Origin of the sequence: Bartonella krasnovii (genome assembly GCF_003606345.3) — a bacterium.
In the GTDB taxonomy this organism is placed as follows: Bacteria; Pseudomonadota; Alphaproteobacteria; order Rhizobiales; family Rhizobiaceae; genus Bartonella; species Bartonella krasnovii.
Map to the genome: position 1 here is coordinate 1,381,463 of NZ_CP031844.2, position 46,038 is coordinate 1,427,500.

34 protein-coding genes and 2 pseudogenes (1 of these 36 running past the window's edge) are annotated in these 46,038 nt (G+C 38.8%); 26 read left to right on the forward strand and 10 right to left on the reverse strand.

Features of this window, described 5'->3' with window-relative positions; all coding sequences use genetic code 11:
* Positions 1–33, reverse strand: partial view of a bifunctional riboflavin kinase/FAD synthetase gene (locus tag D1092_RS05965; RefSeq protein ID WP_120122595.1) — the start only. 984 nt of this gene lie to the left of the window's left edge; only the first 33 of its 1,017 coding nucleotides appear in the window; the start codon lies at positions 31–33; the stop codon falls past the left edge of the window.
* Positions 33–878, reverse strand: coding sequence for a TIGR01459 family HAD-type hydrolase (locus tag D1092_RS05970; RefSeq protein ID WP_120122596.1), 846 nt, complete (start codon positions 876–878; stop codon positions 33–35). The genes D1092_RS05965 and D1092_RS05970 overlap by 1 nt, the downstream gene beginning before the upstream one ends.
* Positions 879–2,138: 1,260 nt before the next feature.
* Here D1092_RS05970 and D1092_RS05975 point away from each other — a divergent pair.
* On the forward strand, positions 2,139–2,492 hold the full coding sequence (locus D1092_RS05975) for a helix-turn-helix domain-containing protein (RefSeq protein WP_120122597.1): 354 nt from the start codon (positions 2,139–2,141) through the stop codon (positions 2,490–2,492).
* 652 nt (positions 2,493–3,144) lie between these two features.
* On the opposite strand, the gene D1092_RS05980 is transcribed toward D1092_RS05975, so the two are convergent.
* Positions 3,145–3,870, reverse strand: coding sequence for a hypothetical protein (locus D1092_RS05980; protein WP_120122598.1), 726 nt, complete (start codon positions 3,868–3,870; stop codon positions 3,145–3,147).
* A gap of 392 nt (positions 3,871–4,262) precedes the next feature.
* Here D1092_RS05980 and D1092_RS05985 point away from each other — a divergent pair, with 392 nt between their 5' ends.
* The 23 genes from D1092_RS05985 to D1092_RS06095 all read left to right on the forward strand — a co-directional run bounded on the left by D1092_RS05985 (position 4,263) and on the right by D1092_RS06095 (position 34,645).
* The gene (locus tag D1092_RS05985) at positions 4,263–4,583 is read left to right on the forward strand and encodes a TrbC/VirB2 family protein (RefSeq protein ID WP_120122599.1); all 321 of its coding nucleotides are present in this window, start codon (positions 4,263–4,265) and stop codon (positions 4,581–4,583) included.
* Positions 4,584–4,892 (forward strand): VirB3 family type IV secretion system protein, encoded by a 309-nt coding sequence (locus D1092_RS05990; RefSeq protein WP_120122600.1) that lies wholly within the window; start codon positions 4,584–4,586, stop codon positions 4,890–4,892.
* A 22-nt stretch (positions 4,893–4,914) separates the two neighbouring features.
* Positions 4,915–7,278 carry a VirB4 family type IV secretion/conjugal transfer ATPase gene (locus D1092_RS05995; protein ID WP_120122601.1) on the forward strand — a complete coding sequence of 788 codons (2,364 nt, stop codon included), beginning with the start codon at positions 4,915–4,917 and terminating at the stop codon, positions 7,276–7,278.
* Positions 7,265–7,804: a type IV secretion system protein VirB5 gene (locus D1092_RS06000; RefSeq protein ID WP_120122602.1), complete on the forward strand. Its 540-nt coding sequence runs from the start codon at positions 7,265–7,267 to the stop codon at positions 7,802–7,804. Before D1092_RS05995 ends, D1092_RS06000 begins: the two co-directional genes overlap by 14 nt.
* Positions 7,791–8,789 (forward strand): TrbL/VirB6 family protein, encoded by a 999-nt coding sequence (locus D1092_RS06005; RefSeq protein ID WP_120122603.1) that lies wholly within the window; start codon positions 7,791–7,793, stop codon positions 8,787–8,789. Before D1092_RS06000 ends, D1092_RS06005 begins: the two co-directional genes overlap by 14 nt.
* Before the next feature lie 211 nt (positions 8,790–9,000).
* On the forward strand, positions 9,001–9,315 hold the full coding sequence (locus D1092_RS06010; RefSeq protein ID WP_120122604.1) for a type IV secretion system protein VirB7: 315 nt from the start codon (positions 9,001–9,003) through the stop codon (positions 9,313–9,315).
* A complete protein-coding gene (locus D1092_RS06015; RefSeq protein ID WP_210247573.1) occupies positions 9,269–9,973 on the forward strand; it encodes a VirB8 family type IV secretion system protein in 705 nt (234 codons plus the stop codon). Before D1092_RS06010 ends, D1092_RS06015 begins: the two co-directional genes overlap by 47 nt.
* Positions 9,970–10,836, forward strand: a complete 867-nt coding sequence (gene virB9, locus D1092_RS06020; RefSeq protein WP_120122606.1) for a P-type conjugative transfer protein VirB9 — start codon at positions 9,970–9,972, stop codon at positions 10,834–10,836. The genes D1092_RS06015 and virB9 overlap by 4 nt, the downstream gene beginning before the upstream one ends.
* Positions 10,829–12,007 (forward strand): type IV secretion system protein VirB10, encoded by a 1,179-nt coding sequence (gene virB10 / locus D1092_RS06025; protein WP_120122607.1) that lies wholly within the window; start codon positions 10,829–10,831, stop codon positions 12,005–12,007. Before virB9 ends, virB10 begins: the two co-directional genes overlap by 8 nt.
* Complete coding sequence (gene virB11 / locus D1092_RS06030) at positions 12,004–13,074, forward strand: P-type DNA transfer ATPase VirB11 (protein ID WP_120122608.1); 1,071 nt, start codon at positions 12,004–12,006, stop codon at positions 13,072–13,074. The genes virB10 and virB11 overlap by 4 nt, the downstream gene beginning before the upstream one ends.
* A gap of 115 nt (positions 13,075–13,189) precedes the next feature.
* Entirely contained in the window at positions 13,190–13,363 is a 174-nt protein-coding gene (locus D1092_RS06035; protein ID WP_241439127.1) for an antitoxin VbhA family protein, read from the forward strand.
* A 10-nt stretch (positions 13,364–13,373) separates the two neighbouring features.
* A complete protein-coding gene (locus tag D1092_RS06040; RefSeq protein WP_120122610.1) occupies positions 13,374–15,008 on the forward strand; it encodes a BID domain-containing T4SS effector in 1,635 nt (544 codons plus the stop codon).
* Positions 15,009–15,161: 153 nt separating this feature from the next.
* The gene (gene traG / locus D1092_RS06045) at positions 15,162–17,078 is read left to right on the forward strand and encodes a Ti-type conjugative transfer system protein TraG (RefSeq protein WP_120122611.1); all 1,917 of its coding nucleotides are present in this window, start codon (positions 15,162–15,164) and stop codon (positions 17,076–17,078) included.
* A 1,639-nt stretch (positions 17,079–18,717) separates the two neighbouring features.
* Positions 18,718–20,316 carry a BID domain-containing T4SS effector gene (locus D1092_RS06050; protein WP_120122613.1) on the forward strand — a complete coding sequence of 533 codons (1,599 nt, stop codon included), beginning with the start codon at positions 18,718–18,720 and terminating at the stop codon, positions 20,314–20,316.
* Between the two features lie 326 nt (positions 20,317–20,642).
* Positions 20,643–21,812, forward strand: coding sequence for a BID domain-containing T4SS effector (locus D1092_RS06055; RefSeq protein WP_120122614.1), 1,170 nt, complete (start codon positions 20,643–20,645; stop codon positions 21,810–21,812).
* 356 nt (positions 21,813–22,168) lie between these two features.
* On the forward strand, positions 22,169–23,029 hold the full coding sequence (locus D1092_RS06060; RefSeq protein WP_120122615.1) for a BID domain-containing T4SS effector: 861 nt from the start codon (positions 22,169–22,171) through the stop codon (positions 23,027–23,029).
* A gap of 358 nt (positions 23,030–23,387) precedes the next feature.
* The gene (locus tag D1092_RS06065) at positions 23,388–24,695 is read left to right on the forward strand and encodes a BID domain-containing T4SS effector (protein ID WP_120122616.1); all 1,308 of its coding nucleotides are present in this window, start codon (positions 23,388–23,390) and stop codon (positions 24,693–24,695) included.
* 306 nt (positions 24,696–25,001) lie between these two features.
* Positions 25,002–26,849, forward strand: coding sequence for a BID domain-containing T4SS effector (locus D1092_RS06070; protein ID WP_120122617.1), 1,848 nt, complete (start codon positions 25,002–25,004; stop codon positions 26,847–26,849).
* A 344-nt stretch (positions 26,850–27,193) separates the two neighbouring features.
* Positions 27,194–29,605 carry a BID domain-containing T4SS effector gene (locus tag D1092_RS06075; protein ID WP_120122618.1) on the forward strand — a complete coding sequence of 804 codons (2,412 nt, stop codon included), beginning with the start codon at positions 27,194–27,196 and terminating at the stop codon, positions 29,603–29,605.
* A gap of 1,139 nt (positions 29,606–30,744) precedes the next feature.
* The gene (murJ, locus tag D1092_RS06080; RefSeq protein WP_120122619.1) at positions 30,745–32,316 is read left to right on the forward strand and encodes a murein biosynthesis integral membrane protein MurJ; all 1,572 of its coding nucleotides are present in this window, start codon (positions 30,745–30,747) and stop codon (positions 32,314–32,316) included.
* 61 nt (positions 32,317–32,377) lie between these two features.
* Positions 32,378–33,448, forward strand: a complete 1,071-nt coding sequence (gene trpS / locus D1092_RS06085; RefSeq protein WP_120122620.1) for a tryptophan--tRNA ligase — start codon at positions 32,378–32,380, stop codon at positions 33,446–33,448.
* Between the two features lie 65 nt (positions 33,449–33,513).
* Complete coding sequence (locus D1092_RS06090; protein ID WP_120122621.1) at positions 33,514–34,005, forward strand: universal stress protein; 492 nt, start codon at positions 33,514–33,516, stop codon at positions 34,003–34,005.
* Positions 34,006–34,066: 61 nt separating this feature from the next.
* Positions 34,067–34,645: a NifU family protein gene (locus D1092_RS06095; RefSeq protein ID WP_120122622.1), complete on the forward strand. Its 579-nt coding sequence runs from the start codon at positions 34,067–34,069 to the stop codon at positions 34,643–34,645.
* A 1,149-nt stretch (positions 34,646–35,794) separates the two neighbouring features.
* On the opposite strand, the gene D1092_RS06100 is transcribed toward D1092_RS06095, so the two are convergent.
* From D1092_RS06100 to D1092_RS06110, 3 genes and pseudogenes are all read right to left on the reverse strand, one after another.
* Positions 35,795–36,130 carry a zinc ribbon domain-containing protein YjdM gene (locus D1092_RS06100; RefSeq protein ID WP_148255618.1) on the reverse strand — a complete coding sequence of 112 codons (336 nt, stop codon included), beginning with the start codon at positions 36,128–36,130 and terminating at the stop codon, positions 35,795–35,797.
* Between the two features lie 402 nt (positions 36,131–36,532).
* Positions 36,533–36,714: pseudogene (locus tag D1092_RS10075) on the reverse strand (DNA adenine methylase); the annotation flags it as partial.
* Between the two features lie 78 nt (positions 36,715–36,792).
* Complete coding sequence (locus D1092_RS06110; RefSeq protein ID WP_120122624.1) at positions 36,793–38,421, reverse strand: alpha-D-glucose phosphate-specific phosphoglucomutase; 1,629 nt, start codon at positions 38,419–38,421, stop codon at positions 36,793–36,795.
* 215 nt (positions 38,422–38,636) lie between these two features.
* Here D1092_RS06110 and D1092_RS06115 point away from each other — a divergent pair, with 215 nt between their 5' ends.
* Positions 38,637–39,161, forward strand: coding sequence for a peroxiredoxin (locus D1092_RS06115; protein ID WP_120122625.1), 525 nt, complete (start codon positions 38,637–38,639; stop codon positions 39,159–39,161).
* Between the two features lie 479 nt (positions 39,162–39,640).
* Here D1092_RS06115 and hisS read toward each other — a convergent pair whose 3' ends face one another.
* The 4 genes and pseudogenes from hisS to pyrF all read right to left on the reverse strand — a co-directional run bounded on the left by hisS (position 39,641) and on the right by pyrF (position 43,849).
* Positions 39,641–41,128 carry a histidine--tRNA ligase gene (gene hisS, locus D1092_RS06120; protein ID WP_120122626.1) on the reverse strand — a complete coding sequence of 496 codons (1,488 nt, stop codon included), beginning with the start codon at positions 41,126–41,128 and terminating at the stop codon, positions 39,641–39,643.
* A 987-nt stretch (positions 41,129–42,115) separates the two neighbouring features.
* Positions 42,116–42,477: pseudogene (locus tag D1092_RS06125) on the reverse strand (helix-turn-helix domain-containing protein).
* A gap of 159 nt (positions 42,478–42,636) precedes the next feature.
* On the reverse strand, positions 42,637–42,759 hold the full coding sequence (locus D1092_RS10040) for a hypothetical protein (RefSeq protein WP_277623136.1): 123 nt from the start codon (positions 42,757–42,759) through the stop codon (positions 42,637–42,639).
* A 244-nt stretch (positions 42,760–43,003) separates the two neighbouring features.
* A complete protein-coding gene (pyrF, locus tag D1092_RS06130) occupies positions 43,004–43,849 on the reverse strand; it encodes an orotidine-5'-phosphate decarboxylase (protein WP_120122627.1) in 846 nt (281 codons plus the stop codon).
* 502 nt (positions 43,850–44,351) lie between these two features.
* Here pyrF and D1092_RS06135 point away from each other — a divergent pair.
* Complete coding sequence (locus D1092_RS06135; RefSeq protein WP_148255619.1) at positions 44,352–45,428, forward strand: YrzE family protein; 1,077 nt, start codon at positions 44,352–44,354, stop codon at positions 45,426–45,428.
* Positions 45,429–46,038 lie beyond the last annotated feature (610 nt).

Sequence of the window (46,038 nt, forward strand, 5' to 3'; positions counted from 1 at the left end):
ATGAATTCCCTGAAGACGTAAAAAATTAGCCATTACTGAAGTGCCCACATGATTGCTTGTGGTCTATAACCATGACGTTCTAGAAAAGTATGCAAAGCTTGCTTATCCACCACACCATTTTGCATATAATCATAACAATGAATCCCTCCCATAATATAAAGAGCATCAAGACCAAATTGGGCCGCTCCTTTAATATCCGTCAAAAGACCATCACCAATCGCTAAAACTTGACTTTTTGTTACTGTTCCACGCATTTTTTGAAGTTTTTCAAAGGCACACTCATAAATAGGGGCATGGGGTTTTCCAGCGATGCGGACTTCCCCTCCTAATTGTTGATAAAGACGTGCCAATGCGCCAGCACACCAAAATTCCTTATTTCCATAATGAACAATCACATCAGGATTAGCACAAATAAATGGTAAATTCCGCGCTCTTATGCGACGAAACATCGCCTCATAAGCAGAGGGGTCTTCTTCAAAGTCTTCAAGAAAACCGCTACAAACGACAACAGAAGCCTCCCACTCTTCAACAAATTCACACGTCAATCCTTCAAACAGCACCAAGTCACGTTCTGGACCGATGAAAAAAACTTTACGTGGCGCAGCACAAATGAGATCCTGTGTGACATCCCCTGACGTGATAATGGCATCATAATAGTCACGATGAACATTCATGCTTTGTAATTGAGCCGCAACATCTTCCCGGAGGCGAGGAGAATTGGTCAATAAAATGACCGTTTTTCCCATTTGTCGAATTTTATACAACGCTTTCAACGCTGGTTCAAATGCCTGTATACCATTATGCACAACACCCCACACATCACAAAAAACAGCATCATAACGTTCTATAACAGTCTCAATATGGGTAAGTTCATTCATGGGGGACCTATCTCTCTTTGTCATTGATCAAGCTGTCTTTTACTTCAAAACTACTTAGCGAAAGATAAGACTTCTGTCATCTGCTTTCTCAAACCATATCCCAACTTTGCATCACTTATTAAAGATCATAAGAAATGATAAAATAAATAAGGTATCAAAAGCCTGTGCAAAATTCTAAAGCGCTTTATAGCAAAAGCTTATCATTCCACAATACTCATTTTCTTCATAAAAACTTCAATTCCAACAACAACTGCGTTGATACAGCTTTTTAGCGAAAGCACTCAAGTTCTTAATTTGAAAATAAACAGATAAAAAACGCTTTAAAATTACTTCCTTAAGGATAAAATCCTTAAATTTATAATTATCGTTTATTCTTCAAACCTCATGGGAATCCCAAATATCTTTTCTCATTTCAAAATCTATTTATATTGAATCAATCAAAACACTTCGTTTTCCCATTCATTAAGTAGAAGAAATAATAAAAACACTTAAAGATAAAGAATAAAATCTCTCAAATTCAAATGTAGAAACTATCAAAGTATTTTGAACGAACAAAGAGTATGTGGCATCTATGCCGTCATGCATCTTTTTTTCAGTAAAGATAGAAACATGGCATTTATCCTACATAGAAGCTTTACCTTGATACATTTCACGTAGCATCATTCGTAAAATACGTATGAGAATTGAGAAAAATCTTTTAAAAATAAGCAGGTATAGACAACAACCAAATCTATTTTGTTTTGAGTATGTTTTGCATGAAGAATATCCATTTATGAAGATTTTTTCCTCTCTCATCATGATATCTCAACCACATAAGAAAAACCATTTTGGTTATTGATCAAAGACCTCTTTAGTTCTTCCCTAGGGCGCTTAATCTTAAATCCATGGGGGGGCTCCCTTCATCAAATACAGGGCTGAGAACATAAGTTTTGTAAGTGAATTTTAAAAAAATTTGAAAGGCAAACAGTCTCTTAATTTAAGAAATCTCTTCATTCTAAAAAAACAATTTTTATTGCTAATCTCCTAAAATTACTTTACACATCAAAAGATGTTTTGGTCGCATACGCAACGACCAATAGGGAAAACAAGCCCGAAACCTCGATACATAAATTTATCCCGCTTTGCGGGTATCCCGGAATTCCGGGAGTTTTTGCTATGTCCAGGTGTGTCTTACGCACTAAAAGCAAAAAGCTGATTCGAGGTCAGTGCTTGTTACTCCCGGAATACTTATGCGAGGGCGCTCGCAACCGGAGGGGGCAAATGCAAACTCAGAACCTTAATATTGATCTTTTTGTCGGTAAAAAAATTCGCTTGAAGCGAAAAATATTGGGAATGTCTCAAAAAACCTTAGGAGACGCTTTAGGGGTAAGTTTTCAACAAATTCAAAAGTATGAAAAAGGCTTAAATCGTGTAAGTGCAGGGCGCTTAAAGGAAATTTCCGATATCCTAAATGTTCCGGTTTCCTTTTTTTACACGGATATTATCACAAAAGAAAACACCTCGTACCCTCATGAAGAAGTCGCATCAAACAGAGAAGAATTTTTGCTTTTAAAAAGTTTTAGAATTCTGACATCTGCCAAACAGAAAGCCATTTTAAAATTAATTTCTGATTAGCATTAAAGCGTTTTAAATGATTTTTATCCTGTAATCTGCTTTCTGTTCTAAAAACAAAACGCTTGCAACTTATATCACAGCGCATTTTTTCAAATTCTCTTTGATTGACTTCCTACGATAGGAAACACAATATTTTCTTTTCATAAGCCTTCATACTGCTTCATAAATATTCCTCTGACAATATCTTAAAACACATCATGGCAAGAGCACTAGAGACATCCATGAAAACAATTCATGATACAAGCCTTAAAATGTTGAGCAACATGTCTTTGGGCTGCTCCAAACTTGGAAAGGTTCTATCCTCTCCACCTCCCCTGTTTTAAAAGGACCAGCGACAATCTAATGTCGTCTCTAACAGTTTCACTGAGCTAACTTCAACCTCTCAAAGGACAATATTCCATGTAACGCTACGCGCAAAAATGTCCTAAAAATCTAGTCTCCTACACACCTTTTAAGCACAAAAACGTTTCAATCTAGTTCAGTCTGTAAACAATGCGATAATCCGGCTTTTTAAGTGAACACATTGACTTGCTTTATTTCATATCACCTTCTATATCACCAACCTCAAAGAACAGCATTTCATGAGATTGTCAGATTTGTCCTGATCTCACACATTTTTGTAATAAACATCAAGGAAAATCAATAAAATCAATCAAGGGCTTGCAAACGGGTTATAAGATCCATTATCTCGTCGCCACTTGAAGGGTTCGGTGAAGTCGCTTGACCAAAGACCAATCTTATTGTTACGTGCTTTTTCTTCTGCATGATGATACTGTGTTGGAAGAGGATTTTTACCCTCCTTTGGGAGCACCAACATCCCTTCTGTAAGACCTGCCTCAGCTAAATCAATCCCTTGAACAAAACATTGCGCATAATAAATACCATTGTGCATAAAAGCCCGTTTACAGGATAAATCCTGACCAAGTGTTTTGGTGACAAGCCAAGCCGTTGTAACCGCACCGCAGGGCCATTCTTGATCCTTTAATTTTGCTTTTTGGCGTGGTGCACATGTATCCACACCATAAAGATGAATATCACGGGTTATATGGGAGCGCCAAGATTGTGCAGAAGGCGTTAGTAATTTAAATGTAACCCCACTTGTAACCGATGCCTTACCATGAAAAACAACCATATTATGCACACCATCATTTGATACAATACTCTTCTGTCGATCAAACGATGGTTCATTTTTTTCTAAGGACTGTTGGATAATCGATTGACTTAATTTTTTTTCTTTCTTGTAGAGATCTACAATATCTTGGATATCTTGCGTTTTTAATATTTCAAGAAAGCTAAAATCTATTTTATCTTTATATTGGCTTAATCCCCACACTATGGAAAACATAATGTAAATAATAACAATCCATTTAAATAGCATTTCTTAACACACTCGCTAAAAAATTCATATTTTTCTATCCTTTCACATTATTTATCAGCAATCCCCTTGTTTTTAAAGAAAAAAATATAAATACCTGTGTTGTACGTTAACTACATTTTGTAAATAATAATATTCCTTCTTTTTTGTTTTAATATCGTTTTCTTAATCAGAAGTACAACTTAAAATTGCCATTTTCATATACCACAATCTTAATTTGAAAAGACTTCTGTCTCTTTAAAAAAAGTATCTGAGAGTGAGAAAATCCACAATCAAGACTTTTAAAACAAAAAAACGAGGAGTTTAGACTGTCATAGAATAACAGAATTCTCCAGGGGTTAGAGGCAATGGAATGTCGACAGATGAACAAATATTGTTTGTTAAAGAGAGGTAAAATGACAGATAGTAGATTTCAGAACATCATTTTTATCGTGACCATGCTGCTTTTTACAGCAGTATTTGTATCCGATCCTTCTTTTGCTGCTCCTGCTCCTAATGGTGGGGGGTTTGGAAATCTTGATGGTGTTTTAGGCAACATTGTCGCAGTGATGACGGGTCCAACGGCAAGGCTAATTGCCATTATATGTGTTGCTGGTGTAGGTATTGGTTGGATGTACGGCTTTATTGATTTACGCAAAGCAGCTTACTGTGTTCTCGGTATTGCTCTTGTTTTTGGTGCCCCCTCTCTTGTCGCTAAATTAGCAGGGACGGCATAAATGAACGAAGATACCCTTTTCCTTGCCTGTACACGCCCAGCCATGTTTGTTGGTGTTACAATGGAAGCGATGGCACTCAATGTTATGGCGACATCCATTCTTTTTATTGTGACCAGTGATTTTACCATGTTTGGTCTTGGAGTTGGGATGCACTTTATTTTGCGTGAAGTGACAAAATATGATCACAACCAATTTCGCATATTATTTGTGTGGCTCAATACAAGAGGAAAACAAAAAAATCTCAGCCGATGGGGAGGAGGTTCTACCTCCCCCTTACGCCTTGTCCGCACTTATAAGGAACTAAGCTAAAGGAACAAAACCGGTGAAACATATGTCAATGATGAAACGGGAAACTTTGCCTGAAGAATATATTCCCTATATACGTTACATCAACCAGCATGTCATTGCTTTAAATTCACGTTGTTTAATGGTTGTGATGGCTGTTGAAGGTGTAAATTTTGACACAGCAGATATTGATCAAATCAATTCTTTACATAACCAGTTAAATACTCTTTTGAAAAATATCGCAGATGAACGGGTTGCTTTATATTCTCACATCATTCGCCGTCGTGAAACCATTTATCCAGAAGGTCATTTTCTTTCATCTTTTGCAACAACATTAGATGAAAAATACAAAAAGAAAATGGTTTCGCAAGAGCTGTATCGTAATGATCTATTTATTTCATTGCTTTGGAATCCTGCAGCGGACAAAACACAGCAATTAGCTTCATTTTTTCAGCGCTTGAGCAAAGCAAAAAAAACACAATCTGAACCCGATGAAGAAGCTATTCGTAAACTCGAAGAGTTAAGCCAAGATCTCATGCAAGGTTTAGAGGAATATGGAGTCCGTCTCCTAACAATCTATGAACATGAAGGGCTTTTATTTTCCGAACAAAGTGAATTTCTCCATCAATTGGTGGGAGGAAGACGTGAACGTATTCCTCTGACATTTGGCACCATTGCTTCAACGATCTACTCAGATCGCGTTATTTTTGGAAAAGAAACTATCGAAATTCGTCATGAAAGTAATGAACGCTTTGCCGGCATGTTTGGCTGGAAAGAATACCCTTCTAAAACACGCCCAGGGATGACCGATGGTTTGCTTACGGTTCCGTTTGAATTTATCTTAGCACAATCCTTTGTTTTTAAAAGTAAAGCGGCCGCCAGTGCAATTATGAGCCGCAAGCAAAATCAAATGATTAATGCAGCCGATCGTGCTAGCTCACAAATTGATGCGCTAGATGAAGCCTTGGATGATTTAGAGTCAAACCGTTTTGTTTTGGGCGAACATCATATTTCTTTAGCTGTTTTTGCCGATCACCCCAAAATATTGACTGAGAACTTATCAAAAGCACGCTCCCATTTAACCAATGGAGGTGCGGTTATTGCCAGAGAAGATTTAGGATTGGAAGCTGCATGGTGGGCGCAATTACCTGGAAACTTTAGCTACCGTGCGCGTTCAGGCGCCATTACCAGCAGAAACTTTGCCGCTTTATCGCCCTTCCATTCTTTTCCCGTTGGCAAATTGGACAATAATGTTTGGGGGCCTGCTGTCGCTTTGCTCAAAACACAAGCTGGTTCACCTTACTATTTTAATTTTCATTATGGTGATCTTGGAAACACGTTTGTTTGTGGTCCATCGGGATCTGGTAAAACAGTGATTGTTAATTTTCTTCTTGCACAATTACAAAAACACAATCCAACCATGGTTTTTTTTGACAAAGATCAAGGAGCAGAGATTTTTGTACGCGCTGGGGGAGGAAAATATAAACCTTTAAAAAATGGACAGCCCACCGGTATTTCTCCCTTAAAGGGCATGGAATACAGCGAAAAAAATAAAATCTTTCTTCGCAATTGGATCTTAAAGCTTGTCACAGCTGAAGGGCAAATTGTGACCGAAGAAGAGCGACAAGAAATTGCCAAAGCCATCGATTCTTTAGAAAATTTACCCCCAACACAACGCTCTCTTGGTGCGCTTCAGCTGTTTTTTGACAACACATCAAAAGAAGGGATTGCCATACGACTACAACGCTGGATTAGGGGAAATGATTTAGGATGGGTTTTTGACAATGATCAAGATGATCTCAATTTAAATGCACAATTCATTGGCTATGACATGACCGATTTCTTAGACAACGAAGAAATTCGTCGCCCTTTAATGATGTATCTCTTTCACCGCATTCTTGATCTGATTGATGGACGGCGTATCATTATTGTCGTTGATGAATTCTGGAAAGCTTTAGAAGATGATTCATTCAAAGCTTTTGCGCAAGATCGGCTAAAAACAATCCGTAAACAAAATGGCATGATGCTCTTTGCAACACAAAGCCCCAAAGACGCTTTGAACTCCACAATCGCACACACAATTATTGAGCAATGCCCCACCCAAATATTTTTTCCCAATCAAAAAGCAAATTATAATGATTATGTCGAAGCTTTCAAACTCACTGAACGTGAATTTGAACTGATACAGTCAGAATTAAGCAGAGAATCCCGTCGTTTTCTCGTCAAGCAAGGACAAAGTTCTGTCGTTGCAGAACTTAATTTACGTGGGATGAACGATGAGATCGCCGTTTTAAGCGGCACAACTCAAAATATTGAACTCATGAATGAAATTATAACCGAATATGGAGCAGACCCTAATAAATGGCTGCCCATATTTTATCAAAGGAGAAAAAACAATGAAAAAATATAGCTTAGTAACACTGTTATCTTTTTCTTTTATCCCTCATGCATTATCACAAATCTCCCCGGATGCTGATGAATATTATAAACAAGCACTCGAGAACACACAAAAACTCGATATTGCGAAATCAGAAACCGCTGAGAGTATTTATAAGACTGTAACTGAAAAGACAAAAAAAATCAACGAGATAAGAGATCAACTTGAACAACTTAAAGCACAAATAAATACAGCAACAACCAAAGCTGAAACTGAAAATGAAAATGAAAAGAAATCTAAACTTGAAGAATTGCAGAAACTTCAAACCCTTCAGCAAGAACTTCAAGTAAAAGTTTCTCTTCTTCAAGCCGATCTTCAAGCGAATGCTTTAAAACTTCAATCTCTTGATATGATTCAAGCCAAAGATACGAAGACAAAAGAAGAGCTGCGTGAAGAAAAGGAGCAAGAAAAACATAAACAACTTCAAGCACAATTAAAAGAAAAAGAAGAAAAACTAAAAGAAAAACTTGAAAGCATTGGTACAGATGTCAAACTATAGTCCTCCTACATTTGATAAGTTTTCTCCATTTTCAAGCATTGCGGGGTATATTTTATACCCCCTCGAAAATGTGATGAACGCAATGGTGAATGGGTTATCTTCTGCTGTTTCAGCGCCCTTAAATCTTGCCGCAATCATTTTTATCTTTCTTTATGGCTATAATGTTATGACAGGTCGTGTTGCACTTTCTGCACATAGTCTTCTCAATAATGTTGTTAAAATCGTTGTTGTAACAACAATGGCAACGAATGCGGATACATTTAATAGTTATGTCAAAGATGTTTTCTTCAATGATTTGTCCAACGCTATTGGGAATGCGTTAAACAGAAATCCCACAAACTCTAATGTTTTTGATTATATTTTGTTAAAGGCAAGTGATCGCTATCAAGAAGTCTTATATAATGCTTGGCTTTTTGAAAAGATCGTTGTGGGGATTCTTGGTGCTTTAATGCTTTTCACTGTTATTCTCTTTTGTATAGGTGGTTTTGTTGTCCAAATGTTTGCACAAGTTGCACTGGTCATTATTATAGGTCTTGGACCTCTGTTCATTAGTTTATATTTGTTCAATGCAACACGAAAATATACCGATGCATGGATTACAACTTTGGTCAATTTTACCATTTTACAAGTTCTCGTAATCATGCTTGGAACAATTATATGTCAAGTTATCCTACATGTTCTCAGACTTTCATATGAATCAATTTACGTTCTTTTCCCTCCTGTCGTGGTCATTTCCATCATAGGGGTTATTATCTTCCGTGCACTTCCCAGTATTGCCACGGCACTAGCCTCTGGCGGACCATACTTTAACGCTGGTATCTCTTCGGGAGGACAGATTTTCACAATGGTTGCCAATAGTGCAAGAGCGAGTGCTAATGCAATAAAAAGTGCTACTTTAAACATCTCAGGAGCTGCCGGTAAAGGTACTGCAAGCGCAGCAGCAAAAGCAGGAAGCTCTGGAGGGGGGGGTCGTGGACGGTTTTAAGATAAAGGACCTCTTTAAAAGGATAAGTATTTTTGTTTTTTCCTTGCGTGCGCCAAAGGGCGCACGCGTCATAGCCCTGTTCCATGAAAAACTTAACATCTTGGGCCTTACAACAAAATCAAACACAGTCTTGCATCACATAAACTTGTAAAAGTGTTCAAAATAAAAGGCTCTCATGCATTGTATTCCAAGATATTTGTGAGTTCAAAAAATGAAACGAAAAATAACTTTTGTTATGATCCTAACAATCGCGCTTACCGGTTGTGCCTCTCTGAGTGGCCCCAAAAAACCACCACGCTGTAATGGCAAACAGACACGTGCTTTAAATAAAGACAAGTGGAATTGGGAAAATAAAAACGTTGCCCACCCAGAAAAGTCCGTAAAGCCTGTTAGAACACCCATCATTCTCAATACTTTGGAAAGTGAAAAAGTAACAGCCAACTTAACAATTCATCCAGCTTTATTAAAGCCGGGTATTTATGAAGCACGATCTGACAAAACTGTGGAGGTTCCGCGTGAAAAATGATGCCCTTGAAGAATATATAAAAGAAGCCCGCTCTTTTGACATTGATCGCATGCATGGCATGCGCGTGCGGATGAAAATTTCCATGGCGTTAACAATGCTTTTTGGATTGATGACAATTGCGCTCGCTTTGGCTGTCGCAGCTTTAACACCTTTGAAAACGGTAGAGCCTTTTGTTATCCGCGTTGATAATTCAACAGGCATTATTGACACTGTGAGCGGTCTAAAAGAATCCCCTAACAACTATGATGAAGCGATAACGCGTTATTTTGCCAGCCAATATGTTCGTGCTCGGGAAGGTTTTCAAACCTCAGAAGCAGAAAGCAATTTTCGCTTAGTTTCTCTTCTATCTTCTCCAAAAGAACAAAACCGTTTTGCAAAATGGTACGCGGGCAATAATCCAGAAAGTCCACAAAATATTTATCATAACATGATTGCGACAGTCACAATCAAATCAATCTCTTTTATAAGCGAAGATCTTATCCAAGTTCGTTACTATAAAACGGTCAGAGACTTTAATGAAAAAGAAACTATTTCCCATTGGATTTCAATTTTAAATTTTTCCTACGTAAACGCACACATTTCAACGTCTGATCGTCTCATCAACCCGCTTGGTTTTCAAGTATCGGAATATAGATCTGATCCAGAGGTGATAAAATGATCAGACTTTTACAAACAATTTTTTTAATTTTTACAATCATTTTCAGCTTTCACACAGTTCTCTCATTTGCGGAAACAGCGCCTGTCAGTGCCCGTAAAGATAACCGCATCAGATTTATCAATTATGACCCTTACAACGTCGTACAAATCATTGGCTCCATTCGCTCTTCCGTTCAGCTGGAATTTGCCGATGACGAAGAAGTAGTCTATGTAGGAATTGGAAATTCCGTTGCTTGGCAAGTTGCGCCGGCTGGCCACTTTGTTTTTCTCAAACCGCGTGAAGTCCAACCTGTGACCAATTTACAAATCGTCACAAGCCGCCAAGATGGAACACAACGCTCTTACCAATTTGAGCTAAAAATCCGTGAAGGCGATGTTTCAGCAGGCAATGAGACCTATTTCTTGGTAAAGTTTCGTTATCCAGAAGATGAAGCCTTGCGTAAGAAACAAGCCGAAGCCGCAAAAGCTGAACAACGTGAAGCAAACTTTGTCAATGATATTTTAAATATCCATGAAGATTTTGGACCACGCAATTGGGCTTATGAAGCCCAAGGCTCATTCCTCATTGAACCTTCTTCTGTTTATGATAATGGGAAAACAACAACCTTCACCTTTTTAGGGAATGTTGAAATCCCCACCATTTACCTTGTAACGCCTGATGGGCAAGAATCCCTTATTCCAAAATCAATTAAAGGCAACAAAGTTATTGTTCATGCGACAGCAGCACAATTCACGCTACGACGTGGAAATGAAGTACTGTGCATCTTTAATAAAAGGTTCACCCCAGAAGGAATTAATCCTGAAACGGGGACGACATCACCATCTGTACAACGTAAAGTGAACATAGGAAACAGCCATGAATAACGCCGTGGATGAAAAAAACATTAATGATCGCGATACAATAAAAAATGCTCAAGGGAAAAGTCAACAGAGCTATATAGGGAAAGCAATCGCCCTTGTTATTCTTTTCAGTGTCTGTCTTTATTTAGCCTATTCAACACTTTTCACAGACAAAAAACAATCTATAGAGAAAAAGCAACCGATTGAATCTTTAAAAGAAGGGAAAGTTATCAAACAAACAGAACTTTTCCGCCCTGCACTACCAAATCCTCCCTCCCTTGAACAGACACACCGAAATAACGCTCAGCTACCCAAAGTCGAGCTACCAACACCCAGGATCAATCAATTAAATTCTGATGACCCTCTGCTGGAAGCAGCCCAACGTGCTCCTGTATTAGCGTATGCGAATACACAACAAAGCAAAATAGATTTACAAACCAATAAAAACGTTTTGCCTCACCAACTGGAAAGCAAGCTGGATGAAACAACACAACGTTTTAATCATCTTCTCAAACCCACAATGCTTGAAGGTATTCGTGCTTCAACCCTTGGTAATCGAAATTATATCATCACGATGGGAACGTCTATTCCTTGTATCTTAGAAACAGCCATCAACAGTGATCAACAAGGTTTTGCCAGTTGTATCATCTCCAGAGATATTTTATCAGACAATGGTCGTGTTGTGCTCCTTGATAAAGGCACTCAAATTGTTGGTGAATATCGCGCTGGATTGAAAAAAGGCCAAAAACGTCTCTTTGTGCTATGGAATAGAGCCAAAACCCCCAATGGGGTCATTATATCCTTAGCTTCACCGGCAACAGATAATTTAGGACGCTCTGGTATTGACGGTGATATCGATAATCATTGGTTAGAGAGGATTGGATCTGCACTTCTTATATCCCTGATAAAAGATGTAACAAGCTATGCTAATAAACGTTTATCAAAAAAACAAGACAAAGAAGAGACTGAAACAATCTCTTCAGGACAAAACATTGCAAATATTATTGTCGAAAATTACGCCAATATTCCTCCAACATTATCCAAAAACCAAGGGGAAATAGTAAACGTTTTTGTTGCCCGCGATTTGGATTTTTCTGGCGTTTATAAATTGAAAATCATCGAAAACAAAAAACAGATTATCAACCGAGCTGTTTCAAGAAACTTTTACAAAAATTCTGCGGTACCTCTAGAATGAACCAAATCTTACACACCATGAATGATGAAACCCTCACGATTGTTCTCACAAAACTTGAACCGATCAGCGCTTTTTTGAAAGATGAGAGTCTTTTTGAAATTGTTATCAATCGTCCCTATCAAGTGATGACGGAAGGGATTGATGGATGGAAAACAATAGAAGCACCGGCTCTCTCTTTTAATGAGCTTATGGGAATTGCGAAGGTTATTGCATCCTATTCCAAGCAAAATATCTCAGACAAGAATCCAATATTATCCGCGACTCTGCCAGGCAATGAGCGCATTCAAATTGTCATTCCACCAGCTGTCGAAAAAGACACAATTAGTATGACAATTCGTAAACCATCATCACAGAGTTTTTCTCTCGAAGAACTCGCTCATAAAGGTCTCTTCTCGCACTGTGAGCAGGTCTCTTTCACACCATTGAATGATTATCCTACACATTTTAATGAACTCAAAGTCACCGAGCATAACTTAGCCACTGCCTACTGTAATAAAGACTTTGTTTTCTTTTTAAATCAAGCTGTAAAATGCCAAAAAAATATTTTAATTGCCGGGAAAACTGGTTCAGGGAAAACAACATTATCAAAAGCATTAATTGCCAAAATTCCTCAAGACGAGCGTATTATCACCATTGAAGACACACAAGAGTTAGTGATCCCACACCCTAACCATGTCTCGATGATCTATTCAAAAGATGGACAAGGCTTAGCTTCTGTTGGCCCCAAAGAATTGCTTGAATCATCTTTACGGATGCGTCCTGATCGTATTCTTTTGCAAGAACTTCGCGATGGCACAGCCTTTTATTATATCCGCAATGTCAATTCGGGCCATCCAGGGTCAATTACGACGGTTCATGCCTCAACAGCCCTTGCTGCCTTTGAGCAAATGACCCTTTTGGTCAAAGAAAGTGAAGGAGGAGGTGATTTAGAGCGTGATGATATTCGAGGTTTATTGATTTCAATGATTGATATCATCATCCAATGCAAACGGGTTGAAGGAAAATTTAAGGTCACAGAAATTTATTATGATCCTTTCAAGCAACGACACATCTTTGGAGGTCATTAAGACAAGATCATAACGGTTGAAGGCTCTTTTAAAGCAACGATTGGACATACATTGCACATAAAAAGAAAAATGCATAAAAACCAAAGCAACAGAAAACAGAGAAAACCTTTTATCAATGACAGCGGAAGAATTAAAACAACGTCGTCAAGTCGTTGATTGTGCCATCAGCACCCATACGAGAGAAGGAATAAGCTTTTATTCCAAAACGCTAAAAATTTTAGAAGAATATGCAAAGGGGGCTATTTCATTCGAGGAATTTAATACTCTCATGGACAACACAAAATTATAAGGAAGCAACGATGCCCAAAGCAAAAGAAAAAAGCAAAAATATAGATTACCCCTCTCCCCATAATTATCTCTATCCCGGAACCCAAATACTCAAAAATAAATATGAAGAAACAGATTTAGAACGCTTTCGGGAAAAATGTTCACATGGTATAGAAAAAGGATTAGAAAGGCTGCGCCGTGAATCGCTGCCTGAACATTTTGATTCCTTTTATCTAAGCTATATCCATTACCATTTGTTTAAAGAAACATTTGTATGGTCTGGGCAAATCCGCGCTACTCCCGTCACATTTGCAGACGGAAGTGTTGCCGCCACGCCAGAAATAAAAAGAACAGAATGGGACAATACTTTTGTAAATGCTGAGAAAACCCTCGACGGCTTAAAGAAAATAGAGAAAACACTTGCCGAAAAAGATAATTTGAAAGGCTTAACGCGCGAAGATTTCATTTCTGAAACCGTCCCACTCTTTGTCTCTCTTAAAAAGATACACCCATTCATAGATGGCAATGAACACACAATACAGTTTTTTTTTGAAAATCTCGCCAAAAGCGCAGGCCATCACCTTGATTTTTCACTCACAACACAAGAACGTATGATGACGGCCTATACCCAAGCCGCACACTATGGCAATGCAGAACCGATGAGAGATCTTTTTGAAGATATCTCTCATCCAGAAAAAATATGTCTTTTACAAGAATTCATGAACAACATGAAAAAGAGCGGACGCGATGTAAATGATCATCTTGTTATGGTTGCAAAGGAAGATGAAACCTATACCGGAATCTATAGAGGGGCTCTCTTTGACAGCTTTATGCTCGATGTAGAAGGGATTTACATTATCGGCCGCAAAACAGATCTGACAATAGAACAACAAAAAACATTAAAACCCAGCGACAAATTGACCTTTACACCTCCTAAAACCGAACTGCTTGAAAAAATTCTCATTCCAGAGGAAAAATTAGCCCCTTTAACAAAAAATGAAAAGGCTGGAATGATTGCAGAAGATGCGTGTGTCCAAACAGCACGAAACCAAATTCAGCAATTAGCAAACATTGTTTATGGCAACGCAAAAACATTAGATAAACAAATGGTTGGGATTATTAACAATCCGCAATTAGGCCAACGACTTGCCAACCAGATCGAAAGGACACCGGACTCTGTTGCTCATCTTGCTGGTTTGAGTTTATGTGGGCTCCAAAGTCCAGCACGTGCAAATGCTAAAAACCATCTTGAGATGCTTTGTACTGCCGTTGTAAATTTCACCCATGCTGTAAAACATGCGGAGAAGGAAATTACTCAAGAACATACAACAGAACAAGCACGCCGTGCCAAAACAGTACAAATGCCAAGTCAAAGCTTACAAAATTTTTTTGCCTTGCCAAAAGAGTTACAACAAGAATCTTTAGCAAAAAATCTTGGACTTCAAAAAGAACTGACCAGCTTTGTAAAAAAAATCAATAGCCGTCTCTCAGAAAATGAACATAAAGCTGTCAAAAATAATGATTATGAAACATTAGCTCAAAGCATTGGTGTTTCAGAAAATAAAGCCAAGCAAATTACGCAAACCATTAAGCAAGCCAAAGAAGCACACCAGCAAGCCTGCACACGTACAGTCAACCGTTCAAATGTGCTTGCTATGGCCAGCTAAGAATGGATCAAGTTTTTCTTTTTCATAAGAAAACTGCATAAATGAAAACGAGTTAGCGTTATCTTGCGCCTTTACAAAAAAAGAGTATTGCCCCCCCCCCGAAAAAAAGAGCATTTCACAAAATATTCTAGAGAGACTTGAAGGTAGAATACAATGAAATATACCAAGACACAAATGGTCCTTATTTTAACCCCTATTGCTTTAGGGGCTTTAACGATATTCCTTGTTCCTCATTTTTTATTGCTGATAACAAATGGACTAAAGAGTGATCAAGTATATTGGACCCTTCGTTCAAAACCTTTATTAGACTTAGCATTAACGGCTGCTGTTTTATTGTTGTATAGTCTCTCGCAAAAATTGCACCTGCGTAAAATAATTAGTGTTGTTTCCCTGGCCTTTTTTGGAACCATTGCTCTTTACTACGTTGGAATTGAAATAAAACGTTTAAGTCCCTATGTTGGCCAACAAGGAATAACATGGAGTTACGCACTTCAATTCATGGATCCTATGGTTATTTTTGGCATCATTATTGGTGCTTTTTTTTCTATCATTCAATTTATAACAACCTCTCCACCTAAAAATAAGGTCAAGCGTGCAAAAAAAGAGGTTTTTGGGGGAGCCGCATGGATGGATTTAAGAGAGGCCGCAAAAATCTTTCCTGCCAATGGGCAAATTGTTGTGGGGGAAAGATACCGTGTTGATCAAGATAATGTGTGCAAAATTCCCTTTGCACCTGGCAATAAAACAACATGGGGTAAAGGTGGAACAGTACCTTTGCTAACCTTTAACCTTGATTTTGGTTCAACCCATATGATTTTTTTTGCTGGTTCTGGTGGTTATAAAACCACAAGTACAGTAATCCCTACGTGTTTAACTTATCCAGGATCTATTATTTGTCTTGATCCTTCAACAGAAGTTGCTCCAATCGTCAAATTTTCCCGTCAAAAAATGGAAAATAGAAATGTTATTATTCTCGATCCTAATTCACTTTTAACAAAAAGTTTTAATGTCATCGATTGGCTTTTAGACGACAGCGTCCCACGCACACAACGTGAAGCGAATATTGTCAGTTTTTCCAAACTGCTTCTCACCGATAAAAAATCAGACAACTCTTCAGCAGAATATTTCTCGACACAAGCCCATAATCTTCTAACAGCTCTTCTTGCTCATGTCATATTTTCTGATGAATATGAAGATCATGAGCGCAATTTAAAAACACTGCGTGAAATTCTCTCTCAATCAGAAACAGCTATTATCAATCAATTACGTATGATCCAAGAAACAACATCTTCTCCTTTTATTCGCGAAATGGTGGGGGTTTTTACAGAAATGGCAGAACAAACTTTTTCAGGAGTTTATACAACCGCCTCAAAAGACACTCAATGGCTTTCTTTGTCCAATTACGCAAATCTTGTCTGCGGCGATGATTTTTCCTCCTCAGATATTGCTAATGGTAATATAGATGTTTTTCTCAATCTCCCTGCAAGCATTTTAAACAGTTATCCCGCGATAGGACGTGTAATTATTGGTGCCTTTCTCAATGCCATGGTTACAGCAGACGGTAACTATAAAAAGCGTGTTTTATTTGTCTTAGATGAAGTCGATCTTCTAGGCTATATGAATATTTTAGAAGAAGCCCGTGATCGTGGACGTAAATATGGCACATCCTTAATGCTCTTTTATCAATCCACTGGTCAGTTGGTCAATCACTTTGGCGAATCAGGAGCGCGTTCATGGTTTGAAAGCTGCTCTTTTGTCAGTTATGCTGCCATTAAAGACCTTCAAACAGCGAAAGAGATTTCCGAACGCTGTGGCCAAATGACCGTTGAAGTCACCGGAGTGAACAAACCAAGAAGTCTATCTGTGGGGAAGAGCTCTTACAATATAAATTACCAACAAAGAGCCCTCATTTTACCCCACGAGGTTATTCAAGAAATGCGTCAAGATGAACAAATTATTCTTATGCAAGGGCATCCTCCTTTACGATGTGGTCGCGCGGTCTATTTCAGAAGAAAAGAAATGTTAGCCGCTGCTGCAAAAAACCGTTTTGCCCCACAAAAGAAAAATTAGCTCTCTCATTGTAGATATTGAACATAGAAAGAATAACAACAAAACAGAAAAAAGCATACATCCTTATTTTTTGAAAACCTATGAACGAAAAAACCCCGTCTACATACAAGAAAAACAGAGTCAAAAAATCCGTGACTTTTCCTTTGATATTTTGTGTATCACTTTACCAACAACTATGATCTTTTAAAAGTCTCTATCAAAAACGCCCATACACCCAACCAATAGCGAACCAATATCCCAAAAAGAAACATTCTCTCACAAAGTTTTTCATATATAATTTTAAAATACATTGATTTATAATGATAATTCATATTTTTGTGTTGAATGAGAGACCCAATAACCTAAAATTACCTCATTTCAAATCTGTTCTGTGTTGACTCAACCACAATCTTATCACCCGCCCGTAGTGGGAACCTCAAGTAAAGTAGAACTGTACAAGAAAAGCATGCCTTTTCATAAATCACCTCAAGTCCCAAGGATTGATCCACAATATTTTAGCACCAACAAAGTGTGTGATGGTACCAGCTTCTTTATGAAGCATAAAAATGGGAGGGCTCAATAGATTTTATATGCTTTATGGGGGCTTTACCATTGTACCATTGAGGAGCCCCCTCCGCCAAATGGATAAATGATCTCTCTTTAAAACAATCCTAATCCTGTAAAGATAGTACCACATAATGGTGTTCTATTTTACGTAAAGGACGTGCCTCCATTACAAAATATAATAAACAGAAGATTTTCCTTTGAGACAAAAACTCTCAAAATACCTACACAATAAACACCGTTTTCCCCTCAAAAACATCCAAGATATAAACCAAAATGAATAAAACGTTCTTAGACAAGTTTTTTCCTCTTTACGATATCATCGCGTGTTCTACTTTAACAACTAAGCGCTGAAAAAACAGCTTTTTCCTAACTCAAAGAAAGTTTTCCCCCTCTTATAGACCTTAAAGCAACGCAATAAAATTTAAGAGAAACAACAAAAGTTAAAATACATTTTGTATTTAAAAATACTAAAAAAGTGTCCGCATAGATCAATAAAAAAACATTATGGAGAGAAATTCTTGATAGCTGCTTTTATTCATAGAACCCTGAGAGTTGTATCTGGAAAATATCCAAACCATCCGATAACCAAGAACGATCTTCTCTGCCATAGCCATGCCCTTCATCAAAGGGCTCTTGCAAACAACTTTTTTAAAGGCAAAACAACGAAAATCTTAAACAACATTTTTCTTTTTAGCCTCCCCTTATCTCAAAGCTTTATCTCAAAGAATAAAAATTTTATCCAGCATGGTTTATCAAAAATCCATCTCCTCATGGGATTCATATCACTGTCTTTAATATCAGTATTTTACAGCGAACAGGATTATAAAGAATAAGCAAACATCAGAGAAACTAAAATAAATGAAAAAAGGAATAGGCATGAAAACAATAGCAACAGAACAGTGTAGAGCTCTCACACCAACAGCTTTCAAAAGCTTCATAAAAACCGTTGATACAACCATCCATACATATGAAGAAAGAGTACTTTCTCTCATAACACTCAAAATCTCAAAAGAATACGCGAAGGGGAATTTTCAACATGACCCGCGTTTAAAGCGCATATCAACCACCCCCCTATCTTTTAAGGAGAAACAATATGTTAGAGAAAAATTATCTCTATAAAGGAACCTCAACATTAAAAAATAAATATGGCATCAAAGACCCCCAAAAACTGTATGAACGCTGCGCCCAAGATATCGCAAAAGAGGCTATTAATTTTCGTCATGAACCACCACCCAAAAAGTTTGATGCCACTTATCTCAAATTAATTCACTGGAGCTTCTTCCACAAAACTTTTGAATGGGCAGGTAAAACCCGCGATACATCCTTTACCTTTGAAGATGGCAGCACTGCCCGTATGCCAGCGATGCGCCCCAAAGGTTATGAAGTTCCTTTTGCCATTGGCCCACAGATAAAAAAAGAGCTCAAACAACTCGAAAAAACACTAAGCGAAAAGAACAATTTAAAAGGTTTATCACACCAAGAGTTTGCTGAAAGTGCTGCTGAAATTTTTATGGCGCTCGAACACGCCCATCCTTTCCGAAAAGGCAATGGACGCGTTAATCGAATGTTTATGGAAAAACTTGGACAAGCAGCAGGCCATACCATTGACTTTTCGTTCATCACAAAAGGACGCATGACAGCAGCTTGTATCGAAGCCATGCAATATAACAATCCCCAACCGATGAAAGATCTTTTTGAAGATATCACCCATCCGCAAAAGTCTCTTGTTTTAAAAGAATTTATCTCCCAAATGAGAGAAGCTAAACTAGATGAAATTAACAACCGTGTTGTTGTTGCTGCAAAAGAAGGGATCCTTTATGAAGGCATCTTTAGAGGTGCTTCAGCAGAAGGGTTTGTTATGGAAGTCGAAGGCGGATTTGTCGTAGGCCACAAAGATGATCTTCCTCCAGAACAGGTCAAAACATTACAGAACGGCGATCACCTCCGTTTTCAAAAAACCAACGTTCAAAATGTCAAAGAAACTCTCATTCCAAAAGAAACATTAGCCTCTCTCTCCCATGAAGCGTTATTTGCAAAAATTTCAAATGATCCTTATGTTGAAACATGCCGAAAAGAAATCGAACATTTATCAAAGATTGTTTATGGTAAAACCCAAGCCTTAAAGACAAAATTGGATATCATAACAGCAGCTCCAAACTTAGGAAATCAATTTGCCGATGAAACTTTACAAAACCCTCAATTAATTTCTAAATTTGCCGGGAGAAAAACTCTTGGCATGAAAACTCCACATCGCAGACAAGCCGAACAGACTGTTCCACAACTCAGCCAAGCCCTTAAAAATTATGGTGCAATAACACAACAAGCAAAAGATGAAATTCTAGAGCATCATCAAAGAGAACAAAACCGCCTAAGCCACGTGGTCGAAAAACCTGGAAAAAATTTACAAAACCTTTTTGCTTTACCAGAAGAACAACAAAGGGAAACTTTATTGCATTCTCGTTCACTACGGCAAGAACTCCATACCTTTTCCCGCCAACTACACAACCGTCTCTCCTCAGATGAACGTAAAGCCATACAAGAAAAAGATCATACAAGACTAGCTTGTCTTCTTGGGACATCAGAAAGCAAAGCCAAAGAAATTGCACAGACTGTCAAGGATACCAGAGAAGCACAATGTCAAGTTCGCAGCTTGAAAGTTAGTCGTTCCTCTTCGCTAGCTCTTACCGGCTAAAAATGCGCTCTCTTTTTCCTTCCAACAAAACGAACGCTTGGTCCTAATCATTTGATCGCATGTTCCCCCACAAATTGTTTTAAAACGTTACAAAAAATAGTCCTAAAAATGACCCCCGTTATTTATTATAACTTATTGATAAGATTTCACAAAAAAACTTTATAAAAGACATAAACCTTCATTACAAATCAATATGAATAGCGCGAAATCTTTGGAGAGCATTCAATTTGATATCTTCTTTTTGATATCTTCTTTTGTCTTAAAAGCTATCAAAAAAGTAGGGAATGCACCAAAGAGGTTTTCTAACATATTGAAAGGAAACAGCCATGAAAAAAAGCTCCCCACAACCAGACCCTCAAAATCCAGAAACCCAGAACCCAGATCCCCTCTACGCACAAGTGAATAAACAACCACATAGAAGAGGCGGTCCGCGCATCCCAAGCCCAGAAGAAATACAAGCAGCAAACAGAAGACAGCCTCTCCAAGGAGCTTCCCCCTACGACACACCGCGCGGGAGATCAAATGCACAAGAAAACACTCCCTACAATACACCGCGAACGGGAACAGGTGGATATGATACGCCCCTGTCTCAACAACCACAAGAAACGCCCTATGCCCCCCAATACCCATTAGGGGCTACCCGTGCAGCAGCTGCAGCAATTGTCGGGAGGGGGTCGCGTGAACCTTCTCCAGAAAACCCCACAAATCCCTATGCCGTCGTTAATCTTGGAACAGGTGAAACAGAGTTTCAAGAACGAATAAACCCCCTTTATGACTCACCAAATGGAAGTACGCAGGATTTACGCACCTCCCAAAGACCAGAGGAACATCTCTATGCAGAAATTGATCCGAGAACACAGAGCGGGCGCTCTCCCCATAAACCAATAGAATCTGTCTACGCAATGCTTGGTGTGGGTGCTGGAGGTGGACAAGAACCCCAGCAACGGGAAAATCCCCTCTATGAAGGCGTGGGCAGAGCAGCAACGCCCCCTCCTCAAACCCCTAAAGATGTGGTTACGAGCAAACTTTTACAACACGAAGAATTTCAATATGGTGTAAGAGAAACCCAAGAGTGGTGCAAAGTTGTTTATGGAAACCAACATGCCTTGAATGAACAACTTTCGAAGATTCTTGAAAATCCTCAAGGTGCTGACAGAGTCTTATGGGACCTTGCAGCTCATCCTGAAAGCGCTGGAAAACTTGCTGGTCGGCAAGTCCTTGGCGTAAAAAGCCCTGATCGTAAAGCAGCTGAAGAAGGTTTTTCTCCCCTTTGCTCAGCCCTTGAAAGACATATAGACAAAACAAAAAAACTCCATAAACAATTTACAAATGAACTCGAAAGAGAAAGAGGTGAAAAACAAGAAAGTCCAGAAAGAGATGAACACAGACGCCATCATCACCGTCGTCATCACGCAAGAGGACAAAACCCAGACAGTCCAGAACACAGCCCACAACGACAAAGGCATGGAGAAAAAGGAATGGCTTATGCCATGTAAAGGGACATAAATATAAAAACAGATCAATTTTTGTTTTTTATATCATTTCTTTTGCATAAAGTTTTTGCAATAACTTTCTTGGCGTAAATCGTTTTCTTACGGTTACGCCAAGAATTGTTTTAAAGTGTTACAAAAAATAGTCCTAAAAGTGACCCCCGTTATTTATTATAACTTATTGATAATATTTCATAAAAAAACTGTATAAAAGACACAAATGTCCGTTACACTGATTTTGAATAGCGCGAAATCTTTGGAGGCCATTCGGTAAAATGTCTTTTTTTGTCTCAAAACAAACAAAGCATAAAAGGCAAGAATGCCCCAAGGAGGTTTTCTAAAAATATTGAAAGGAAACAGCCATGAAAAAACATCAACCATACCAAGATCCCCAAAACCAAGAACCTCTCTATGCACAAGTTAATAAACAAAACAGAGGAAACCAGCGCGGACAAAACCCAGAAGATGACGTTCTATACACATCCGTAAGCAGCGTTGACCCTTCAAGAGCTGGACGTCATCAACAAAGAAGAGAAGATCCTGAAACCGACTATACAGAGGTTGCTCCACAAAAACGCGAAGATGACGTTCTATACACATCTGTTAGCAGCGTTAACCCCCTTTCAAGAGGTGGACGTCATCAACAAAAGCTATCAGAATCTGAAACCGATTACACAGAGGTTGCTCCACAACAAAGAGGAAGACCTTCATCTTCCCTCACACCTGACCAAATGAGTGTGAGGCTTTTAAAAAATCCACAGGTGCAAGCATATGCAGAAGAGGTGGTACATTGGGGACAAGTTGTTTATGGCAATGACAAACTTTTCCAACAACATTTGCAAGACATACTTAAAGATCCCAGTAAAGGAAAAGAGCTTTCAGATCAACTTGCTGAGGAACCTGAAAGTATGGGAAAACTTGCTGGTCGCCAAGCGCTTGGCATGAAAAGTCAAACACGCAAGCAAGCTGAAGATGGATTTAAGCCTCTCGTTGATGCCATTGATGGTTATACAAAGTCTGTAGAACAGGCAACACAGAGGCTTTCGCAAACCCCTCATGCGGAACAAAGACGCTATCAAGAACATTCTCAGCAAGGTGAAAGATCTCATCACCACCATCACCACCATCATCGTCATCACGAAAGAGGACAAAACCCTGAGAGTCCAGAGCAGAGCCAACAACGACAAAGACATGGAGAAAGAGGAATGGCTTATGCCATGTAAAGGAGCATGAGCATAAAAACAGATCAATTTTTGTTTTTCATTTAATCTCTTTTTCAGTAAGTTTCTTGGCGCAAATCGTCTCCTTACGATTGCGCCAAGAATTGTTTTAGAATATTACAAAAAATAGTCCTAAAACGGTCCTAAAAGTGGATTCTGTAATTTCCTATAACTTATTGATAAAATTTCACAAAAAAACTGTATAAAAGACACAAAGCTCCATTATTCTAGCCTTAAATAGCGCAAGATCTTTGGAGCGCATATCAGTTCAATATCTTCCTTTGTCTCAAAGTAATCCAAGCATAAAGAGCGGCTATGCACCAAAGAGGTTTTCTAAAACAATTTTTGAAAGGAAACAGGCATGAAAAAAGATCACCCTCACCCTTTTCCATCCTCTTCAATACAAGAACTCATAAAACTCTATGAACAAGCAGCGGCAGAAGTCTCTGGTACTCCCCCCCTCCCTAAAGAAGAGCCTTTAAAAAGCAAAAGACTATCAACGATACCGGAAGAAGATGAGGGAAGACTTTCTCTTTCAGAAGAAGAAATGATTACAGCAAAAGGTGCACAGGCATCCGTTAGGAGAGCACCTTCAACAACGCCTCTTTCAAACACGCGCGCGCCCCAAAGACCGCAAGAAACTGAAACAACACGCACAGCATCTGCCCCACAAACTGCCCAAGGAGCAACAACACGACTCTCAGAAGAACAAATCGCTCTATTGCTTCCCCACCATTCACTGGTTCGAACTTATCAAGAAGAAATCCAACGTTTATCCGCTAGAGCTTATGGAAACCCCAACATTTTGCAAGAAAAAATGCAAGAAATTCAAAAAAATCCTCAAGCGGGAGAAGAGCTTTCATGGTGCATGGCTGCTCATCCTGAAAGTATTGCTAAACTCTCCGGCAAAAGCATGTTGGGCTTCAAAAATAGAGAACGCAGACAAGCGGAAGAGAGTTTTTCTAGCCTCTGTATCAACATTGATTGTTATACAGAAGCCGTAAGACAGGCAAGAGAGGGCCTTTCACAATCTCCAGAGCAAGAACTGAAAAACTATGAACGCCTCATGGGAAAAGCAGCTGTCGCTGAGCTGCTGAAAAAACCAAATCATCGTGAAAAAGAAAGCCTTTCAGAAACAGAAATGTCCACCCAAATTCACCAAAATTCAAAAGTCAAAAGACATCATGCCCAAACCCAATATTGGTGCAGAGTTGTTTTTGGTCAATCAGACATTTTACAATCACAAGTGGAAGAACTTTTCCAAAACCCTGAAACAATAGAACCGCTCGCACAGCAACTTGCGGGAAACCCTCAATCTATTCACAAGTACGCCGGTCGCAACTTTGGGGGCTTAAAAAATAAAGCACGCATCCATGCTGAAGCGGGTCTTTCTCACCTCATTGATGCCCTTGATAATTATGCAATGGCTGTCACACAGGTTAGAGAGAGCATTTTACAAACTCAGCAGATAAAACAAGAACGCCATGAAGCATCTGAGCAAACCCTAAGCTTGCAGCAGCAACAAAACATCTCACAATCTGCTCAACGCCTTGAGCCTTCAACAATAACACATGAAGGAGCAACGCCCTCTACCCAACAGAGAGAAAGAGAAACAGATTTTCGTCCGCGCAAAACTGCTGCTCCAAAAGCGATGGCTTTTGCCAGCTAAACAAACATAAGTTTTCACGTTGAATCCAACATCTTGGCGCAATGCATGAGAGAGGTGGTTTGCACCAAGAAAAAAGGAACGTTAGAACAAAGTTTATTTCCTCACACTTAATCTAAGCTATTGATAAAATAGTCTTTTAAAAGTGATCATAAGCGGCATCAAGAGATGTGAAATCGTGTGAGACCATTCAGTTTCATATCCTCTCTCATAAAATCAGAGTGAAAAAGCATAAAACAAAATAAACACCAACGCACATCCTTAAATAGTATTTAAAAACAATATTGAAAGAGTTTGAAAGGACCATGTATGAAAAAAAGAAACCCCTCCCCTTTTATCACCCAAATGATGGAAAAATTTCAACAACAGACTGAACAACCCCCCACCAGAACATCTCCTCCCCAAGTTTCTCAAAAAACACCTCTACAAAAACAACCAGAAAATTTTTCACCCCCTCCAAAGATTGCCCCACCGCCCCCCCCACGTACAAAAGAGAGGCAACAACACAGCTCACAAGTTGAAGCTTCTCCCTCCCCCTCAAAAGTAGCTCCACCTCCTCCCCCACGCGTAAGAGAAAAAACACCAACTGAGGCAAAAATTCAAAAGACAGAACCCCAAGAGATGCCTCTTCAACAGGCAAAAGTGGCGCCGCCAAAACCCCCACGGGCAAAAGAAAGGCAACAACACAGCCCACAAGTTGAAGCTTCCTCCTCCCCCCCAAAAGTAGCCCCACCCCCTCCCCCACGCGTAAGAGAAAAAACACCAACTGAGGCAAAAATTCAAAAGACAGAAACCCTCGAGCCCCCCCCCACGCATATAAAAACGCCGCCACAAAGACCACCGCGTGCAAAAGATAGAATCCAGCACAAAACAACAGTTCAAAAAGAAGAAAATCCCTATGCAACACCAAGAGCGCAAACACCTCCACGCGTAAGAGAAAACGCGCAAACCAGCATAAAAAACCAAAATCCTGAAACCCTCGCCCCAAGTGTTAGACCCAAAACAGCCCAGCACAGAACAGTCCGGCAGCAAAGCAGTTCATCATCACAAGACAGTGAAATATATGCAGTCCCTCGTTCAAGCAAAGCGCACCAAATAGGAGACAGAAAACAAAGCGACGCTGTTGTGCAAAAAACGGGCTCCCCACAAACAGCAAATGAACCACCCAAACCGCCTCAGGAACAAAAAACATCTTTTAATACAATGGAAAAAGAGTTTTTGCTCATGGCATATCACGAAGAAATACGATTTTTATGCGAAAAGGTTTATGGTAACCGGCTTATTTTAGAACAAAGAATAGAAGAAGTTAGAGAAAATCCTTCTATGGGAGAACAGCTCTTATGGGATGTTACAGAAAAACCTCAATCTATTTCTAAGCTTGCGGGTCGAAAAGTTCTTGGCATAAAAAGTCATGCGCGCAAAGAAGCTGAAGAAAAGCTTCCTGATCTATATGAAGCCATTAACGGTTTTGTATATACCTCAAAATATATACAAGAAAATATTTCACAGAGTCCTCACACCAAACAACGACAGCATCAACACGCGCAACAGGAAAAAACAATCGCTCAACACACACCAAATCCGCTCAATTCAGAAAAGAAAATAGAGCCTCTGTCAAATCAAGAAATTGCCCGCAGAGTTGAACAAGATCCATCGGTTCAATATGGTCAAAGAGAGGTCCAATATTGGTGCAAAATGGTTTATAATGACCCATTTATTTTGCAATATAGAATGGAAGATATGCAAAAAATTCCAGATATGGGAGAAGAGCTTGTCTTTCAAATTGAAAAGGATCCAACATTTTTTGCTCCACTTGCGGGTAGAAAAAACCTTGGCATAAAAAACGCAGCGCGCAAAGCTGCTGAAGAAAATCTTCCTACCCTTTGTACCGCTATTCAGGATTATGCTGATACGATAAAGCAATTAAGAGAAACCATTGTGCAAGACCATCAAACAGAGCAACAACAACGCCATCAACCGCTTACCAATCTCGATAAAAAAATGCAAAAGCAACAAAGCTTATCAGAATCCCCGAAGTTACCTGAGCGCTCAACAACAAAACGACGTCAAGAAGTTACTGAAACATCGAAACAAGAAGAGCAATCCCCTATTCGACCACGCAGAGGTGAAACATCAAAAGCAATGGCTTTATCGTAATGGTCTCATCCCCTTTGGTTTTTCATACACCGCCTTGGAGCAATTATCCTGCCAAGATTGCACCAAGGGTGACATATAACATACAGAAAAATTTGAATAAACTCTCCTATGACAAAACGCATCAATAAAATTGCACGATAACATTTCATAAAAGTTACAAACATTAACGCTGTTCTATCATCAACTTGGACTCCGTGCAAAGAGGGTCAAATTTTTCCCATCATTCAAATCGGTATTCTTCTTTGAAGAAGAAGAAAAAGCTTAATAAAAATAACATAGGGAAAAAAATGTAAAAAAGAAGCTTTTTAAAAAAACACATATTAAAAACTTGAAAGGAAATATACATGAAAGAAAACACAGAACAGAGGGCTTCCTCCACACAGGAAGAATTGCAAGAACAATCTCCTGCAGTAAATGCCGCCGTTTTAAAGCAAATCAATGAAGCATCGCAAAATTTTTTCTACCCCAATAGCAAAGTGCTTAAAAATAAATACCGTATTAAAGATAAAGAAATATTAAAAGAACGCTGTTCTGATGATGTAAAAAAAGAAATGATCAAACTGCGCCAAGAGCCCCCACCAGAGCAATTTGATGCCACCTATCTCAAATATCTTCATCATCGCCTCTTTTTTCGGGCATTTGAATGGGCTGGACAAACCCGCGAAGCACCTTTTACCTTTGAAGATAGCACTGTTGCTTCTATGCCCATTTTGAAGAGAAAAGAATTTACAAAACCTTTTGCTATGGGAAAAAAAATCCAGGAAGGACTAGAAAAATTAGATAAAACACTTGCTGAAAAAAAGAATTTACAAGACTTATCCCGTGAAGAATTTGTTGAACATGCTGCTGAAATAATGATAGATTTACACCACTTGCATCCTTTCAGAGAGGGCAATAGGCGTACAAAGAGACTGTTTGTTGAAAAACTCGCTCAAGCAGCAGGCCATACGCTTGATTTTTCTATTGTGAGCAAAAAGCGTAAAGACTTTGTCCGCACGGCCGCCATGGAACGTGGCGATTCAGAGCCTATGAAACATCTGCTTGAGGATATCTCTCATCCAGAAAAGTTGCTCATTTTACAAGAGTTCACCAACTCTATGAGAAAGCTTGGAATGGGTGAAAAAAATTATTATCTCACTGTCGTCGCAAAAGAAGGCGAAACCTATCATGGGACCTATAGAGGCTGTGGAGCCAATGGTTTCATGATGGATGTTCAAGGGACACTCATCTTGGGAAATAAAAAAGATCTCACACCAGAGCAAAGACAAACATTAACAAGTGGTGAGACCTTCTCCTTTACAGCACCAAAAGCTCAAAGCCCAGAAAAAAAACAGCAAAAAACATTGCTTCCAGAAGAAAAAAGAGCCGCTCTTAAAGGCGATGAAATAACTGAAAAGAGCAAAGACAACGCATCCATTCAAACAAAGAGAAAAGAAAAAGCCCATTTTTCACCATGGGTTGTCCCCCATGCTTTACAGGAGGACGCTAAAGTTATCCCCCAAAATCTGCAGGAAAAAGAACAAAGGGCACAGCCAATGGCTCACTCTGCTTCCTCTATGAGGCAAACGCAAAAAGATTTTCAAGAAACCATTTTACAAACGAGCCATATAGCGACAAATGATCAAATATCTGTCCAAATGACAAAGGAAACAGGTTCTGATCATCAAGAAAGAGCAAAACAGTACCCCCAAAAAGCAATGGCATACTGGGAGAGTGGGATAAAAACAACAGACACCGCCCTACTTAAGAAACTCTCCTTATCGCCTAAACTTAAAGAAAAGCCCACACCAGAGCCGATACAAACATTAAAAACGGAGGATACCGCCTCCTTTACAACATCAAGCGCTCAACACCAGCAAGAGGTGCTGATCGCCGCAAAAAAAATCCCCCCCCTTACAAGCAATGAAATTACCACGAGGATAAAAAATAACACATCACTTCAAGCAAGAAGAACAGAAATCGAAACTTTATGTCAAATCATTTATGGCAATCGGCATATTTTGCAGGAAAAAATTGAACGGATACATGAAAATCATAAGAGAGGAGAACAGCTCACCCATCAAATTGCCACATCTCCTCAATCGATTTCTCAGTTGTCTGGAAGCAACATCCTTGGCATAAAAAATCATGCGCGCGCTGAAGCTGAAGCCAATATTTTGCCCCTCTGTAGAGCCATTGAGTGTTATCTCGATATTTTAAAACAAACAGAAAGAGATATTCTCCATAACCATCACGCAAAACAAAAACGTTGTGAACAGTCGGTCCTAATGCCTAAGGTTTGGATGCAAAATCTCCTTTCCTTGCCAAAAGAACAACAGAAAGAAACATTATCAAACTCTCCTGAGTTAAGGGGGGAAATAAGGACTTATATGAGAAAAATCAATGAACGCTTATCCTTAAGCGAGCATGAGGCGATAAAGGAAAATAATCCCGAAAAACTGGCTAAAAGCCTTGGGACATCAGCTGTCAAAGCAAAAGAGATTCTGGAAATTGTTAAACAGACAAAAGAGATAGAACAAAACATACGCTCCATGGATTTTTATGACCGCCAATTTAATGAGCGCTCAGTACCAAACCAGCATCAATCTCTCCCGCATCAATGGCTCAAGAAAAACACTGAAAAAACATGGTCGCTCCCCCTTGATAAAGAAGCAAGTAAAACACAAAAAATGATAGAAAACGTTCATCAAAACATCAAGAGACAAGAAAATATTCCCTCTCACAAAATGCAGCACACAAAGGCTATGACTCTCTAAAATTCATATAAGCTTTCATTTTTTTGTCCTCTCTGATAAAAAAGAGGGGCTTACCCCCCTGCCTTCATCGGCAAATCAATCATGCGTCAATCAGATACGAAAACCATAAAGGGAAAACTTTTTTTATTTGCTCAGATTTTACCCCTCATCAATGATGAAAAAAATCTCAGCAGAGCAAAGGATTGATCATTTTTGAAAAGATCATATCAACCCTTATCAATTGCCTATAGTGCTCTTGCCCGTGGTGCTAAAAACGGGCAAGACACTGTTGAAGGATGACGCCTATCTATTCTTATATTTATGGAATCTCTAAAATAAGAAGGCTACCTCATTTGGTGAGAACATAAAGCCGTAAAAGTGAAAACCCATCACACTGCTTTGCCGTTGAGCTCAGTCTGATAAACTTTTAAAAGCATCGAAAGCCCTCTGTCTTTTTTAAAAATAAAAATTGTGCATTTCTTCAAGCTTTTATTTTATTTGCGTTCTTTTAAATAGGGTATAATAAATTGATTTATAATGAGTATTCACTATTTTGTATATTGAATGAGAGATCCCCAAGGATCGTAAGATTTTCTCATTTTAAATCTCTTTATGTTACATCAATCAAAACCATTCGTTTGCACGTTACAGATGGGATTAACGTATGGAGAAAAATAATTTAAGAAAAGAATAAAAATGTCTCTTATAAATCGTCTAAATGCAAAGTCTGTCGCAACATTCTAGAGTTAGAAAAATGTGTGATGGTAAGCCGGCTTGTTACTTCATAAACGTAAAAATGGGTCACACCCTTTATGTAAAACACCACGCCATTGAGATGCACTGTTTACAAACATGACTACCCTAGAGAGAAATGATCATTCTATATCTCTAAACTGTTATAACATCACTCCCATATTTCAATTTGAAAAAGAAATTTTAATTATTTTATGGCAACAATGAAAATTATAAGGCAACAATAAAACAAGGAGCATGTTAAAAAAAGTCTTCACGCAACCATTGTTGACAGAAAGACAGACACCGTCGTAAAACGACGCACAAATATATTCTTATATGAGAATATAGATTAGATTTTTTACGATTTAAAACGGCTTATTTCTCTACTCACCGCTTCTCTTTTACCACAAACCTGATATATCTTTATGACATTGATTAAAAAAATTGCAACCGTTGCTTCTGGAACCCTCATGAGCCGTATTTTTGGCTTCGTCCGTGAAATGCTTATGGCCGCAGCACTAGGGACGGGTCCTGTTTCTGATGCCTTCAATGCTGCTTTTCGTTTTCCCAATACATTCCGCCGTTTTTTTGCTGAAGGTGCCTTTAATGCTGCTTTCATTCCTCTTTTTGCTAAAAAAATCACTGAGGATGGTCAAGAATCTGCATGCAAATTCGCAGAAGAAGTCTTTGGTGTTCTTTTTTCGCTGCTTTTATTATTAACGATTGCGATGGAACTGAGTATGCCTTTTTTGGTACGAACGATTATTGCTCCAGGCTTTAGCGAAGACGCAACAAAATTTAATGCCACAATTCATTTTACGGCGATCATGTTTCCTTATTTAACCTGCATGTCGCTCGCTGCGATGATGGGGGGCATGCTCAATGCTCTGCGGCGTTATTTTATTGCCGCTGTTGCGCCACTCTTTTTAAATATTATTCTGATTGGTGTACTCGCCTATGCTTGGATCTATCAACTTGACGCTTGGCACATCGGCTTAAATCTCTCTTGGGGTGTTTTGGCGGCAGGGCTTCTTCAACTTGTCCTAATTGCTGTTGCTTTACGTCAAAGTGGCATGAAATTTTTTTTCCGTCGTCCCCATTTAACCCCTAATGTTCGCAAGCTACTAACCTTAGCGTTCCCCGCAGCCATCACGGGTGGTATCACACAAATTAATTTGCTCATCAATACCAACATTGCTTCTAGCCAATCGGGAGCTGTCTCTTCTTTAATGTATGCTGATCGGCTTTATCAATTACCTCTAGGCGTGATTGCCATTGCCGTTGCAACCGTTCTTTTACCAGAGTTAACCCGCGCATTGCGGAGCAAAAAGCATGAAGAAACCCACCATTTGCAAAACCGCTCTATTGAATTAACACTCCTGTTAACGCTTCCAGCATCTATTGCTTTTTTGCTGCTGTCCACCCCCATTGTCAGCTTACTCTTTGAGCGCGGACAGTTTACCGATCAATCAACACAGCATGTTGCACAGTTATTAAGCCTTTATGGACTAGGACTTCCAGCTTTTGTACTCATCAAGGTCTTTATTCCTAATTTCTTTGCCCATGAAGATACCAAAACACCGATGATTTTTACGGGCATTTGTGTTTTTATCAATATCAGCCTCGCTTTAACATTATTTCCTTCCTTTTCCGCACGCGGCATTGTTATTGCGGAAATTACTTCTGGATGGGTCAATACCCTATTGCTTTGGGGTGTCCTCATCAAACGGGGTTATTGGAAATATGACACCCAACTGCTCAAGCGAATATTATGCCTCATGATCGCTTCCCTTTTAAGTGCACTCGCCCTCTATTACGGATTAAATGGGTTTGGATTTTTATCTTTTCCTTTATCCTCAAAAGCCTCCTTTTTCTTGCGTTTCAGCACCTTAGCAGGGATCATGCTTGGCATATTCTCACTCTATTTTATTGCCTATTTTTTATCCAATCCCCGTTCCCTTTTTCACACGCTTAAAAATTTGAAAAAACGTCCATAATATTTATACTTTGTCAAAAACAACAAAACCAATAACCTTTAATTAAAGAAAGCGCACTCCTATGGATACCTTCACTCCCCTTGTTTTTTCCGGCGTACAACCGAGTGGTCACTTACATCTTGGCAATTATCTTGGCGCCCTTCAACATTGGGTTGAACTACAAAACGCTTATCACTGCCTCTATTGTGTTGTGGATATGCATGCGCTCACCGTCAACCCAGATCCCCTTATCTTACGCGAATCCACTAGAATGGTGACAGCCGCCTTTCTCGCCGCTGGTATTGATCCCCAAAAACACATTATTTTCAACCAATCACGTGTTTTTCAACATGCTGAACTCGCCTGGATTTTAAATTGTGTTGCCCGTATCGGCTGGCTTCAACGCATGACACAATTTAAAGATAAAGCAGGAAAAGATCGCGAAAAAGCATCCCTTGGACTTTTTGCCTATCCCACGTTGATGGCTGCTGATATTTTAGTTTATCGTGCAACGCATGTTCCGGTGGGTGAAGATCAAAAACAGCATGTTGAACTCACACGCGATATTGCACAAAAATTTAACAATGATTATGCACACCGTATTGCTGACTTAAATTTTGGCATCTCTATGCAAACGGATGAAGAAAAAAGACAAGGCTTTTTCCCCCTCCCAGAGGCACTGATTGGAACAACAGCCACACGCGTTATGTCCTTGCGTGATGGGACAAAAAAAATGTCAAAATCAGATCCTTCAGATTTCTCACGCATTAATTTGACCGATGATGCAGATCTTATCGCCCAAAAAATACGCAAAGCCAAAACAGATTCCGCGCCTCTTCCAGATTCTCTTGAGGCTTTAAAAGAACGACCAGAAGTGGATAACCTGCTTGGTATTTACGCCGCCTTTGCCAAAGTTAGTAAAGAAAAGGCTCTTTTAGAGTTTTCTGGTCATCAATTTTCGCATTTTAAAACAGCACTAGCCGACCTTGCCGTCCATAAGCTTGCCCCCATAACAGAAGAATTACGTCGACTTCACCAAGAAAGTGATTATATTGACTCTGTTTTGCATGATGGCGCACAACGTGCTAGTATACTCGCAGAAGAGAATATGAAAAAAATTCGTAAAATTGTTGGATTTTTGCACAATACATAAAAGCAATAAACTAAAAAAAACTGTAGAGAGCAAAAAAAATCGTTTGTACAAAATAGAGAAAGTGCATGTTTTCTAAACCCAAAAATCCGAAAAGAGAACCTAAGAAAAAGAACCTCGTCATCATCGATGAAACACCAGAGTGTCGGCGTGCCGTTGCGTTCGCCGCACAACATGCCCAAAACACCAATAGGACTTTGGTCTTGCTGTGTATTGTTGATAGTATAGAATTTCAACATTTTCTGGGTGTAAACAACGTTATGCGCACAGAATCAACACAAATTGCTCATAAAATGTTAGGAGATATTGCCAGTGATGTCCGCACTTCCCATGCGCTTGAAACAGAAATAGTCGTGCGTGAAGGAAAAAAAGTTGATGAAATTTCTAAACTGATTGACGAAGATAAAAGAATTGCACTGATTGTTTTAGCCGCCAGTGGACATGCAGAAGGACCAGGCCCTCTTATCCAATTAATCGGAAATAAAGGAACAGCTTTTTCAATCCCTGTCATTGTCATTCCTAGCAATCTTGCTGATGAAGATATTCGGTCTATTGCTTAAAAAATACAATATTTTTAAAATGGTATGGTCTTTCTAATTCTTCATGATAAAAGGAGAGTTTATGTTTATTCAAACTGAATCCACCCCCAATCCTGCAACACTTAAATTTCTCCCAGGGCGGGTGGTCCTTTCGGAGGGCGTCTTAGAATTTCGTGACCGTGAAGAAGCAGCTAAAAATTCACCTTTAGCGGCTAAACTGTTTAATATTCCCAATGTTAATGGTGTCTTTTTAGGCTATGACTTCATCACTGTGAGCAAAAAAGATGGGGAATGGCAACATCTCAAACCTGTCATTTTAGGCACAATTATGGAGCATTTTCTCTCCAATGAGCCTGTTATCACCACCAATGCTACAACACAAGCAAAAGCCCATGCCCTTAACGAAGAGTTTTATGACGAAAAAGACGCTGATATTGTCTTAACCATTAAAGAGCTGCTTGAAACACGTATTCGCCCAGCCGTTGCCAATGATGGTGGTGATATTACTTTTCGCGGTTTTGAAAATGGTATTGTTTATCTCAATATGCGGGGCGCTTGCGCTGGATGTCCCTCTTCAACGGCAACACTTAAACATGGTATTGAAAATCTTTTACGCCATTTTATCCCTGAAGTTTTAGGCGTTGAAGCCATGCCGCAATAAATATTGACACTTCAATAGGTAAAATGACCACACAGATTGCCTTTTTTCAACAAGGCTTAAAATACATGGAGTGTGAAAATCTTGCTCTATTTTATTCCTCATCATTTTAGACGCAAGACGTTCTGCCATAAAAAAAATACTATACTGCTTCAGAAAAAACTAGAAAATGATAGGTTTTCCTTCCACTTTCCTCTAGTCCTTAAAATGGTTTTTGCCCCCTTTAGAGATATATTTTAGAGATATTGTTTCAATGAACCCATTACATACATGCAAGAATATAATGCACAAATGGAAGCACACTTTAAAATTTATTTTGCCTCATGACCTCATCATACAATTTTATCTCCAAAAACAAAGGAGCCATTTCAGCAAAAAGAAAAGAGTGTAAGACAAAGCACACATTCATCCCCTTGTGTTTCATCATTTTTAGTATTTCCGACGATAAAATTCCGTAAAATGCTTCTTTATAGCAACCAATCGACAAGGATCATACTTTTTCACCTTTAATAGGAATCCTGACTGTCTTCTTGTTTTAATTGTATTTATGGCATCAACAAAAATCATTCACGGACACATTACAAATTGGAAGATAACAAAAATAATTTTTAAAATACCTCTTCATGAACATTTTCCAATATAAAGATGATAGTGCTCAACAGCGTTTGCCCTATACCATTTTATAAGCCTCATTGTGAAAGAGGTTTAAACATCTTAAGAAGATTTTTTAAAGATCATAGCGGCTTTTCCTCTTCTGGAAATCAAGAATTCCACTTCTATCCCCTTTACCCTTATCTCCATAACTGAAGACGCAAAAGCTATTAAGACCTTAAAAAAAATCAATCAAAACCAAATCTATGAAACTTATTTTAGAAATGATCTGATAAAAAGTAGAAAGATTCCTTCAATTTAGCCGTGGTAAATTTCTCACTTTACGCATTATTTTCCTCATAAAGCAGATGCTTTTACTATTTTGTGATCAATCAACAATCCTTAGCATAATCAGCACGTTTAAGAGAAAAGACAGAGTCAGTATTTTTCTTGTAAGACATAGTTTTGGGTTCCTCATAAGGATAAAGACCATTGTGTCTATCGGATAAGCATAATCTATGAAAATAGAAAAGCAAAAAACAATGGCAAAAGGGTAAACGCCTAAACTTTTTTAACAAATTCCGACTTTAACCCCATCTGTCCAATCCCAGGAATTTTGCAATCAATATTATGATCCCCATCCACCAAGCGAATATTTTTGACCTTTGTCCCACCTTTTAAAACAGAGGAAGCGCCTTTTACTTTCAGATCTTTTATCACCATAACGGTATCTCCATTTGTCAAGATCTGACCATTGGCATCATAAACAATCGTGGAAAGAACAGTATCGTCACTCTTTTGGGGCCATTCATGTGCACATTCAGGACACACAAAATTTTCACCCTCTTCATAAGTATAAAGACAATCACAACGAGGACACTTGGGATATTGGGTCATAAATTCCTCTTTATTAAAGAAAAACCATTCATGATGATGGGTCATAAAGCAAGAAGGGCTTATTGTCCATTATTTTAGAAAAACATGTTCTTTTATTTCCTCTCGATCGGCCACCTGTATTCACAAATGCAATCATCCCCTACAATCGATGCATTTATAACATTGTACAATGTCCCCCGTAGACCATAAGATCCTCCTCTATTGAAGCCATCAAAGCCTTTCGCTTACATGTTATAAAAGGAAAAAGCTGTGTAAAATGGTTAAAAAAAAACTTAAAAAACGCCCTCAAATGCAAGAACCAACATTACTTATCTGTCTAATAACTTACTGTAATTATATATCTTTTTTACTGTGGGGGATACCCGAATAAAAGTAAGGGAATAGGATTTTCTAAAACACCTCTCAATTATTGTGAATCAGCACTTCTTTTTGAGGTGTTTTTTTGCCATACCAGATGTTCAAAGGGTCTCAACTTCTAGAAAGTCAAAATTTTTAAAAATTTCTCTAACAGCATCACAATCATTCAGACACAAGACAAATTTGCCTTGAATGCCTTTGAGAACTTTTGCCATATTCACAAAATCATAGCTCTAAAACTCTCTCCCCTCTAAAATCATAATGTAATCAATCATGATAGCTTTGCAAAAAATATTCCAATGATCTCACGTGATAATATCAGGGCGCTTTCGCCCCAATTCTTGTTGTATGTTTAACAGTTTTAAGGCTACCTGTTGCAAAGGTTGAAGAACTTCTTGCAGATTTAAATTGTATCTGCGTGGATCTCCTTCATACTGTTCAAAATAAAGCCGTAAGGTCGCACCACACGTCCCTGTTCCCGATAAACGAACCACCAAACGTGCACCATTCTCGAAAAAAATGCGGATCCCTTGCCGTGTGCTAACACTTTGATCAACAGGATCATGATAGGTAAAATCATCTGCTTTTTTGACCAAAAATCCAAAAAGTTCTGTTCCAGCTTGTGGTAAGTGCTGCCGCAAATGTTCTAGTAATGCTAAAGCTTTGTCTTCTTCAACTTCTTCATAATCATAACGTTGTGCGTAAAAGCGCCCATAGCTCTGCCAATGCTGTTGAACAATTTGTGCAACCGTTTTTCCTGTTACCGCTAAAAGATTTAACCAAAATAAAACAGCCCATAAACCATCCTTTTCGCGGATATGATGAGAGCCGGTTCCAAAGCTTTCTTCACCACAAAAGGTTACTTTTCCAGCATCCAAAAGCGTTCCAAAAAACTTCCATCCCGTTGGCGTTTCAAAAAAGTTTAATCCACGTTTTTTAGCAACCAAATCTGCAGCAGGTGTTGTTGGCATAGAGCGCGCAACCCCCACAATGCCTTGCCGATACCCTTTAATAAGATCGGCATGTTCTACCATAATTGCCAAAGAATCAGAAGGTGAGACATATTGCTGACGTCCAATAATAAGGTTACGATCACCATCGCCATCAGACGCGGCGCCAAGATCTGGTCCTTGCTCTGACATCAATAAATCATAAAGAGGCTTAGCATAAACCAAATTGGGATCAGGATGACCACCTCCAAAATCTGGCAAAGGAAGACCATTGACCACCGTCCCTTTAGAAAATCCTAAGCATTTTTCAAAAATTTCATGGGCATAAGGTCCAGTGACCGCATGCATAGCATCAAACCGTAAAGTCAAACCTCGTTCTACAGCTTTAGCAATACAGTCAAAATCAAAAATTTCCTGCATCAAAGCGACATAATCAGCAACAGGATCAATAATCTCGATCTGCATATCACCCATAAAAGTCATCCCTTGCCGCTCTAAATCAACATCTGGCGCTTCAAGAATTTTATAAAAGGAAAGACGTTGCGATGTTTCAAAAATAGCCTCACATAGAGAATTAGGTGCGGGTCCGCCATTGGAAATATTGTATTTGATCCCACAATCTCCCTCTAAACCACCAGGATTATGGCTTGCAGAAAGAATGATTCCACCATGCGCATGGTATTTACGAATAAGATGCGAAACAGCAGGTGTGGAAAGGATACCGCCCCTCCCCACTTTAATACGAGAAACACCATGCGCTGCTGCCATCTTCAATACAATCTGAAGGAGGGTCCGGTTAAAGGTGCGTCCATCTCCCCCAAGAATCAACAGCTTTCCTTCAAGAGATCCAATGTTATCAAAAAGAGACTGTATAAAATTTTCCACATAATGGGGTTGTTGAAAAACAGACACTTTTTTACGCAAACCAGACGTTCCCGGTTTTTGCCCTTCAAAAGCCGTGGTCAAAACTGTCTTTATGGTCATGGTAATACCTTCATACTCTTTCCTTTAATTTTAAGATGAAGAGTATTCAAAGTCGACCATTAATTCCACTTGACGGAACAATGAAATATTTGCACACTTGTTAGAGATCAAAAATTTTTAAAGCAACCCTTTTATTTAAAACGCTCTTTCCATATGGTTTTAGATACGAGGGTTGCTTTAAAACACAATTTTCATAAAAATACAGGAGCATCCTTATGATAAAAAAAACCGTTCCCAATGTTACATTTCACACACGTGTCCGCGATGAATCAGTGAGTGGAGATAATCCTTATCGGTGGCAAGAAGTTAAAAGTGATGCTTACTTTAAAGGAAAGCGCGTTATTCTTTTTTCTCTTCCTGGCGCTTTTACCCCCACCTGCTCAACCTTTCAGTTGCCCGATTTTGAAAAACTCTATGATGAATTCAAACAAGCTGGTATTGATGAAATTTATTGCCTTTCCGTCAATGATGCTTTTGTCATGAATGCTTGGGGAAAAACACAAAATATCCAAAATGTGAAATTAATACCTGATGGTTCTGGTGAATTCACACGCAAAATAGGTATGCTGGTTGCAAAAGACAATGTTGGTTTTGGTATGCGATCATGGCGCTATGCTGCTGTGATTAATGACGGTGTGATTGAACAATGGTTTGAGGAAGAAGGTTTTTCAGACAATTGTGCAACCGATCCTTATGAAGTTTCTTCACCACAAAATGTTTTAAAAGCTTTAAAAAGCTAACTTCAACTCAAAATCGTCTATTTAAATTTTACGACACAAATTTCTCTAGAAAAGGGAATTTGTGTCGTTTGTGTTTTTGAAAACTTATTCATGAGAATATTTTGATTGATCATGATTATTGAAGCGTTATTCAACTTGAGTAAAATCCTGACATCCTATTCTTCCATTTCAAATTTGTTTATCTTAAATCAATCAAAACCATTGGCTTGCACGTCACAAGCGAAGTTGTCGTGTGAATAAAAATTGTACAAGAAAGAACTAAAATGCCTTTTCATGAATCGTCGAAAAATGCCAAGGGTTAGTCCGTAACATCCTAAGGCTGGAAAACATGTGGGATGATACCGGTTTTCTCCTTCACAAACGTAAAGATGGGGGGCAATAGATTTTATATTATTTTGGACTTTATCGTTATAGTATTTATGGACGCCACCGTGAAATTGAAGGAAAATTTTTTCGCAGCAATTTCTTTTACAAAACCATTACCGTTTTTGGGCTGCCAAAATATCTTGTACTGTTTGCACTAATTGCTCTTCATCCACCATCACTTGCGCAGGTCGACTTTCACGCCATGTTTGATTATCCTTAATTTCATGAGACAAACGCGCCCCTTCAATCAAATCTTTGATCTGTATTTTTCCACTCTCACGTTCTTGTGACCCTTGGATGATCACACAAGGCGCTTTTCGCCGATCAGCATATTTCATCTGCGCTTTAATTCCCGATGCTCCTAAATAAAGTTCCGCACAAATTCCCGCATTTCGCAATTGCATGACCATTTTTTGATAGCGTGCAACAGCTTCTGGCTCTTTATCCATCATCAGCACCACAACAGGTCCAAGAGTATTTTTTGCTGGCAATTTTTCAAGATTTTGCAAAGCAGCGATCAAACGTGAAACCCCTATTGAAAAGCCTGTTGCCGGAATATTTTCCCCACGAAAACGCGCAACCAACCCATCATAACGTCCCCCACCCCCAACAGAGCCAAAGACAACTTTTTGCCCATCATCATTGAGAACATCAAAAAGCAATGCCGCCTCAAAAACAGGTCCCGTATAATATTCCAATCCACGCACCACCGAAGGGTCAATTTTAATGCAATCGTGATACCCATTGGCAGCAAAGATTGTTTGCATTTCCTCAAGCTCGCCAACCCCTTCAAGACCTTGCCCACTCTGACCAACGATTTTTCTGAGAGTATCAAGCGTTTCTTCTACCGTTTTTGCTTCTATCGTGAGTAAGGAAAGAATACACTCAATCTCTTTATCTTTAAGCTCAGCCCCTTTTGTAAAATCACCACTTTCATCCAAACGTCCCTTGCCTAAAAGCAAACGTACGCCTTCTGGTCCAAATTTATCCAGTTTATCCATTGCTCGCAGAACGGTTAAGCGCCGATCAAGTTGCTCATTTCCTGCCAAACCAATCAACTGCAAAACACTTTCCAGAATTTTTCGGTTATTCAAACGAATGGCATAATCATGGCGTGCAATACCTAATTTTTCCAAACTATCGGCTGCCATCATGCAAATTTCAGCATCTGCCGCAACGGTTGGTGTTCCAACAATATCCGCATCAAATTGCATAAATTGCCGAAACCGTCCTGGTCCAGGCTTTTCATTACGAAAAACAAAGCCCAACCGATAACTGCGATAGGGTTTTGGTAACGTTTCAAAATTTTCAGCAAAATAACGGGCAAGAGGAGCCGTTAAATCATAGCGTAAAGACATCCATTGTTCATCATCATCTTGGAGCGAAAAAACCCCTGCATTGGGACGATCTGAATCCGGTAAGAACTTCCCCAACACATCCGTATATTCAAAAATGGGTGTTTCAAGCGCTTCAAAACCGTAAAGTTCATAAACTTCACGAATTTGTGCAATCATGGTTTCAGTAGCATACAATTGGGCACTTGTACGATCCACAAAACCACGGGGTAAACGGGCTTTGGTTTTTTCTTGTTTCAATAACATGTTATTCTCTAGCAACAATATGTGTTTACGGATAACCATTATCTCATAGAGACAAACGCTGCAATGACTTTATCGCTCTCAAAGCTTTTAACAACATGTTAGAGACTTTTATTTGATAAAAGCAATTCACCTTAAAACAATCTTCTAAAAAATTTTACCCTTCATGAAAGTATGCCCCCCTACACACAAAACACCCGCAACATATTGCCAATTTGCCCTCCCTGTTTTAAAAAGATCTTTCTACTCTTGCCTTCATTTCACAAATTACCTTATGAATCGTATCATGATATTCGCATAAAATCCTCTAAACGTAAGATAGATAAAGGATAAAGTCGATATGCATCCCTCCCTCTAACACCGCAATAAAAGCTGCAAGCCTGTTCATACGTTGTATCATCCTTCACTATTGCGAAAGCTCTTGGCACTCGAAAAGAGGATAAAACGCATTTTTATGTCTCATCTTCAAGTGTTTTTCGCCCCCCTTCAAGCCCCCCTTACCACAAACAGAGACATAATCTTGAATAACGATAAAAGCTTCAAAATGAGAAAAATCTTATACCATGAAGGGCTCTCACAAAACCAGTGCAACAATGAACGATTATTTTATTGTGTTGTAAAACATGATCATTTTAAATGTCATATATATTACTAAAACCCGCTTAAGGAAAACTGGCCTGTTTATAACCCCCAAACTGTCTACAGACTATTATCTACGGATCGGTAGAACTTTAAGAATTTTTATCCTTGATAAGCTGTTAAAAGGTTAAAGCAAAACAAGCGCATTATTGCCATAAAGCATTTCTAGACACTTTCTATGAATCTTTATGAAGAGACGTTGCTCATCTATTCATACGAAATAAACCAAATAGAATGCGGGAGACAAGACAGCGGATGGTTTACAAACGATTTTTTTAAAAAATCAGTGTGCGTAAAAAACCCCTCATCTTTTAAGATCAGAAGGAAATAGAGAGAAGGGAGCGCCATACATCATATATTCTGATCAGAAATCAACTTTAAAATAGCTTTTTGTTTGACAGAGGTCAGAACTCTAAAACTTTTTAAAAGTAAATATTCTTCTTTATTTGAGGCAATCTCATCATGATGGTATGAAGCATTTTCGTTTGTGATGATATCCGTGTAAAAAAGGAAACCGGAACATTTAAAATATCGGAAATTTCCTTTAATCGCCCAGCGCTCACACGGTTTAAGCCTTTTTCATATTTCTGGATTTGTTGGAAACTTATCCCTAAAGCGTCTCCTAATGTTTTTTGAGTCATTCTCAACATTTTTAGCCTAAAGCGAATTTTTTTGCCAACAAAAAGATCACTATTAAGGTTCTGAGCTTGCATTTGCCCCCACCTAGTGCGAGCGCCCTCGCATTGGTATTCCGGGAGCTTGAAAACACTGAATCCGAGTCAGCATTTTGCTTTTAGTGCGTAAGACATACCTGGACATAGCAATATATCCCGGAATTCCGGGATACCCACAACAGTGGGGTTATTTTCACGCTAAGGTTTAGGGTTTTCAAGGCCCACTTGGTCGCCGCGTATACGACCAAAACGTTTTTCAGAAAATTGCAGGATTTCTTTTTCATGAGAAGTTATCGACTTCTCAAATTTTTGAACACGCACGCATATCCTCAAGCTTCCCATTTCATGAAATGCTCTCACCCTTGTTTCTTAAACGCGCTCTCTAGAGAGGAGCCTTAACCAATAAATTTGTCCTTCACGCGAGCTCTGAGCGAATGATTCTTCTGCTATCCCATTAAAAAACATCGTTATTGAAAGGATAGAGCCCCATATGCAATCAGAAAATAGAACCTTTTATAAGGCAGATTGATCAGGAAGAGCCTTCCCCCAGTAAGAGCCCCAAAAATTAAGAAAGAAGCGTGTTTTTAGATTGCTCAGCAAAGTTATGAATAACATTTTTTAAATCAACAGGATTTCGACCAACCTCTGTAATCGACCTTGAAATTGAAGGAATAATATTCTGCCATAGCCTTTGAGGAAACTGCTTAGTTAATTGTGTTATTGTTCCCCCTTGAGCCCCAATACCCGGAACAAGAAACAAGCTATTTTCTAGTTGCTCAATTGTCTCTTTTGCTTCACAGCCTAATGTTGCACCAATCACGGCCCCGATGGGACCAATATGACGATATTGATTTGAAGATTGGCTATTATAGTCATAAATATGCTGCGCCAAATGAACAGAAACCGTTTTATCCCCAATGCGTGCATTTCGAATTTGTTTTCCCTCAGGATTAGACGATTGAACAACCATAAAAACCGCTGTTTTTGTTTCTTCTGCAATCTTTATTAAAGGAATAAGAGCATCAAACCCTAAAAAAGGATTAACTGTTATAGCATCAGCTTTGAAGGGACTATTAGCACCAAGCCAAGCTTGTCCATAAGCTTCAGCCGTAGAGCCAATATCCCCTCTTTTTGTATCAACGAGAACCAACAAACCTTGTTTTTGTGCATTTTCAATGAGTTCTTTCAAAACTTGGAGACCTTCCACTCCATATAACTCAAAAAACGCGGCTTGCGGCTTGATGATCCCCACCTTTCCCACAACCGCTGTTAAGAGGATATCACAAAAATCTTTTAAGCCTTTATAATCGCAGCTCAAATTCCATGCTTGTAAAACTTTATGACTCGGGTCAAATCCAACACAAAGGGGGCCATATTTTTCACTATTTTTAAAAAAAGCTGAACAAAACATTTGATATCCTAACACGTTCTCTCTTTAAACTTTTTGATACAATCAAAAAGAAAAGCATTTGTCAAAAAAATACAATCCTACCCCTCTCTAAGAAAGCACTCTCATATATTGCTCTCATAGACAAAATCTGCTCTTAACTTATAGAAGATATTCCCATTCACAAGGCTTATCACCTGTTTATCAATCAAGACGTTATCATAAGATCAAAAATTCAAACTTTATGACAGAATAAGAATAAAAAACATTCCATATTATTTTGTTCGATGCCCTCGTAAAGCTTTCCATATTATCTTTTTCACACTTCTTTTTTATACTCAACTAAAATGCTCAATCATGCGCTTTAAACAAAAATTAAAAAACGCTTCACCATGATGTTTTCAATCTTAACTTTAGATCTCTCCAATTCACCTTTAGCAGCCTAATTATCCGTGATGGGCTATAAACTTTGGAACATAATTGACAAAAAGACATTGTATCTCCAGCATATTCAAGGAGATAAAACATGGAAACCCGCATTCCTGAACAAACACCTTTCGATACGAATTTTCTAGGAGAAACATCTCTAGAAACAAAATATTCATTTTTTCATACACCTATTTCATGGTCCGCCATTTTTGCTGGACTGGTTACAGCTCTTGCCGTTTCAATATGCCTTTCTTTCCTCATAGCAGCTTTAGGCTTAAGCCAAATGGACTTTACCTCGTCCTCCCCTTTTAGAGGTTCTTTCCTCTCCACGGGTATTGGCTCTCTCATCGTTATGGTGATAAGCCTTGCAAGTGGAGGCTTTGTTGCTGGACGTTTTGCTGAAATCTCTGGGGCTCTTCATGGTTTTTTAACCTGGGCTCTTATAACATTGCTGATGACACTCCAAGCCATCCACGTGGTTTCACATGCAGCAAACTTAAGCGCTAAAGCGGTTGGAAAAAGCACTTCTATGATAGAACAAACCGTCGATAATCTCCCCTCTCTTCTTGCAAAATTAAACAGCGAAAATTTTGAAAAGTTTTTTGCAACAAAAAATGACAATGGGATTAATTTTGATAAACTAGGCCATGAGTTGCGTACGCTTCTCAAAAAAAGTGATATTCCAGCTCTCAATCCTGATCGCTTGAAACAAACCTATCAAGCTGCACTCAACGATATTGGCTCTGCGATAACCGCTTTCAAAAATGATCCTTCACATTATCGCTCTACTCTGAAAAATCTAGGGAATAGCCTTTCTAATCGTCTAGAAACTCTGACGACAAAAGTTAATCAAAGCGATATCATAAAAGCTCTGATGAACAATGGCATGTCACGTACAGATGCACAAACAACAGCCACCAATGCTGTTCAACTTTATCAAAGGGCAGAGGAAAAAACTGAACAAACCCTCAAAGCACTAGAAAAACAAGCCGATACCTTATCTCAAAAGCTTGATGTACGGGCAAAAGATGCTCTTCATATGGCTGATAAAGCCACGACAAAAGCAGCACACATGGGATGGTGGGGCTTCTTAGGGTGTCTGATAGGTGCCATTATTTCCAGTGTTTGTGGTTATTATGGTTACAGAAGCCGTAAGAATATTTTCAGGCTTTAAAACGTCTCGTTTTTAAAAAAGGTAAAAAAGCTGTATAAATCTATACAGCTTTTTCATCCTTTCTATACATCTTGGAGTTAAGCATTTTTATCGTTGCATTTTTACTATTTTTCCTCGTATTCTCCTTATTTTCTAAGGAGAAGAGCTCAAATTTATAAGATCCTTTGTTGCCCCTCCATAAACATTATCAATGGTAATAAACTTATAGAGCATGTTTTTTGGTTGGAAAACACCACTATGCTGGGACATTAACTCCACAGTCTTCATCTTTATAAAAAAGTACTAACTGGCGATAATTTTTAAGTTTTATATTGGTCACACCAGTCATTTTCACTTTATCACGCTTTTTTCTGCTTTACTAAAAGGGATGGACCGGGAGGGTTTAGGAATTGTATTCCTTATAGATCTCTACAGTCCTATTTTTATAGGATATTTTTCTGTTTTTAGAAAGTTTGATTTGAGTTAAGCCCGCATTTTAATGTGCTATAAAGCCATAAAGATGCAGACAAGCACGCCTACACCACAAATAAATATAAGACGAGTTTTTCCGCCTTTCTATCATGCCCTCTGATATGGAGAAACGCACCGCACGCCCGATTTAGATATTTCA

Coding starts and splice junctions, on each gene's coding strand:
- D1092_RS06015 (WP_210247573.1), top strand. CDS start 9,269: ATGAAGCACGATCTGACAAAACTGTGGAGGTTCCGCGTGAAAAATGAT.
- D1092_RS06115 (WP_120122625.1), top strand. CDS start 38,637: ATGATAAAAAAAACCGTTCCCAATGTTACATTTCACACACGTGTCCGC.
- D1092_RS06000 (WP_120122602.1), top strand. CDS start 7,265: ATGAAAAAATATAGCTTAGTAACACTGTTATCTTTTTCTTTTATCCCT.
- D1092_RS06040 (WP_120122610.1), top strand. CDS start 13,374: ATGCCCAAAGCAAAAGAAAAAAGCAAAAATATAGATTACCCCTCTCCC.
- D1092_RS06090 (WP_120122621.1), top strand. CDS start 33,514: ATGTTTTCTAAACCCAAAAATCCGAAAAGAGAACCTAAGAAAAAGAAC.
- virB10 (WP_120122607.1), top strand. CDS start 10,829: ATGAATAACGCCGTGGATGAAAAAAACATTAATGATCGCGATACAATA.
- D1092_RS06050 (WP_120122613.1), top strand. CDS start 18,718: ATGTTAGAGAAAAATTATCTCTATAAAGGAACCTCAACATTAAAAAAT.
- D1092_RS06135 (WP_148255619.1), top strand. CDS start 44,352: ATGGAAACCCGCATTCCTGAACAAACACCTTTCGATACGAATTTTCTA.
- trpS (WP_120122620.1), top strand. CDS start 32,378: ATGGATACCTTCACTCCCCTTGTTTTTTCCGGCGTACAACCGAGTGGT.
- D1092_RS06110 (WP_120122624.1), bottom strand. CDS start 38,421: ATGACCATAAAGACAGTTTTGACCACGGCTTTTGAAGGGCAAAAACCG.
- D1092_RS06065 (WP_120122616.1), top strand. CDS start 23,388: ATGAAAAAAGATCACCCTCACCCTTTTCCATCCTCTTCAATACAAGAA.
- D1092_RS06095 (WP_120122622.1), top strand. CDS start 34,067: ATGTTTATTCAAACTGAATCCACCCCCAATCCTGCAACACTTAAATTT.
- murJ (WP_120122619.1), top strand. CDS start 30,745: ATGACATTGATTAAAAAAATTGCAACCGTTGCTTCTGGAACCCTCATG.
- D1092_RS06070 (WP_120122617.1), top strand. CDS start 25,002: ATGAAAAAAAGAAACCCCTCCCCTTTTATCACCCAAATGATGGAAAAA.
- traG (WP_120122611.1), top strand. CDS start 15,162: ATGAAATATACCAAGACACAAATGGTCCTTATTTTAACCCCTATTGCT.
- D1092_RS06035 (WP_241439127.1), top strand. CDS start 13,190: ATGACAGCGGAAGAATTAAAACAACGTCGTCAAGTCGTTGATTGTGCC.
- D1092_RS05990 (WP_120122600.1), top strand. CDS start 4,584: ATGAACGAAGATACCCTTTTCCTTGCCTGTACACGCCCAGCCATGTTT.
- D1092_RS06075 (WP_120122618.1), top strand. CDS start 27,194: ATGAAAGAAAACACAGAACAGAGGGCTTCCTCCACACAGGAAGAATTG.
- D1092_RS05985 (WP_120122599.1), top strand. CDS start 4,263: ATGACAGATAGTAGATTTCAGAACATCATTTTTATCGTGACCATGCTG.
- D1092_RS06055 (WP_120122614.1), top strand. CDS start 20,643: ATGAAAAAAAGCTCCCCACAACCAGACCCTCAAAATCCAGAAACCCAG.
- hisS (WP_120122626.1), bottom strand. CDS start 41,128: ATGTTATTGAAACAAGAAAAAACCAAAGCCCGTTTACCCCGTGGTTTT.
- D1092_RS05975 (WP_120122597.1), top strand. CDS start 2,139: ATGCAAACTCAGAACCTTAATATTGATCTTTTTGTCGGTAAAAAAATT.
- D1092_RS05995 (WP_120122601.1), top strand. CDS start 4,915: ATGTCAATGATGAAACGGGAAACTTTGCCTGAAGAATATATTCCCTAT.
- D1092_RS06060 (WP_120122615.1), top strand. CDS start 22,169: ATGAAAAAACATCAACCATACCAAGATCCCCAAAACCAAGAACCTCTC.
- virB11 (WP_120122608.1), top strand. CDS start 12,004: ATGAACCAAATCTTACACACCATGAATGATGAAACCCTCACGATTGTT.
- D1092_RS06010 (WP_120122604.1), top strand. CDS start 9,001: ATGAAACGAAAAATAACTTTTGTTATGATCCTAACAATCGCGCTTACC.
- D1092_RS06100 (WP_148255618.1), bottom strand. CDS start 36,130: ATGACCCAATATCCCAAGTGTCCTCGTTGTGATTGTCTTTATACTTAT.
- D1092_RS05970 (WP_120122596.1), bottom strand. CDS start 878: ATGAATGAACTTACCCATATTGAGACTGTTATAGAACGTTATGATGCT.
- D1092_RS06005 (WP_120122603.1), top strand. CDS start 7,791: ATGTCAAACTATAGTCCTCCTACATTTGATAAGTTTTCTCCATTTTCA.
- D1092_RS05980 (WP_120122598.1), bottom strand. CDS start 3,870: ATGCTATTTAAATGGATTGTTATTATTTACATTATGTTTTCCATAGTG.
- pyrF (WP_120122627.1), bottom strand. CDS start 43,849: ATGTTTTGTTCAGCTTTTTTTAAAAATAGTGAAAAATATGGCCCCCTT.
- virB9 (WP_120122606.1), top strand. CDS start 9,970: ATGATCAGACTTTTACAAACAATTTTTTTAATTTTTACAATCATTTTC.